Origin of the sequence: Blautia pseudococcoides, from assembly GCF_001689125.2 — a bacterium.
In the GTDB taxonomy this organism is placed as follows: Bacteria; Bacillota; Clostridia; order Lachnospirales; family Lachnospiraceae; genus Blautia; species Blautia pseudococcoides.
Genome location: NZ_CP015405.2, coordinates 2,969,384 through 3,026,804, shown reverse-complemented (window position 1 = coordinate 3,026,804; position 57,421 = coordinate 2,969,384). Strand labels below are relative to the sequence as shown.

The 57,421-nt window shown below is 44.3% G+C and carries 58 protein-coding genes and 8 pseudogenes (2 of these 66 cut by a window edge); 56 read left to right on the top strand and 10 right to left on the bottom strand.

The window, feature by feature from the left end; all coding sequences use genetic code 11:
* The 3 genes and pseudogenes from A4V09_RS14470 to A4V09_RS14460 all read left to right on the top strand — a co-directional run.
* Positions 1-1,247 (top strand): annotated as a pseudogene (locus A4V09_RS14470) (SNF2-related protein); it begins 121 nt to the left of the window's first position.
* On the top strand, positions 1,225-1,710 hold the full coding sequence (locus A4V09_RS14465) for a hypothetical protein (RefSeq protein WP_065542975.1): 486 nt from the start codon (positions 1,225-1,227) through the stop codon (positions 1,708-1,710). Before A4V09_RS14470 ends, A4V09_RS14465 begins: the two are co-directional and overlap by 23 nt.
* Positions 1,711-1,905: 195 nt before the next feature.
* Complete coding sequence (locus A4V09_RS14460) at positions 1,906-2,259, top strand: HNH endonuclease (protein WP_065544791.1); 354 nt, start codon at positions 1,906-1,908, stop codon at positions 2,257-2,259.
* Positions 2,260-2,583: 324 nt separating this feature from the next.
* Here A4V09_RS14460 and A4V09_RS14455 read toward each other — a convergent pair whose 3' ends face one another.
* A complete protein-coding gene (locus A4V09_RS14455) occupies positions 2,584-2,853 on the bottom strand; it encodes a SymE family type I addiction module toxin (RefSeq protein ID WP_065542974.1) in 270 nt (89 codons plus the stop codon).
* 391 nt (positions 2,854-3,244) lie between these two features.
* On the opposite strand from A4V09_RS14455, the gene A4V09_RS14450 reads away from it, so the two are divergent.
* The 3 genes from A4V09_RS14450 to A4V09_RS14440 are packed head-to-tail and all read left to right on the top strand — an operon-like array spanning position 3,245 to position 5,796.
* Entirely contained in the window at positions 3,245-3,676 is a 432-nt protein-coding gene (locus A4V09_RS14450) for an RNA polymerase subunit sigma-70 (protein WP_065542973.1), read from the top strand.
* Positions 3,666-4,922, top strand: coding sequence for a site-specific DNA-methyltransferase (locus A4V09_RS14445; protein WP_065542972.1), 1,257 nt, complete (start codon positions 3,666-3,668; stop codon positions 4,920-4,922). Before A4V09_RS14450 ends, A4V09_RS14445 begins: the two co-directional genes overlap by 11 nt.
* Positions 4,900-5,796 carry a DNA cytosine methyltransferase gene (locus A4V09_RS14440; RefSeq protein WP_330396430.1) on the top strand — a complete coding sequence of 299 codons (897 nt, stop codon included), beginning with the start codon at positions 4,900-4,902 and terminating at the stop codon, positions 5,794-5,796. Before A4V09_RS14445 ends, A4V09_RS14440 begins: the two co-directional genes overlap by 23 nt.
* On the opposite strand, the pseudogene A4V09_RS26845 reads toward A4V09_RS14440, so the two are convergent.
* Positions 5,738-6,358, bottom strand: a pseudogene (locus tag A4V09_RS26845) (IS3 family transposase); the annotation flags it as partial. The gene A4V09_RS14440 and the pseudogene A4V09_RS26845 sit on opposite strands and share 59 nt — an antisense overlap.
* Positions 6,262-6,840 (bottom strand): helix-turn-helix domain-containing protein, encoded by a 579-nt coding sequence (locus A4V09_RS14430; RefSeq protein WP_065541698.1) that lies wholly within the window; start codon positions 6,838-6,840, stop codon positions 6,262-6,264. The gene A4V09_RS14430 and the pseudogene A4V09_RS26845, both read right to left, overlap by 97 nt.
* Before the next feature lie 96 nt (positions 6,841-6,936).
* Here A4V09_RS14430 and A4V09_RS14425 point away from each other — a divergent pair, with 96 nt between their 5' ends.
* From A4V09_RS14425 to A4V09_RS14290, 28 genes and pseudogenes are all read left to right on the top strand, one after another.
* Complete coding sequence (locus A4V09_RS14425) at positions 6,937-8,295, top strand: phage portal protein (protein WP_065542971.1); 1,359 nt, start codon at positions 6,937-6,939, stop codon at positions 8,293-8,295.
* Positions 8,186-9,004, top strand: coding sequence for a head maturation protease, ClpP-related (locus A4V09_RS14420; RefSeq protein WP_065542970.1), 819 nt, complete (start codon positions 8,186-8,188; stop codon positions 9,002-9,004). The genes A4V09_RS14425 and A4V09_RS14420 overlap by 110 nt, the downstream gene beginning before the upstream one ends.
* Positions 9,005-9,020: 16 nt before the next feature.
* Positions 9,021-10,238 (top strand): phage major capsid protein, encoded by a 1,218-nt coding sequence (locus A4V09_RS14415; protein WP_065542969.1) that lies wholly within the window; start codon positions 9,021-9,023, stop codon positions 10,236-10,238.
* 29 nt (positions 10,239-10,267) lie between these two features.
* The gene (locus tag A4V09_RS14410) at positions 10,268-10,522 is read left to right on the top strand and encodes a head-tail connector protein (RefSeq protein WP_065544790.1); all 255 of its coding nucleotides are present in this window, start codon (positions 10,268-10,270) and stop codon (positions 10,520-10,522) included.
* Complete coding sequence (locus A4V09_RS14405; RefSeq protein ID WP_065542968.1) at positions 10,522-10,863, top strand: phage head closure protein; 342 nt, start codon at positions 10,522-10,524, stop codon at positions 10,861-10,863. Before A4V09_RS14410 ends, A4V09_RS14405 begins: the two co-directional genes overlap by 1 nt.
* Before the next feature lie 2 nt (positions 10,864-10,865).
* Entirely contained in the window at positions 10,866-11,246 is a 381-nt protein-coding gene (locus tag A4V09_RS14400) for an HK97 gp10 family phage protein (protein WP_065542967.1), read from the top strand.
* Positions 11,247-12,029: 783 nt separating this feature from the next.
* Positions 12,030-13,953 (top strand): annotated as a pseudogene (gene ltrA, locus A4V09_RS14395) (group II intron reverse transcriptase/maturase).
* 156 nt (positions 13,954-14,109) lie between these two features.
* Positions 14,110-14,382, top strand: a pseudogene (locus tag A4V09_RS14390) (hypothetical protein); the annotation flags it as partial.
* Complete coding sequence (locus A4V09_RS14385; RefSeq protein WP_065542966.1) at positions 14,366-14,998, top strand: major tail protein; 633 nt, start codon at positions 14,366-14,368, stop codon at positions 14,996-14,998. The pseudogene A4V09_RS14390 and the gene A4V09_RS14385, both read left to right, overlap by 17 nt.
* Positions 14,999-15,001: 3 nt before the next feature.
* Positions 15,002-15,378 (top strand): annotated as a pseudogene (locus A4V09_RS14380) (hypothetical protein).
* Positions 15,375-15,542: a hypothetical protein gene (locus A4V09_RS24955; protein ID WP_198168543.1), complete on the top strand. Its 168-nt coding sequence runs from the start codon at positions 15,375-15,377 to the stop codon at positions 15,540-15,542. Before A4V09_RS14380 ends, A4V09_RS24955 begins: the two are co-directional and overlap by 4 nt.
* A gap of 52 nt (positions 15,543-15,594) precedes the next feature.
* Positions 15,595-18,432, top strand: a pseudogene (locus tag A4V09_RS14375) (phage tail tape measure protein).
* Positions 18,433-18,447: 15 nt separating this feature from the next.
* A complete protein-coding gene (locus tag A4V09_RS26080) occupies positions 18,448-18,933 on the top strand; it encodes a phage tail domain-containing protein (protein ID WP_330396424.1) in 486 nt (161 codons plus the stop codon).
* A gap of 150 nt (positions 18,934-19,083) precedes the next feature.
* Positions 19,084-19,584, top strand: a complete 501-nt coding sequence (locus A4V09_RS14360) for an AAA family ATPase (RefSeq protein ID WP_065542965.1) — start codon at positions 19,084-19,086, stop codon at positions 19,582-19,584.
* 272 nt (positions 19,585-19,856) lie between these two features.
* Entirely contained in the window at positions 19,857-20,780 is a 924-nt protein-coding gene (locus tag A4V09_RS14355) for a hypothetical protein (RefSeq protein WP_065542964.1), read from the top strand.
* Positions 20,781-20,785: 5 nt separating this feature from the next.
* Complete coding sequence (locus tag A4V09_RS14350) at positions 20,786-21,010, top strand: DUF2188 domain-containing protein (RefSeq protein WP_065542963.1); 225 nt, start codon at positions 20,786-20,788, stop codon at positions 21,008-21,010.
* Between the two features lie 153 nt (positions 21,011-21,163).
* Positions 21,164-22,024 (top strand): macro domain-containing protein, encoded by an 861-nt coding sequence (locus A4V09_RS14345; protein WP_065542962.1) that lies wholly within the window; start codon positions 21,164-21,166, stop codon positions 22,022-22,024.
* A gap of 24 nt (positions 22,025-22,048) precedes the next feature.
* Positions 22,049-22,609, top strand: coding sequence for a TIR domain-containing protein (locus A4V09_RS14340; protein ID WP_065542961.1), 561 nt, complete (start codon positions 22,049-22,051; stop codon positions 22,607-22,609).
* A gap of 170 nt (positions 22,610-22,779) precedes the next feature.
* Positions 22,780-23,187, top strand: a complete 408-nt coding sequence (locus A4V09_RS14335) for an RNA polymerase subunit sigma-70 (protein WP_065542960.1) — start codon at positions 22,780-22,782, stop codon at positions 23,185-23,187.
* Positions 23,180-23,356, top strand: coding sequence for an SHOCT domain-containing protein (locus A4V09_RS24950; protein ID WP_198168542.1), 177 nt, complete (start codon positions 23,180-23,182; stop codon positions 23,354-23,356). The genes A4V09_RS14335 and A4V09_RS24950 overlap by 8 nt, the downstream gene beginning before the upstream one ends.
* Before the next feature lie 43 nt (positions 23,357-23,399).
* A complete protein-coding gene (locus A4V09_RS14330; protein ID WP_065542959.1) occupies positions 23,400-24,944 on the top strand; it encodes a recombinase family protein in 1,545 nt (514 codons plus the stop codon).
* Positions 24,929-26,341, top strand: a complete 1,413-nt coding sequence (locus tag A4V09_RS14325; protein WP_084043602.1) for a recombinase family protein — start codon at positions 24,929-24,931, stop codon at positions 26,339-26,341. The genes A4V09_RS14330 and A4V09_RS14325 overlap by 16 nt, the downstream gene beginning before the upstream one ends.
* Before the next feature lie 146 nt (positions 26,342-26,487).
* Complete coding sequence (locus tag A4V09_RS14320) at positions 26,488-27,081, top strand: type IV toxin-antitoxin system AbiEi family antitoxin domain-containing protein (protein WP_065542958.1); 594 nt, start codon at positions 26,488-26,490, stop codon at positions 27,079-27,081.
* A gap of 42 nt (positions 27,082-27,123) precedes the next feature.
* Positions 27,124-29,034: an HsdM family class I SAM-dependent methyltransferase gene (locus A4V09_RS14315; protein ID WP_065542957.1), complete on the top strand. Its 1,911-nt coding sequence runs from the start codon at positions 27,124-27,126 to the stop codon at positions 29,032-29,034.
* 10 nt (positions 29,035-29,044) lie between these two features.
* Positions 29,045-31,507, top strand: coding sequence for a sensor histidine kinase (locus A4V09_RS14310; RefSeq protein ID WP_065542956.1), 2,463 nt, complete (start codon positions 29,045-29,047; stop codon positions 31,505-31,507).
* Positions 31,504-31,998: an LM5578_1851 family response regulator gene (locus A4V09_RS14305; RefSeq protein ID WP_065542955.1), complete on the top strand. Its 495-nt coding sequence runs from the start codon at positions 31,504-31,506 to the stop codon at positions 31,996-31,998. The genes A4V09_RS14310 and A4V09_RS14305 overlap by 4 nt, the downstream gene beginning before the upstream one ends.
* A gap of 15 nt (positions 31,999-32,013) precedes the next feature.
* Positions 32,014-32,964, top strand: coding sequence for an HNH endonuclease (locus A4V09_RS14300; RefSeq protein ID WP_065542954.1), 951 nt, complete (start codon positions 32,014-32,016; stop codon positions 32,962-32,964).
* A gap of 326 nt (positions 32,965-33,290) precedes the next feature.
* Positions 33,291-33,746, top strand: a complete 456-nt coding sequence (locus A4V09_RS14290; protein ID WP_065542953.1) for a reverse transcriptase family protein — start codon at positions 33,291-33,293, stop codon at positions 33,744-33,746.
* 23 nt (positions 33,747-33,769) lie between these two features.
* On the opposite strand, the gene A4V09_RS25455 is transcribed toward A4V09_RS14290, so the two are convergent.
* Entirely contained in the window at positions 33,770-34,075 is a 306-nt protein-coding gene (locus tag A4V09_RS25455) for a helix-turn-helix domain-containing protein (RefSeq protein ID WP_065542952.1), read from the bottom strand.
* 493 nt (positions 34,076-34,568) lie between these two features.
* Positions 34,569-35,090, bottom strand: coding sequence for a nitroreductase family protein (locus A4V09_RS14280; RefSeq protein WP_065542951.1), 522 nt, complete (start codon positions 35,088-35,090; stop codon positions 34,569-34,571).
* A 142-nt stretch (positions 35,091-35,232) separates the two neighbouring features.
* Between A4V09_RS14280 and A4V09_RS14275 the strand changes: the two genes are divergently transcribed.
* The 15 genes and pseudogenes from A4V09_RS14275 to A4V09_RS26495 all read left to right on the top strand — a co-directional run.
* Positions 35,233-35,829: a TetR/AcrR family transcriptional regulator gene (locus A4V09_RS14275; RefSeq protein ID WP_065542950.1), complete on the top strand. Its 597-nt coding sequence runs from the start codon at positions 35,233-35,235 to the stop codon at positions 35,827-35,829.
* Positions 35,830-35,976: 147 nt separating this feature from the next.
* On the top strand, positions 35,977-36,114 hold the full coding sequence (locus A4V09_RS24520; RefSeq protein ID WP_242963843.1) for a hypothetical protein: 138 nt from the start codon (positions 35,977-35,979) through the stop codon (positions 36,112-36,114).
* A 102-nt stretch (positions 36,115-36,216) separates the two neighbouring features.
* Positions 36,217-36,339 (top strand): hypothetical protein, encoded by a 123-nt coding sequence (locus A4V09_RS27010; protein ID WP_455802577.1) that lies wholly within the window; start codon positions 36,217-36,219, stop codon positions 36,337-36,339.
* Positions 36,340-36,367: 28 nt separating this feature from the next.
* Entirely contained in the window at positions 36,368-36,958 is a 591-nt protein-coding gene (locus tag A4V09_RS14270) for a DNA-3-methyladenine glycosylase I (RefSeq protein WP_065542949.1), read from the top strand.
* A complete protein-coding gene (locus A4V09_RS14265; protein WP_065542948.1) occupies positions 36,951-37,178 on the top strand; it encodes a hypothetical protein in 228 nt (75 codons plus the stop codon). Before A4V09_RS14270 ends, A4V09_RS14265 begins: the two co-directional genes overlap by 8 nt.
* Positions 37,179-37,181: 3 nt before the next feature.
* Positions 37,182-37,868 (top strand): MFS transporter, encoded by a 687-nt coding sequence (locus A4V09_RS14260; RefSeq protein WP_084043601.1) that lies wholly within the window; start codon positions 37,182-37,184, stop codon positions 37,866-37,868.
* Positions 37,868-38,299 (top strand): VOC family protein, encoded by a 432-nt coding sequence (locus tag A4V09_RS14255; RefSeq protein ID WP_065544788.1) that lies wholly within the window; start codon positions 37,868-37,870, stop codon positions 38,297-38,299. Before A4V09_RS14260 ends, A4V09_RS14255 begins: the two co-directional genes overlap by 1 nt.
* 643 nt (positions 38,300-38,942) lie before the next feature.
* Entirely contained in the window at positions 38,943-39,914 is a 972-nt protein-coding gene (locus A4V09_RS14250; RefSeq protein WP_065542946.1) for an ABC transporter ATP-binding protein, read from the top strand.
* A gap of 3 nt (positions 39,915-39,917) precedes the next feature.
* Positions 39,918-40,712: an ABC transporter permease gene (locus A4V09_RS14245; RefSeq protein ID WP_065542945.1), complete on the top strand. Its 795-nt coding sequence runs from the start codon at positions 39,918-39,920 to the stop codon at positions 40,710-40,712.
* Positions 40,709-41,500, top strand: coding sequence for an ABC-2 family transporter protein (locus A4V09_RS14240; RefSeq protein ID WP_065542944.1), 792 nt, complete (start codon positions 40,709-40,711; stop codon positions 41,498-41,500). The genes A4V09_RS14245 and A4V09_RS14240 overlap by 4 nt, the downstream gene beginning before the upstream one ends.
* Before the next feature lie 349 nt (positions 41,501-41,849).
* Positions 41,850-42,770: a helix-turn-helix transcriptional regulator gene (locus tag A4V09_RS14235; protein ID WP_065542943.1), complete on the top strand. Its 921-nt coding sequence runs from the start codon at positions 41,850-41,852 to the stop codon at positions 42,768-42,770.
* Between the two features lie 89 nt (positions 42,771-42,859).
* Positions 42,860-43,459 carry a GNAT family N-acetyltransferase gene (locus A4V09_RS14230; RefSeq protein ID WP_065542942.1) on the top strand — a complete coding sequence of 200 codons (600 nt, stop codon included), beginning with the start codon at positions 42,860-42,862 and terminating at the stop codon, positions 43,457-43,459.
* Positions 43,460-43,536: 77 nt separating this feature from the next.
* Positions 43,537-44,703: a winged helix-turn-helix domain-containing protein gene (locus tag A4V09_RS14225; RefSeq protein WP_065542941.1), complete on the top strand. Its 1,167-nt coding sequence runs from the start codon at positions 43,537-43,539 to the stop codon at positions 44,701-44,703.
* A 294-nt stretch (positions 44,704-44,997) separates the two neighbouring features.
* On the top strand, positions 44,998-45,666 hold the full coding sequence (locus A4V09_RS14220; protein ID WP_065542940.1) for a VanZ family protein: 669 nt from the start codon (positions 44,998-45,000) through the stop codon (positions 45,664-45,666).
* Between the two features lie 515 nt (positions 45,667-46,181).
* Positions 46,182-46,332, top strand: a pseudogene (locus A4V09_RS26495) (cell filamentation protein Fic); the annotation flags it as partial.
* Positions 46,333-46,568: 236 nt separating this feature from the next.
* On the opposite strand, the gene A4V09_RS14210 reads toward A4V09_RS26495, so the two are convergent.
* The 3 genes from A4V09_RS14210 to A4V09_RS14200 form a co-directional block, all read right to left on the bottom strand.
* Entirely contained in the window at positions 46,569-47,993 is a 1,425-nt protein-coding gene (locus A4V09_RS14210; protein WP_065544787.1) for an MATE family efflux transporter, read from the bottom strand.
* Positions 47,994-48,178: 185 nt separating this feature from the next.
* The gene (locus A4V09_RS14205; RefSeq protein WP_065542938.1) at positions 48,179-49,273 is read right to left on the bottom strand and encodes a uroporphyrinogen decarboxylase/cobalamine-independent methonine synthase family protein; all 1,095 of its coding nucleotides are present in this window, start codon (positions 49,271-49,273) and stop codon (positions 48,179-48,181) included.
* Positions 49,274-49,339: 66 nt separating this feature from the next.
* Positions 49,340-50,719 carry an MFS transporter gene (locus tag A4V09_RS14200; RefSeq protein WP_065542937.1) on the bottom strand — a complete coding sequence of 460 codons (1,380 nt, stop codon included), beginning with the start codon at positions 50,717-50,719 and terminating at the stop codon, positions 49,340-49,342.
* 367 nt (positions 50,720-51,086) lie between these two features.
* On the opposite strand from A4V09_RS14200, the gene A4V09_RS14195 reads away from it, so the two are divergent.
* From A4V09_RS14195 to A4V09_RS25780, 5 genes and pseudogenes are all read left to right on the top strand, one after another.
* The gene (locus A4V09_RS14195) at positions 51,087-52,532 is read left to right on the top strand and encodes a DEAD/DEAH box helicase (protein ID WP_065542936.1); all 1,446 of its coding nucleotides are present in this window, start codon (positions 51,087-51,089) and stop codon (positions 52,530-52,532) included.
* A 39-nt stretch (positions 52,533-52,571) separates the two neighbouring features.
* Entirely contained in the window at positions 52,572-52,760 is a 189-nt protein-coding gene (locus tag A4V09_RS25445) for a hypothetical protein (protein ID WP_242963842.1), read from the top strand.
* A 15-nt stretch (positions 52,761-52,775) separates the two neighbouring features.
* Positions 52,776-52,868: pseudogene (locus tag A4V09_RS26490) on the top strand (hypothetical protein); the annotation flags it as partial.
* On the top strand, positions 52,869-53,012 hold the full coding sequence (locus A4V09_RS25440; protein ID WP_242963841.1) for a hypothetical protein: 144 nt from the start codon (positions 52,869-52,871) through the stop codon (positions 53,010-53,012). It begins immediately after the preceding pseudogene.
* Positions 53,013-53,042: 30 nt separating this feature from the next.
* Positions 53,043-53,174, top strand: a complete 132-nt coding sequence (locus tag A4V09_RS25780; RefSeq protein WP_084043600.1) for a response regulator — start codon at positions 53,043-53,045, stop codon at positions 53,172-53,174.
* On the opposite strand, the gene A4V09_RS14180 is transcribed toward A4V09_RS25780, so the two are convergent.
* Entirely contained in the window at positions 53,169-54,068 is a 900-nt protein-coding gene (locus tag A4V09_RS14180; RefSeq protein WP_065542933.1) for an AraC family transcriptional regulator, read from the bottom strand. The genes A4V09_RS25780 and A4V09_RS14180 overlap by 6 nt on opposite strands.
* Positions 54,069-54,184: 116 nt before the next feature.
* Here A4V09_RS14180 and A4V09_RS14175 point away from each other — a divergent pair, with 116 nt between their 5' ends.
* Together A4V09_RS14175 and A4V09_RS14170 are read left to right on the top strand one after the other, a co-directional pair.
* Positions 54,185-54,820: a sugar O-acetyltransferase gene (locus tag A4V09_RS14175; RefSeq protein ID WP_065542932.1), complete on the top strand. Its 636-nt coding sequence runs from the start codon at positions 54,185-54,187 to the stop codon at positions 54,818-54,820.
* The gene (locus A4V09_RS14170; RefSeq protein WP_065542931.1) at positions 54,813-56,162 is read left to right on the top strand and encodes an MATE family efflux transporter; all 1,350 of its coding nucleotides are present in this window, start codon (positions 54,813-54,815) and stop codon (positions 56,160-56,162) included. The genes A4V09_RS14175 and A4V09_RS14170 overlap by 8 nt, the downstream gene beginning before the upstream one ends.
* Positions 56,163-56,244: 82 nt before the next feature.
* Here the strand turns inward: A4V09_RS14170 and A4V09_RS14165 are convergent, their stop codons facing one another.
* Positions 56,245-57,421, bottom strand: the 3' portion of a protein-coding gene (locus A4V09_RS14165; RefSeq protein ID WP_065542930.1) for a nickel pincer cofactor-dependent isomerase, group 22. 107 nt of this gene lie beyond the right edge of the window; only the last 1,177 of its 1,284 coding nucleotides appear in the window; the start codon falls outside the window, past its right edge — the gene reads right to left on this strand; its stop codon occupies positions 56,245-56,247.

The window sequence follows — 57,421 nt, the reverse complement described above, 5'->3', positions numbered from 1 at the left end:
GGGAACTACTGCTGGATTACTTTGAGGTCAGGAAGGTTCTGGTAATAGCCCCGCTCCGGGTGGCGAGGGATACCTGGCCGGGGGAATTGAAGAAGTGGGAACACCTGCAGGGGCTTGTGATGTCAGCGGTTCTTGGCTCGGAGAGGGAACGGATAACGGCATTAAACCGGAAAGCCAATGTATATGTCATTAACCGGGAAAATATAGAGTGGCTGGTGGCACATGGCGGGTGGGATTTTGATATGGTGGTGATTGACGAGCTGTCTTCTTTCAAATCACACCGGGCGAAGCGGTTTAAGGCATTGAAAAAGGTACGGCCCTGCGTGAAGCGGATTGTGGGGCTGACGGGAACACCTGCTCCCAATGGTTTGATTGACCTGTGGGCGGAGATTGGGATTCTGGATATGGGGCAGAGGCTTGGGCGGTTTATCGGCGGTTACCGGGAACGGTTCTTTGTGCCGGACAAGCGAAGCAGGGAGATAGTTTATTCCTACAAGCCGAGAGAGGGAGCGGAGGAAGCAATCTACGGTTTGATTTCAGATATCTGCATCAGTATGAAAGCGGTGGATTATTTGAAAATGCCGGGATGCATTTATAACCGGGTGGTGGTTGCCATGAGCGAAAAAGAAATGAATCTATACCATCAGCTTGAGAAAGACATGCTGGTTCCATATGAGGACGGTGATATTGATGCGGTAAATGCCGCCGGACTGTCCAACAAGCTGATGCAGATGGCAAACGGGGCGGTCTATGATGAGATCGGAGCAGTAAAACACATACATGACCGGAAGCTGGATGCCCTGGAAGATTTGGTGGAAGCGGCGAATGGGAAGCCCGTGCTTGTTGCTTATTGGTATAAGCATGACTTGGCAAAAATCCGGGAGAGGCTTGGGTCGGTGGTGCTGGACACTGTAGAGGATTTCCAGAAGTGGAATGCAGGGCAAATCCCTGTTGCAGTCATTCATCCGGCTTCTGCCGGACATGGACTGAACCTGTAGGCTGGAGGCTCCACCCTCATCTGGTTCGGACTGACATGGTCTTTAGAACTGTATCAGCAAATGAACGCAAGACTGTGGCGGCAGGGGCAGAAGAAGACGGTGGTCATCCATCATCTGATCGCTAAAGAGACACTGGATGAGCGGGTGATGGAGGCATTGGAGAAAAAGGACTGCGGGCAGTTGGCGCTGGTGGATGCGGTGAGAGCGAGAATTGGAGGTTGGAAGGATGGATGTGGAAAAACTGTTTAAGGATTATGATAAATGGAAAAGAGATATGGGGATTCTGGAATTTGAACTTAGCCGCTTTGAGGGCGTGCCATATGATGACGTGATAGAAAGTCTGTGCTTTTCCCATCCACAAGGAGACAAGGTGCAGACCAGTGGAATTTCTGATAAGACAGGAAAGACAGCCATCATTTACCGCCAGGTAAAAGAAAGGCTGGATGATGACTGGTTTGACTATCTGATTGAGCGGTACAAATCGGTAAAAGAGGAAGTGGAGTTTTTTGAATATGCAATGAACAGGCTGAGCGGAAGACAGTCCCAGGTATTAAAGGATATGGTGCTGGGACAGATGAGCTGGCAGGAGTTGATGAGTAAATACAATGTCAGCCATGCTATGATAGGAAAATATAGGAAAAAGGCAATCGAGGAATTGGAAGGGATTTATGGTATAAGAGAACAAAACACGGAAAACTATATGCTGGATTAGGCACGGTAGACAGATGGTAGACTAAGTGTAGACAAAGAGTTTATTGAAAGTTTATTGGAATCTGTGTTATCCTTAAACTGCGAAGAACTGTAAGAAGCTCTGTGGAAAATCCATGGGGCTTTTTCTTTTGCCTTTGTATGGACAGGGGCTTCATCCTTTCACCCTGTCCGGTACATAGGAGAGGGGATGGATAAAATGCCGATGAAGCCAAAAAAGCCCTGCCGCCATCCGGGATGCCCGAAGCTGACAGACGGGATTTATTGTGAAGAGCATGGATTGCTGCATTGTAGTGACAGGACATCTTCTGCCGGGCGTGGGTACGACAGACGATGGCGTATCGCAAGAAGCAGGTTCCTGAAAGCACATCCGCTATGTGTCCGGTGCCGGGAACAGGGAAGGCTGGTGAAGGCAACTGTGGTGGATCATATTGTGCCGCACCGTGGAGATGACAGATTGTTCTGGGATGAAGAGAACTGGCAGGCGCTGTGTAAGAACTGCCATGACAGCAAGACCATGACGGAGGACCGTTATCAGGAGTACAAATACTGACAGAGAGAAGCCTTGGGAGATTCCCAGGGCTTTTCCTCTAGGCGGTAGTAACGTGCCGCCTGCCATTTAACTGGAACTGGTCGTGGCTTTGAATCTGCCGAATGGCGGAGCGGACAGTGTGTGCGTGTCCATGCCTGTGGTAATAAGGTATACCTTTGGAGTGTTTGTGGTAGATGCGGACAGGATATTTTGTATAAGAGTATGGTTTCTGGATAATCCAGCAATGCCCGGTGCACCGGGACTGGATTTCGTAGAAGTCATCCGTTTTCCGGACGAGTTTGAAATAGGACGAGGCCAGGAGAGAATGCTCGTTGGATGTGAACATTATTTTTTACCCTTGCGTTTGCCGGGGGCTTCTCCATACGGTGTTTGTGGTTCACAGACCATGGCAGGCTGAGGTGCGGGTGTGATGCAGATGCAGTTATCCTCATAGGACACTTCGATGGCATCCCCGATGTGGAAGCCGAGAGCCTCCAGCCATTTTCCCTCCATGGAAATCTTAGGAGTGGCAGTGTAGTAACTTTCCCTGCCCCAGACATATTGAGCCTGCCTTGCCCGTGCGCTGTAAAGGACTTTCATTTTCTTTGATTTCATAAGCAGTTGCCTCCTTTGGTTTTGGTAGTGCCATGTTAAATCGGATTCGGATAATTATCCAGTCAATTCGGAGGCATGAACTGCACAAAGATTTGTCCCGTGGATTGTGCAGGTTATGACTGGATTCGGGGAAATCTGCCGAGGGGAGGGGCGGTCTGAATCTCTGGAACCCCGCCCCCTGGAAACCGCCGCCCCCTCAAACGTGAATTTTCGCATAAATCGGCAGGGGGGATAGGAAACCCGGAGCATTTCCATACATAAACATAGGATTTCCGCAAAATAAGGCAAGAAAGGTTTTGCCGAAAAGTACCGGAAATCCCGTGTTTTGAAGCTGGGAAACCATTTAAAAGGAGTGGCTTTCTGGCTTCTTTATATTTGGAGGTGTGAAAGGATGACCGATGCACAGGCAGCTCAGATAAAGGAACTGCGGATACGGGGGCAGGGATACCGGGCAATAGGGGCGGCGGTTGGGCTGTCCCGTGATATTGTAAGGAATTTCTGCAAGGCAAACGGAATGGATGGCTATGCCAAAGCTATGGCACTCAATATGCAGGAACGCCTGGCGTGCGGAAAAGCCTGTGCCTGTTGCGGAAAAGAAATTAGTCAGTCGGGGAACGGCAGGGCGAGAAGGTTCTGCTCAGACAAATGCAGGCGAGTATGGTGGAAGCTGCACCCGGAGGCGGCACAGAGAAAACACACCCGTATAGAGATGTGCGCTTACTGCAAAAAAGAATTTGAAGTCAATGGAAGCCGGGAACAGAAGTATTGCAGCCATAACTGTTACATCAAAGACCGGTTCTGGAGGGACGAGGATGGAGTTTAAGAAAATCAGGATAGCGGACTTGGTTCCGGCTTCCTATAATCCGAGGAAAAAGCTGAAACCCGGTGATAAGGAATATGAGAAAATCAAGAATTCCATCCAGGAGTTTGGTTATGTGGAGCCAGTGATTGTCAATTCTGATATGACCATCATCGGCGGTCACCAGCGGGTGACAGTGCTTTCCGATTTGGGCTATGAGGAAATTGACTGTATCGTCATTGATATCGACAAGAACAAAGAAAAGGCGCTGAACATCGCCCTGAATAAAATCACAGGCGAATGGAATAAGGAACTGCTGGCGGATTTGATTAAGGATTTACAGGCTTCGGATTTTGATGTGTCTTTCACAGGCTTTGAGCCGCCGGAGATTGAGCAGCTATTCAATGCCGTGCACGATAAGAAAATTACGGAAGATGATTTTGACGTGGAGGCGGAGCTTCAGAAGCCTGCGGTGGCAAAACAGGGAGATGTGTGGCTGTTAGGCAGGCACCGGGTAATCTGTGGGGATTCCACTATGCCGGAGACATACGAGGTGTTGATGGCAGGGCAGAAAGCAAACCTTGTGGTGACAGACCCACCTTATAACGTGAATTATGAGGGAACTGCCGGGAATATCCAGAATGACCATATGGAAGATGGGAAGTTTTATCAGTTCCTTTTTGCGGCTTTTGTGAATATGGAACAGAATATGGAGCCGGATGCTTCCATCTATGTATTTCATTCAGACACAGAAGGGCTGAACTTCCGCAAAGCGTTCCATGATGCTGGATTCTATCTTTCCGGCTGCTGTATCTGGAAAAAACAAAGCCTCGTGCTGGGGAGAAGCCCCTACCAGTGGCAGCATGAACCGGTGTTGTTCGGCTGGAAGAAGGGCGGGAAGCACAACTGGTATTCGGACCGGAAGCAGACCACCATCTGGGAGTTTGACCGTCCAAAGCAGTCCAAGGACCATCCGACCATGAAGCCAGTGGGACTGGTGGCATACCCCATCCAGAATTCCTGTATGAGCAACTGCATTGTGCTGGACCCATTCGGTGGTTCCGGTTCCACTCTGATGGCTTGTGAGCAGACCAGCCGGATTTGCTATATGGCGGAACTGGATGAGAAATTCGTGGATGTGATTGTACAGAGATATATGGAACAGAAAGGCTCCGCAGAGGATGTGTCTGCCATTCGGGGTGGAGAGAAAATAAGATATTCAGAGTTAAAAAAGGAAGGTGCCGCCGATGAAGCAGTTGACCTTCCTTGATTTATGTTCAGGTATCGGTGGGTTCCGGCTGGGGCTGGAGGCTACCGGGCATAAGTGCATCGGTTATTGTGAATATGACAAATACGCAAGGGCTTCCTATGAAGCCATGTATGACACGGAGGGGGAGTGGAAAGCGGATGACATCACAAAACTCAGACCGGGGGAGATTCCATATGCAGACATCTGGACATTTGGTTTCCCTTGCCAGGACATCTCCATCGCCGGAAAACAGCGGGGACTGTCCGGCAAGCGAAGTGGAATCTATTACAGCATCATTGACCTCGTCAAAGGCAAGGAAGAAAGAGATAAACCCACATACCTACTTGTTGAGAACGTTAAAAACCTGCTTTCAGTTAATGGAGGCTTCGACTTTGCCGCCGTTTTGTCTGAAATGGACGAAGCGGGGTATGACGCAAGATGGCAGGTGCTTAACTCCAAAGACCACGGAGTCCCCCAGAACCGGGAGAGGGTGTTCTTTATCGCAAATCTTAGAAGCAGAGGTGAGCGAGAAATTTTATTTGTCGCAGGAGAAGACGGAGGAACTCTTAAAGAAGTTATAGGTGGGATGCAGGGATACCGGGTTTATGACCCGGAGGGAGTTTCTGTGACACTTGGAGCAAATGGCGGCGGCATGGGAGCGAATACCGGACTTTATTGTGTCGGAAATGTCAACCCCAGCGGCAGGGGGATGAATGGAAGCGCATATGATGACCGTGGACTGGCACCTTCTGTTACTACCAATAAGGGGGAAGGTCCCCCATTTGGTATGCCCATCCCCGATCTGAATGAAAAGTCCTGCGATAAGGACAATCAGAAGTTATTTCAATCGCTTTATTTAACGCATTCATCACATTTGCAGCAGTTGGTCGTTTAGCAATTCCGTAACTTATGATTTCTCCATTACACATGTCCATGAACGGATCCAGATACAGCTTGTGCATCGTCATGTGCCCTTTCGCGTCCACTTCATAGTATTTGAACTCTGTGGTGTCTGTCGTTATTTTTTGATGTGGTATATGTGTGTGAAATCTTCTTCGAATTCTATTAGGCGCAACAGTCCCTACATTCCCTTTATAAGAACTATATTTACGGCTTTTTCTAGTATACGATAGGACTTGAAGATTTAGCTTCTGCATAATGCGTTGAACCTTCTTCTTGTTTATCAGCATTCCTTGATTTCGAAGTTCTCCATACATACGTCGATAACCATAATCCTTGTTATTCTCATGGATTTCCATGATTTTATTTTCAATTTCTTTATCCGGATTTACTCTATCAAATCTTTTTTGCCAATACATATAGGTTGCTTTTGGCATACCGGAATACGAGAGCAGAACTTTTAATCGGAATTCTCCTCGGAGGCTGTGGATGACTCTTGCAATTCTCTCGTTTTTGCCTCGTCCTCTAAACGCAGCCTCCTCAGTTCTTTTAAAAATGCGTTCTCTATTTTTAGCTTGAGAAGTTCATCTTCAAGTTCTTTTACGTGTTCTGTACTTGTATCGACGGATACAGGATTGTCAGGAAGTACTTTGTTTTTATCAGTTGATGTCTCCAATGTCTTCTTACGACCTTTCTTACGTGGTCTTAACGCATCAGGTCCGGCAACACGATACTCATTCACCCATTTGCAAACAATCGCATTATTATTGATGCCGGAAGACAGAGCAACTTCCTGATACGACAACTCACTTGATAAATACAACTCTACCACATGAAGTTTAAACTCGAAAGAGTAATTCTCATTTTTACGGGATTTCAACAATCCTTCGTCACCGAATTGCTCATAATAATGAACCCAATTTAAAACTTGACGTCTGTTTTTAATACCATACTTTTCAGCAAGTAATGTGTAGCCACCTTCTCCACATAAGTAAGCATCAACGACTTGCTTCTTGAACTCATAGCTATATTTAGCCATAAAAATACCGACCTCCAATCATTAGATTATAGGTCTAACTTTTGGGGGTCGGTACATCGGAGGTGCTTTTCTTTTGCTTATTTTTAGGAGGTGTGTATGAAATTACCATCTATTTTAGGCATCCGGGGCGCGAGGGATAAGCCAAAGGACAACTACGGCGGTTCAGCATACTCCTTTTTCTTTGGGAGGAGTACCAGCGGGAAAACTGTGAATGAGCGGTCAGCCATGCAGACCACGGCGGTGTATTCCTGCGTGCGGATTCTGGCGGAGACGGTGGCATCCCTGCCGGTCCATCTGTACCGTTATACGGAAACGGGAAAGGAGCGGGTGTATGACCATCCGCTGTACCGTCTGCTCCATGATGAGCCGAACCCGGAGATGACTTCCTTCGTATTCCGGGAGACGCTGATGAGCCACCTGTTGATATGGGGCAATGCCTACGCACAGATTATCCGCAACGGCAAAGGGGAGGTCATTGCGCTGTACCCGCTGATGCCGGACCGCATGGGCGTGGAGCGTGACGGCAAGGGGCAGCTCTATTACGAATACACGGTGAGCATGGATGATGCGCCGACCGTGAAGGGCAGCACGGTCATCCTGCCGCCGTCGGAGGTGCTGCACATCCCCGGCCTCGGCTTTGACGGGCTTGTGGGCTATTCCCCCATTGCCATGGCAAAGAACGCCATCGGCATGGCGATTGCCTGCGAGGAATACGGGGCGAAGTTCTTCGCCAACGGCGCACAGCCGAGCGGCGTGCTGGAGCATCCGGGGACGCTGAAAGACCCGTCAAGGGTGCGGGAGAGCTGGCAGTCTACTTTTGGAGGCAGCCATAACGCCAATAAGGTGGCCGTCCTCGAAGAGGGGATGAAATATACTCCGATTTCTATCTCGCCGGAACAGGCGCAGTTTTTGGAAACACGGAAGTTCCAGATCAATGAGATTGCGAGGATTTTCCGTGTGCCTCCGCATATGGTGGGGGACTTGGAAAAAAGCAGTTTCTCCAATATCGAGCAGCAGAGCCTTGAGTTCGTGAAATACACCCTTGACCCTTGGGTGTCCCGGTGGGAGCAGTCCATGGCAAGAGCCCTGCTGACCCCGGAGGAAAAGAAGCAGTATTTTATGAAGTTCAACGTGGACGGCCTGCTCCGTGGCGATTACCAGAGCCGCATGAGCGGGTACGCCGTGGGGCGGCAGAACGGGTGGATGTCGGCCAATGACATCCGGGAGCTGGAGAACCTTGACCGCATCCCGGAGGAGCTTGGCGGCGACCTGTATTTAATCAATGGAAATATGATGCCGCTTTCGATGTCCGGGGCGGCATACCAAAAAGGGAAGGAGGAATCCGATGAAAACGAAGAAGTTCTGGAACTGGAGGAAAGTGAAAAATCAGGAGCCGGAAGTGACAGAGCGGATACTGGAATTAAGCGGCACCATCGCGGAGGAAAGCTGGTTTGACGATGATGTGACCCCGCAGCTTTTCAAGGATGAGCTGAATGCCGGGAGCGGTGACATTACCGTGTGGATCAATTCGCCGGGCGGTGACTGCGTGGCGGCGGCACAGATTTACAATATGCTCTCCAACTATAAGGGCAAGGTGACTGTAAAAATAGACGGCATCGCTGCGTCAGCGGCATCCGTCATTGCCATGGCGGGCGATACCGTCCTGGTGTCCCCGGTATCTATGCTTATAATCCACAATCCCGCCACCATCGCCTGGGGCGACCATGCGGAGATGCAGAAGGCCATTGATATGCTCGCCGAGGTGAAGGAATCCATCATCAACGCCTATGTGCTAAAGACGGGGCTTTCCCGTCCGAAGCTGTCGCATTTGATGGATGCGGAAACGTGGATGGATGCGAATAAGGCGGTGGAGCTTGGTTTTGCGGATGAGATCATGACGCGGGCAAAGGCAGAGGGACCGCCGGAAGAAGAGTCTGAGGAAGAAGAATCCGAAATGGGCGGGAAAAAGCCGCCTGCACAGGATTCCATGCTGTTCTCCCGGAAGGCGGTCAATAACACGCTTTTTAACAAGATGGCTGCCAAATACGGGCAGGCAGAAAAGAAACCGGATATGCAGGAGCAGGCACAGATCCCTGCCCCGGAAACAGAGACCGGCCGCTGTGTGGACGCACTCATGGAGCGGCTTGCTTTATTAAGACATTGAGAAGGAGGATTTCATTATGACGATTCTGGAACTGCGCGAGAAGCGCGCAAAGGCATGGGAGGCGGCAAAGGCGTTTTTGGATTCCCACAGGAAGGAGAACGGCGTCCTTTCCGCGGAGGATGATGCCGCATACACGAAGATGGAGCAGGAGATCACCGACCTTGGGAAAGAGATTGAGCGGCTGGAGCGTCAGGAGGCTCTCGATGCGGAACTGAACCGCCCGGTGAATAAACCCCTCACGGGGAAGCCGGGCGGAAAGGCGGATACGGACGGGGAGGATAAGGCGGGGCGTGCCTCCGATGATTATCGCAGGAATTTCTGGAACGCTATGCGCTCCAAGGTGCCGATGCCGAATGTGACCAACGCCCTGCAGATTGGCACGGATTCCGAGGGCGGCTACCTGGTGCCGGACGAATACGAGCGCACACTGGTGGAGGCGCTGGAGGAGGAGAACATCTTCCGCCAGATGGCAAAGGTCATCAAGACCTCCAGCGGCGACCGCAAGATTCCCGTTGTAGCTTCCAAGGGTACGGCATCGTGGATTGACGAGGAGGACGCGTTCCCGGAGAGCGATGACTCCTTCGGGCAGGTTTCCATCGGGGCGTATAAGCTCGGCACCATGATCAAGGTTTCCGAGGAGCTGTTAAACGACAGCGTGTTTGACCTGCAGTCCTATATCTCCCGCGAGTTTGCCCGCCGCATCGGGGCGAAGGAAGAGGAGGCGTTCTTCACGGGGGACGGCAAGGGCAAGCCGTTAGGCGTGCTTGCGGCCACAGGCGGGGCGGAAACGGGCGTGACCGCGGCATCTGCCACGGCTGTGACGGCGGATGAACTGATGGATTTATATTATTCCCTGAAATCCCCATACCGCAAGAAGTCCGTGTGGGTGCTGAATGATTCTACCATCAAGGCTATCCGCAAGCTGAAGGACAGCAACGGGCAGTACCTGTGGCAGCCGTCCCTTACGGCGGGAACCCCGGACACCATCCTTGGCAGGCCGGTGAAGACTTCTGCCTATATGCCGGTCCTTGCCGCAGGCGCAAAGACAATCGCTTTCGGCGATTTCTCCTATTACTGGATCGCTGACCGGCAGGGGCGCTCCTTCAAACGTCTGAATGAGCTGTTCGCAGCCACCGGGCAGGTGGGATTCCTCGCTTCGCAGCGTGTGGACGGGAAGATGATCCTTGCGGAAGCTGTGAAGGTGCTGGTGCAGAAGGCGGCATCCGCAGGCTAAAGAAAGGGGGCTCGGTGGCGCTGGAAGAGATGAAAAACTATCTCCGTGTGGATTATGACGAGGATGATGCCCTGATTGAAAGCATGGTCAGGGCATCGGAGAAAATCTGCATGGATGTGGCAAGGATGGATTCTGCGGAGGAATTCTATGCCGTGGAAAATGCAGAGGTGGCTGTGCTGTATGCAGCCGCCTACCTCTACGAACACAGGGAGGAAGCCGACCACCATGCCATGATGCTGACGCTGCGGGCGCTGCTCTTTGGCAGCCGGAAGGAGGCGTTCTGATGGATGTGGCGGCAATGAACGTGCGGATCATGTTCCAGAAAAATGATGTGGTGTCCGACGCCATCGGCAACCGCAGAAACACATGGGCGGATTATTATTCCTGCCACGCTACGATCAGCGATTCCCAGGGGAAGTCCTCTGCGGAATCGGAGGCGGCGGGGCAGACAACGGAACATCCGGACATCAGTTTCACTGTGCGTTTCTGCAGGAAGGTGAAGGCGGTGGACACCACGGGTTTCCGCATCTTATGGGACGGCGGCATTTATGACATTTTGAAGATAGACCATCTGAATTATAAAAAACGGGCATTGAAATTCAAATGCGAGAAAGTGAGGCGGTGACGATGGCGAACGGTGTATCCATTGACCGGATGGCAGAGGAGATCATGAAGGGGCTGACGGAATATGCGGACCTTGCCACGGAGGATGTGAAAAAGGCGGTGAAAAAAGCCGGGACTGCGGTGCGGAAGGACATTGAAGCCAACGCGCCGAAGGACACCGGGAAATATGCAAAGTTGTGGACGGTGAAGACCACGAGGGAAACGGCCAATTCGCTGGAAGTGACGGTGCATTCCAGAAACCGCTACCAACTGGCGCACCTTCTGGAACACGGCCATGCCAAGAGGGGCGGCGGGCGTGTTTCCGCAAAGCCCCATATCGCGGCAGCGGAGCAGGCCGGTACCCGGCAGCTTGAAAAAGAGATACAGAAAGCATTGGAGGGATAGGCTGTGAAAACATTACTTGTGCTTTTGGAGGAAACCGGCATCCCTTTCGCCTATGACCATTTCGCGGGTCCGACTCGTTCCTAACTGAAAAGGTTAGGCACTAATAAAAGAACGAGAATCGTTTGATTATTAGGAGAACTGATAATCCAACAGGTGGAATGAAGGGGTAACGCCCAGAAACGCCACCCTAAACTCCGACATGCGTCATATGGCGAAAGCCAAGGCGTGTGAAGCTCGGTGAAGTCGGCTGAGAGCAACCGTAGGATGTGATCAACATCTCGAAAGCTGTCCAGAGGTGGACGGTGTTGCCTATAGGTCGGGGGTCTATAAAATACCTAAGGTTAGAATGTCTCAAAATGGGAGACTGACGAACCTGCGAATGTACGGGTCTATAAGTGGACTGCATAGAAATGTGCAGGCACGTTAATTCGTGGTCAGTAGCGGTCGAGTAAGAATCTGCGATATGAAAGACCGTAATGCGTTACAGGCGCATTTAAGCTGACAGGCTCATAGTGGGAACCTACGGGTATATGCACAGATAGGATTATCGGAACGAGGAAAGGTATCAGGCCTTGTAATTAAGGTAATCTGACGAAAACGGGCACTCATGCCCCACAATAAGCAGACGCACTGATGCTGAAAAGTAGAGGCCGAACCAATGATACTCTTGCAATGAGAGCGGAGGAATGGCCTCAAGTCGTTAGTAAGGCCGTTGAATCATACAATCGTATGAGGATTCGGGTAAGACAAAAAGTGTCGCCCCAGAAATGGAGGTGATGCCTTATGCCAAATGAAAAAGCAAATGTAACCAGTAAACAGCTCTCGGTCGATAGTATAAGACATGCTGAATACTACGGAATGCAGGAAACCTTTGACACACTGTATGCAAGAAGTAAAAACGGGGATGTTTTCGATGACCTGATGAACATAGTACTTAGTAGAGAGAATATCCTGTTGGCATACAGAAATATGAAGTCCAATACCGGAAGTAGAACGGCAGGCACTGACAAACTGAACATTTTCGACATCAGCAGGCTAACCGCTGATGAAGTAGTGGAAAGGGTTAGATTTATACTGACGGGAAGCAAGCACGGATACCGGCCAAGGCCGGTACGAAGAAAAGAAATACCGAAGCCTTATGACCCGACAAAAACCAGACCGCTCGGAATACCGTGTATCTGGGATAGATTGGTACAGCAATGTATCAAACAGGTCATGGAGCCTATCTGCGAAGCAAAATTCAGTGATAACAGCTATGGGTTCCGTCCTAACAGGTCGGTCTGTAGAAAACGCCATTGCGGCAACCTATTACAGGCTGAATATAGGACACCTGAACTATGTAATTGAGTTTGACATCAAAGGGTTCTTCGACAACGTAAATCACAGCAAGCTGATAAAGCAGATATGGTCTTTGGGAATCAGAGATACAAAACTGATAGGGATAGTGAAGCGCATACTGACTGCACCAATCAAGATGCCTGACGGGTCTGTGGTTCGACCCGACAAGGGAACTCCACAAGGCGGCATAATCTCACCATTGCTCGCAAATATAGTCCTGAACGAACTTGACCACTGGATTGACAGCCAATGGCTTGAAAATCCGGTACTCGACAAATACAGCGGAGGATTCAACAAGTCAGGAACCCGTATCAAAAGCACTGGATACAGAGCCATGCGCAGCACGAACCTAAAGGAAATGTATATTGTGCGATATGCTGATGATTTCAGGATTTTCTGTCGAACAAAAGAGGATGCCAAAAGGACAATGATTGCAGTCGCGCAATGGCTGTCTGATAGGCTGAAACTTGAAGTCTCGCCAGAGAAAACAAGGATTGTCAATGTAAAGCACAGACACTCTGATTTTCTGGGGTTCAAAATCAAGCTACACCCAAAAGGCAAGAAATATGTAGTGACTTCACGTATTGCCGACAAACAAAGGCAAAGAAAGAAGCAGAACCTGACTGACCAAGCTAAAAATGTTGCGCACCCAAGAAAAGGCCGTAATGAGTACAGCGAGATTACGCTGTACAACAGCATGGTTATGGGAATGCAGAACTACTACAGCATTGCAACAGATATCATTATGGATTGCAGGGAACTGAATCGGGCTGTCATGACGGTCTTTACGAACAGGTTAAAGGAGCAACGTTCAAGCCGCCTTGTTACGACTGGAAGAGAGCTGACCAGAACGGAGCAACATAGATATGGGAAATCCCAACAGCTACGCTATGTAGCCGGAGTGGACGAACCGATTTATCCGATTGGTTACACTCAATTCCGCACGCCAAGACAGAACAGCAGGAGTATCAACAGTTTTTCAGCAAAAGGCAGAATCGGGTTACACGATAATCTGAAAATCAACACTGACCTAATGCTTACGCTGATGAGAAATCCACCCAAAAACGCAAGCATAGAGTATGCGGACAACCGTATTTCTTTATTTTCAGCGCAATGGGGAAAATGTGCTGTCACTGGCAACGAATTTCAGGGGTTGCAGGATATATATTGCCATCGTATAAACCCGTACCTCAGGTATGGGTGTGACCGATTTGCTAATCTTATCCTGATATGCGAGAACGCCTATAATCTGATTACTGCTATAGACCCGCAAGCCATAAAACAATATCTGCTGATTTGCAATCTGGATGAAAAACAGCTTGAGAAAGTCAATATGCTTCGTCAAAGGTCTGGCCTTGTAACTTTATAAACTTATATAATAACGCTTTTTCAATACGGTAGATTGTCATAGATTCAGAAGTTTTACTAACGATGGAACGCCGTGTGCGGTGAAAGTCGCATGCACGGTGTGGAGTGGGGGAAAATCCGGAGGTGGTAAGTACCAAAGGATTACCTATCACTATAGGGCGAATCGCCGGAGCCGCCGTTTATCTGTTACCTCCTGCCGCAGAGCGGCAACTTCGCCGCGGACGGCATGGTGTATTTCAAGGCAAGCGGCGTGAAGATAGAGCTGTACACCGACACGAAGGATCTGTCGGTGGAAAAGAAACTGGAGGACGCGCTGGATAAGCGGCGCATCTTCTACAACAAGTCGGAGGTCTGGATTGCCAGCGAGAAGCTGTACGAGGTCCTCTACCAGTTTGATATGGAGGTGGTTTACGATGCCGAAGAAGAATAAAGTGAAATTCAACATCTGCAACGTGCATTACGCGCTGCTGACGCTTGGGGCGGACGGGGCGGTGTCCTTTGGCACGCCCGTTGCGATGCCCGGCGCCGTCTCGCTCTCCCTGGACCCCAACGGCGAGCCGAGCAACTTTTACGCCGACGGGTATGCTTATTACACGGTCAGCAACAACATGGGCTATGAGGGCGACCTGGAGCTTGCCATGGTGCCAGAGAGCTTCCGCACGGATGTGCTGAAGGAGGCGCTGGATGAAAATAAAGTGCTTTTGGAGAATGCCAACGCGGAGACGGAGAACTTTGCCCTGCTCTTTGAGTTTGACGGGGATGTGCGGAAGATCCGCCATGTGCTGTACAACTGCTCGGCGGCGCGCCCGACCATTGAGTCCCAGACCAACGAGGACGAGATCGAGGTGCAGACCGAGACGCTGTCCCTCACGGCGGCGCCTTTGGCGAGCGGCTATGTGAAGGCAAAGACCGGGGACGCCACCACGGAGGAGGTCTACCAGAACTGGTACAAGAGCGTGTACCTGCCGGAAGCGGCTGCGGGAGGCAGCGGCACGGATACAGAACCCGGAGGCACAGAAAATGATGGCACGGAAGGGGAGGGATAATCCATCAGCATGAAGCAGAATATCGAGATTGATGGGAAACAGGTGCCTTTTAAGGCATCCGCAGCCATCCCTCGCATTTACCGCATGAAATTCCACCGGGACATTTATAAGGACCTGCGTTCCCTGGAGAAGTCCATCGGTGACGGGGACGAGGAAAGCTCCAACCTGGATTTATTCTCACTGGAGATGTTCGAGAATATCGCTTATGTGATGGCAAAACACGCAACCCGGATATTCCGGACAGCCCGGAGGAATGGCTGGATGAGTTCAACACCTTTTCCATTTACCAGGTGCTACCGAAGCTGATCCAGCTTTGGGGGCTGAACGTGCAGACGGATGTCCAGTCTAAAAAAAACTTCGCCCGACTGACCGGGAAATGACAACGCCGCTGTTCCTGCTGCGCTGCGTACAGCTTGGGCTTTCCATCCGCGACCTTGACCTCCTCACCATAGGCATGGTCAACGATATGTTCGCGGAGAGCAGGAACGACGAATACAAGGGCTATAAAGAAATCGCTACCCAGGAGGATTACGACCGCTTTTAGGCGGCGTCCCCCTGGGTTTTGTTTTGCATTTTAACAGGAAGGGGTGTCCACCGTGGCGAACAGAATCAGGGGTATCACTGTTGAGATCGGCGGGGATACCACCAAGTTACAGACTGCCTTAAAAGGCGTCAATTCTTCCATCCGGGATACGCAGTCACAGCTCCGGGATGTGGAGAAACTCTAGAAATTAGACCCCGGCAATACGGAGCTGCTGGCGCAGAAGCACAGGCTTTTGGGCGAGGCGGTCAGTGATACCAAAGAGAAGCTCGCCACGCTGAAAACAGCGGCTGAGCAGGCAAACGCGGCCCTTGCCAACGGCGAGATCACGCAGGGCCAGTACGATGCCCTCCAGAGGGAAATCATTGAGACCGAGCAGCGCCTCCATGACCTGGAAACACAGGCAAACCAGTCCGCCACGGCTTTGCAGAAGATATCAGCCGTGGGTGAGAAACTACAGTCTGCCGGAGATAAGATTTCCTCTGCCGGGGAAAAACTGCTCCCGGTCACGGCGGGGGTTACGGGTTTGGGTGCGGCGGCTGTCACCACGGCGGCAAACTTTGAATCGTCCATGTCGCAGGTTCAGGCGACCATGGGCATCACAAAGGATTCCATGTCCACGGTAAACGGGGAATCCGTCAATACGATGGACACCCTTTCCGCGCTGGCAAAGAAGATGGGCAGCGAGACGGCTTTTTCCGCAAGCGAGTGTGCGGAGGCGTTAAACTACCTCGCCCTTGCCGGGTATGACACTCAGCAGATGTGCGACACGCTCCCAACCGTCTTGAACCTTGCGGCGGCCGGCGGCATTGACCTTGCGGCCGCATCGGACATGGTGACGGACGCCATGTCCGCTTTGGGCATGGGTGTGGATGAGGCGGGGACGATGGTGGACCAGATGGCAAAGACCGCATCCACCACCAACACATCCGTGGCGCAGCTTGGCGAGGGCATCCTTACCATCGGTGCGACCGCAAAGACCGTGAAGGGCGGCACGGCGGAATTAAATACTGCACTCGGTATCCTCGCCAATAACGGCATCAAGGGCGCAGAGGGCGGCACCCATTTAAGGAACGTCATCCTCTCCCTGCAGAACCCCACCGACAAGGCGGCCGCCTGCATGGAGCAGCTCGGCCTGGATGTTTACGATTCCGAGGGAAATATGCGCTCTCTCAACGACATCCTCGGTGATTTGAACACTTCCATGGATGGCATGACTGCCGCTGAAAAGAGCAACATTATCGGGCAGATTTTCAACAAGACCGACCTGTCCTCCGTGAACGCCCTGCTTGCCAACACAGGGACCACATGGGATGACCTGCAGCAGTCCATCATTGACAGCGGGGGCGCGGCACAGCAGATGGCGGACACACAGCTTGACAACCTGCAGGGGCAGATCACAATTTTGAAGTCAGCCCTGGAAGGGCTGGCGATTTCTTTTGGGGAACTTCTAATGCCTGCCATCAAGACGATTGTCGGGTGGGTACAGCAGTTCGTGGATTGGCTGAACGGCATGGATGAGGGGACGAAGAAAGTCATCACGACCGTGGCTTTATTGGCGGCGGCACTCGGTCCTGTCCTTATCGTTATCGGGAAAGTGGTGTCTGCGGTCGGCACGATCATGACGATTGTTCCGAAAGTGGCGGGTGTAATCAATACAGTCAAGACCGCTTTCGCCGCCTTAAACACCACCATGCTCGCCAATTCAATCTTCCTGATTATTGCGGCGATAACAGCACTGGTGGCGGCGTTTATTTATCTGTGGAACACGAATGAGGATTTCCGGCAGTTCTGGATCAACCTTTGGGAGAATGTGAAAGAGGTTGCCATCGCCGTATGGGAGGCAATCAAGAACTTCTTTACAGCGGCATGGGAGGCCATTTCCTCCACAGCGCAGGCGGTGTGGAACGGGATCAAAGACTTCTTTTCCGGGCTGTGGGAAGGGATTAAAAGCATATTTACCACGGTGGTGGAGGCAATCAAAACTGTCGTAACCACCTATTTTAATATTTACAAAACAATTATTACTACGGTCTTAAATGCGATAAAAACAGTATTCACGACCATTTGGAACGGGATAAAAACTGTGGTCACGACCGTAGTGACGGCGATTCAGACATTCATCACCACGGCATGGAACGCCATCAAAAATACAGTCACCACAGTCTTAAATGCCATAAAGACGGTCATCACAACCGTGTGGAATGCGATAAAGGCTGCGGTCACGGCAGTGGTGAATGGGATTAAGAACACCATTTCCTCGGTATGGAACGGCATAAAATCCACGGTTTCAAATGTAGTAAACAGCATTAAAAATACAATCACCACGGTATTCAATAACATTTGGAGCGGCATCAAAGGAACCATGGGCAAGATTGTATCCTCTATCAAGGAGGGATTCAACCAGGCGATTTCCTTCATTACGAGCCTTCCGTCCAAAGCCCTGCAGTGGGGCAAGGACATGATCATGGGCATCGTAAACGGGATAAAAAGCTGTATTGGTGCAGTCGGTGACGCTGTATCTTCTGTGGCAAACAAGATTAAGTCCTTTCTGCACTTCTCCGTGCCGGACGAGGGACCGCTGACCGATTACGAAAGCTGGATGCCGGACTTCATGAAAGGCTTGGCAAAGGGCATCGAGGACAGCAAGAGCATGGTGGCAAAAGCGGTGAAGGGCGTGGCAGCGGACATGGTATTAAATCCGTCTGCGGCGGTGCAGGAGATTTCCGTATCCGGAAACGGCGGGGAAGGCTCTGCACATGACAGCACGATTACCGGCCCGCTGATCGAAGTAAAAGAAATGAACGTGCGGAGCGAGGAAGATATCCGCAGGATTTCACAGCAGCTTTACCGGCAGCTCCAGCAGGGGCGGCGGGCAAACGGTTATTCGTAAAGGAGGGATGTGTGGATGGGATTTTCCTTTGACGGCATATCATCAAAAAGCATGGGGATTGCAAGCCGGATGACGGAAGAAAACCGGGTGCCGGAACTTAGGAACCGCACTATTTCCATGGCGGGCAGGGACGGCCTGATTGACCTGGGCGCGTCCCTTTCCGAGCGGGTGATTGAGATTTCCTGCTTCATTCCTCCGAAGCGGACGGCGGAGGAGCTTCTGGAATGCAAGGATGAGATTGTAAGCTGGCTGAGTCCCGATAAGGGGCTGTGCGCCCTTGTGCTGGACACAGAGCCGGGGCGGGTGTATTACGCAAGGCTCCAGGAGGTCTGCCGTGCAGGAGCGGTTCAGCTCCCCGGTAAAGGAAAGCGCCGCCGACACCCACACCTCACCGCTGCCCCGGTCGCCGATGACATACTGCGCCTTCCTGCCGTCCGGCTCTATCAAGCAGGCGATAAAGTACCAGCCGTTATTTACAAAGGAAAACGGCGGCGTCACTGATTCATCCAGTATCAGGGAACCTGCGGAATTATAGAGCATAATCCTCGGCTTTCCCCGGATGAGGGAAAGATAGAAAATCGGCTGCCCCGGCCCCTGCCTCGTGTTGAAGATTGGCGTGTAGGTTTGGAATCAAAATTGGATAAGCATGTATTGAATGAAGATGATTTAGAAAATAAAGAGTTGGTTATAAAAAATATACATGTGAGCGTTCAATCTATGCATGCTACTTATAAGGATCATGAGCAGGTTGGAGAGATAGAACTTCCATTTTTGAAATATGAATCTAACGGAACTATTAGGATGTTGAGGATTTTAGCAGCTATTTTTGAGGCTTTGGATGCCGGGAGTACATTGTTTATTGATGAAATTGAAAATGGTTTACATCCCAATTTGGTGAAACTTTTAGTTGGGTTATTCAATTCTGAAGATACTAATCCTTATCACGCTCAGTTGATATGCACCACACATGATACTTTGTTGCTAAATGAGGTGAGAAGAGATCAGATTTGGTTTACTGATAAAAATCAATATGGAGAAACGAGAGTATGTAGGCTAAGTGATTATCCAAATGTAAGAAGTAATGATAATATCGGTGTGAAATATTTACATGGAGTGTTCGGTGCTGTTCCAAACACTCAAGATTTAGAATAAAAAAGAACCAAAGGGCCAACTTTGGTTCTAGAGGTGGATAGCCACCCAATGTAGTAACCATGGGCGAAATGACCATGGCGCAATATAAAATAATCCGATTCCATAATACCATGGTTGCTACAGATTTTCAACAGAAATTTGATATAGGAGGGAAAATAGATGGAAGATTTGTAGGACATGGTAGCTAATGCGCCATATATAAATTAATAAAGTACTTTGGTCATTTCTCCTTTTTAATTATAGATATTTTTTATAAAAATGGAGGAAAAAAGTTGATTTTAAAAAAGAAAAGGATTAATAAGCTGTCTTGTTTAGATTTCATTAATCAGGGCGAGAAAATTGTTGTAGCATTACGTGATGCGATGAGATTTAAGGATATTTTGGTGAAATTAGGATTCTCTGATGAGCTAAATGAGGGAGAAAGAATATTGCCATTGTCAATGAACCCATCAACAACAAGGAATGCTGAGAAATTTTATGTTATAGACAAAACGAAACCTAAAGAAACATATTCACAGACCTTATGGTGGACACGCCATGAATGGGCAGGAAGAGGAGAAACGAAAGAAGTTACAGATTATGTCAGCATTCCGCGTAAAAGATTTCCTCGTACAGAGTATGCCCCATATAGTGTAGAACTGATTTTAAAATATGATGATTACGGTCAGTTAATGGTAATCACTGATCCAATTATGTTTCGTAAAAGTGATGAGAAACTTATACTAAATACGATTAATATTTTCTTGATAAGTTTTCAAGAATGTGAGGTTCTTACTGATAACCTGGAAAAATTATTGCCTATCCAGGTTGTACGGTTAAATTGGGAAGTTTTACCTAAAGGTGAGTATCCTTGGAGCAAAATGCGCGATAACCTTGAAAGAATGTCGGTGAGAAAAGGAAAGACAGCAAGACAGATGATGATGGATAAATGCGAATACATAAATTCGTTTCATCCAGATTTTAGAGCTTATGGTAAGTCTGGTTTCAGTGGATATGTAATTTTTGGTTTTCAGGATCGGAATCTATATGTTCTTGAAAGTGTCTATCCTAATAATGCCACATATGTATTTGGAACTGACTGGGAAGAACTGTCGAAGTTATCAAAGGCTGAAATTTTGAACGACAATCTTCAGAATGCTAGGTTGATTCATCATGACAACTGGCAAAAAGAAATTACTGAATTATTGGAGGCATAGTAACTATGGGAAAGAATCAGCATGTAACGCCACATAAAGATGGTGGATGGCAGGTTAAAGGTGAAAATAATTTACGGGCAACAGTTAGGACGAGTACACAGGCGGAAGCTATTGAAAGAGCCAGAGAAATTGCACGTAGGCAAGAATCGGAACTTTTTATTCATGGAAAGAATGGAAGAATACGTGAAAGAGATTCGTATGGTAATGATCCATATCCGCCAAAAGGGTAAAGGTTATTAAAGGATTTGCAGTAATTTAATACAAGAGAATTAAGATGTGTGGGATAAAGCCTCGCAGATAGATAAATCAAGGTGAGTGTTTTATCCCGTTCTTTTTACAGTAATACACTATAAAATGAATAGTAAATTACGGAGGACAAAGGAATGCTGCTCAGAATAAAAAATAATGCAAAATACATATTTACATGTTTTACAGCTATTTCTTCCATTGTGTTTGGGTTGCTTTCTATCCTTCAAATGTTTGTAAACTGGGATATATTTGGTATGAAGAATGATGATACAAAATGTAAAATAGCCATTTTCTGCTTTATTCTTGTAAGCTGTATGGTATTCGCCCTAATACAGTTTATCTTTTTTTCAAACAGTAAGTCTATTTTTTTGAAGGATGAAGTTGAAATTTTGGTTAAATATGGTGATTTGCTAAAAATTGCTTTCCCTAAAAAGAGTAAGGGGGATAAAATAGTTGTAATTGCTGTAAATAGATGCTTTGATACTGTAATTAACCAAGACATCATTAAAGCTGATTCGATGCATGGGCAGTTTCTAAAGTTATTTGTGGCTGATAATCTTGCAAGACAGCGTTTAGATAATGCGATAGATGCTTCATTACAGGAGTTTGGGACGCCTTATGAAACTTTGAATCGCTCTGATAAAAGATACGGAAAATTAAAGAGATATCCTCTTGGATCAGTAGCAAGAATTGATGGTGAAAATGGAATTACCTTTTTTCTATTGGCCCTAACAAAATTTGATTTGGACTGTGTTGCACATTGTAATAAGCATGAATATGTTGAATGTTTACTTAGGCTTTTTGAATATTATGATGCACATGGGCAAGGGCGAGACATATATTTGTATCCAATGGGAACAAAGATGGCACGAACAGGTCTTAGCAAAAAAGAAGCATTGGAAACAACAGTTACTTTGACAAAAATTTCCAAAGAACATTTAAGAGCTAAAACAACCATAGTTGTTGACAGAAGAAATAAAAATGATTATCCATAATGGATTTATGAGGAGGAGTTTAAAATGGCATACAGAAATGGTACATATGTTGCTTTTGATGGACAAGGAACGACTGACCCAACACAGAGTAATTTGAAATATTTGGGATTATTGCGTAGTTGGAATAATAGTAAAAATTATGAGCTTACGTTTAGTGATAGTCATTTAAAAACATATCGTGTACTTGATACAAGTCAAAGGCGTACTCTTGAAAATCGATTGATGGAAAGGCTGCGTAATTCAAAAAATATGTTGTTGATTTTATCCCAAAATACAAATTACGATAGGGGAATGCTAAATTTTGAGATAGAAAAGGCTGTTGATGTATATAAACTGCCTATTATTGTAGCATATACAGGGTGTGATTATTTATTGGATGCAAGGAAATATAGCAATCGTTGGCCCAAGGCACTTGAAGAACGGATTGATAATGGTTCTCTTTTAGCCATCCATATTTCTTTCAAAGAAAAAGCAATAATGAATGCTATCGATCAATTCTCAATTCATAGTTCCGAAGATAACAGATTGACAAGTGCGTTATGTACCTATGTTGAGGATGCATATCGTTCATGGAACTATTTATAAAATAACAGATGATCAATCAGTTTTAATAGTACTAAGTCCATACACTATTAACTAAAAAATGTGGATAGTGACAAGCCTGCAGAGCATAGTTTGTTCTGTGGGCTGTTTTTTTATTTTCATACCCCCTCAAAACGGCTCCCAAATCTCCGTATAGTGAGGAGGTGCTGACAGTGACAGATGAACAGAAAGAAAAAATCATCCGTTTCCGCAGCATGGGGCGCGGCTATGCAGCCATAGGGAAGGAGCTTGGCATTTCCAAGGATACCGTCAAGAGCTTCTGCCGCAGGAACAGCCTCACCTCTGCGGACATCCTGGTACAAGATGATAAAGACAGATGCCGCGAATGCGGCGTGGAGATAAAGCAGCGGCCAAAGATGAAAAAGCAGGTGTTCTGCTGTAAAGCCTGCAGGGAAAAATGGTGGACGGAACACCCGGAGCGGATCAAACAGAAAGCGGTCTATGAATTTACTTGCGCCCAATGTGGGAAGGCGTTCACGGCTTATGGGAATAAGAACCGCAAATACTGCTCCCATGAATGCTACATAGTCGGCCGGTTCGGAGGTGGCGGAAATGGATGAGAAAGAGTTTGAAGCGGAAAAGCTGTACTATATTTCCATATCTATTGCCAAATCCATGCTCCAGAAAGGCATTATCGACGAGGAAGTATTAGCCATAATTGATACAAAACTCCTGGAAAAATACCGCCCAATTTCGGGTACATTACTGGCCGGAAAACCCTTGATATAAAGCCGGTTCAGAGTGATATATGGTAGTGGAAGGAAGTGATAAAATGGCTAAAGTAAGCAGGATAGAGCCGAAAATCCTGGCTCTGAAAAAACGGCGGAGGGTGGCGGCTTATGCCCGCGTATCCATGGAGACAGACCGCCTTGCCCATTCCCTTTCCGCGCAGGTGAGCTATTACAATGACCTGATCCAGTCAAACCCTGAGTGGGAGTTTGCCGGGGTGTACGCAGATTTCGGGATCAGCGGCACCGGGACGGCCAAGCGGGAAGAATTCAACCGCCTTATCGCAGACTGCGAGGCGGGGAAGATTGACATTGTGCTGACCAAGAGCATATCGAGGTTTGCGAGGAATACGGTTGACCTGCTCTCCACGGTCAGGCATCTGAAGGAGATCGGCGTGGAGGTGCGGTTTGAAAAGGAGAATATCCACTCCTTTTCCGGCGATGGGGAACTGATGCTTTCCATCCTTGCGTCCTTTGCACAGGAAGAGGTGCGGTCGCTTTCGGAAAACTCCAAGTGGGGAATCCGGAAGACCTACCAGAACGGAACAGACGGCGTAAGGAACAAGAAAGTCTTTGGCTACCGCTATGACGGCGAAAAGTATGTGGTAAAAGAGGACGAGGCAGAGGCTGTGAAATTTATTTTTGAACAGACCGCCGCTGGGGTTTCGGCATCGGAAATCCTGGCAGAATTGAAAAAGCGCAGGGTGAAGTCCTGGCGGGGATATGATTTCACCTACAGCCATCTGAATGGCATCTTAAAAAACGAAATCTACATTGGTGACAGGCGGCTGCAGAAATGCTATGAGGAGGACCCCATCAAACACAATAAAATAAAGAACCGGGGCGAGCTTCCGCAGTATTACATTTCCGGATGCCATGAGCCGGTCATTGACAAGGGGACATTCGCAAAGGTTCAGGAAATCCTGAAAGAAAGGGCGGAGGCAGTGCCGGTCTATCCCTTTACCGGAAGAATCCGGTGCGGGGTGTGCGGCCGCGCATTTACGAGGAAAAAGGGGAAGGTGCGGGGAAAGGTTTATGTCCACTGGATATGCAGGGGCAAGAAAGAAACCGGAACGACCTGCTCCAGCGTGAACTTCGGGGAAGAGGAACTGGAAGCGGCTGCGGCGCAGGCCCTTGGGCTGGATGCCTTTGACGGAGAAAGGTTCGGGGAGATGGTCAGGGAAGTTACCGTCTTACCAAACGGAAACCTGCAGCTCCGGCTTTCCGATGGCGGTGCAAAGGTCTGGAAGAACCTGCGGCTGCACCAGGCACGGCATGAGGTGACGGTCACGGACTGTTTCCAAGGGAAGATACGGTGTGCCATCTGCGGGAATACATACCACAGAGTCAACGCCGGCGGGAAATGGGTGTACTGGTACTGCATCGGCAAAAAGCGGGATCATGTGGAATGCCATGCCGTAAATTATGCGGATTTCAAGCTGCGGCGCATTTCCGCAAGCATCCTCGGTTTAGAGGAATTTGACGAAGATGAGTTTGAAAGAAAAATAAAGGAAATCCTTGTGCTGGAAAACGGCAGCATGGAATTCCGGTTCCATGAAGGGAGGACGGAAACATGGGAAAGAATGTGATGACGATACCGGCCACACGGAACCGCTTCACGGCGGACCCCATCAGCAGCCGGAAAAAGCGGCGCGTGGCAGGATACGCCCGTGTCAGCACCGACATGGAAGACCAGCAGACCAGCTACGCCGCGCAGTGCGATTATTATACGTCCTACATACAGAGCCGGGAGGATTGGGAATTCGTCGGGCTGTATTCGGATGAAGGCATCAGCGCAACTTCCACGCGGCACCGCGAGGGATTCAACAAAATGGTGGAGGATGCCCTGGAGGGGAAGATTGACCTCATCATCACAAAGAGCGTGTCACGGTTCGCGAGGAACACGGTGGACAGCCTTTCCACCATCCGGAAGCTGAAGGACAACGGCACGGAGTGTTATTTTGAAAAGGAGGCAATAGACACCTTGGATGCCAAAGGAGAAGTGTTGTTGACAATCCTGTCTTCTCTGGCACAGGACGAGAGCCGGAATATTTCAGAGAACAGCACATGGGGTATCCGCAAGAGGTTTGAAATCGGGCAGCATAAGATGAGCACCAAGCGATTCCTTGGTTATGATGCGGATGAGAATGGAAAACTGGTTGTGAATAAACAGCAGGCAAAGATTGTGAAACGGATTTTTATGGAGTTCCTGTGGGGAAAGACCACCGATTATATGAAGCGGATTTTTGAAAGGGAAGGTGTGATAAATTGGGATGGCGGGACGAAATGGCAGTCCACGACCATTGGCAGTATGCTGGAGAATGAAAAGTATAAAGGGGACACGCTCTTGCAGAAAAGTTACACAGTGGATTTCCTGACGAAGAAGCGGGTACAAAATGAAGGGGAAATCCAGCAGTATTATATTGAGGATGACCATGAGGCGATTATAGAGCCTTGGATTTGGGAATGTGTGCAGTTGGAGATGAAGCGGAGGGAACGGTATCTGGAGGAGCATAATATTACACGGTTTTCCCAGAATACGGAGGTGAATCCATTTTCAAGCAAGATTATCTGTGGGGAGTGCAACAGGGCTTTTGCGAGGAAGGGGTGGCGGACACCGAGTGGAGACTGGAAAGTGTGGCAGTGCAGTGAGCAGTATAAGGTGAAAGGTGTGCGGGGATGTGGGAATCGACACATTTATGAGGATACGCTGATTCAGATTTACCTGATGGCGTGGAACAGGCTGTTAGAGTGTAGGGAGATGCTGCTGCCGGAGTGGGAGGAGAAGATACAGAGCGAGGATTTGCTGACGAAGTTCCGGGTGATGGATTTTATGGAAATTACCAAGGATGCACAGCAAATAAAGGAGCTGGATATTGATTTGATGCTTCGGACGTTGGATCATATCAAGGTGTATGAGAGCGGGACGATAGTGACGGTGTTTCTGGATGGAACGGAGATTGAGTATAATGCTAATAATAGATAGTGCAATTATTGATGGGAAATACGAAAAGTCCGGTATCGCAGGATTGCAAAAGCAAGAGTAAAGCATTAAATTGGCAGGATATGTATTTACAAACTCACTAAAGAGATGTATAATATTAGCTAGTTTGTAAAAAAGAGGGCTAGCAGATGGATTATACAAAAATGCTTAAAAAATTAGTCGCTGATAATGATGGTATTATATCAACAAAAATGGTAACAGAGCTTGGAATTCCTAGAACATATCTTTCGGAACTTATTAAAAAAGGAATGTTGGAACGGTATAAGCGAGGGATATATATATCAACTCAAAGTAACGATGATAAAATGTATTGTTTTCAGATGAGATTTTCACAAGCGACATTCTCTCATGAGTCAGCATTATTTTTACATCAATATATCGAAAAAATGCCTGAGCAACCAATTGTGACAGTGAAAACGGGAACAAACACTAAAAATCTAGTGAATAATGGAGCTAGAGTGCATTCTATACGTCAAGACTTATATACTCTTGGAGAAACGGAAATAAAAACCCGTTATGGTAGAAATGTAAGAACATATAATATTGAACGTAGTATTTGTGATGTCATTCGTAACAGAAGTAGAGTTGATAGTGAGATTATTGTGAGCACGGTGAAAAAATATAACGATAGTCCTGAAAAAGATTTTTCCAGACTTATTACTTATGCAGAAGAGTTAAAGGTTGCTAAAATTTTGAATAATTATCTTGAGTTTTTGCAATGAGATTTAATGCCAAGAAAAATTTGTAAAGGGGCTAACTGAATTATGCAGTCAGAAATTTATAATATCATTTCTGCTTTGGCAGGAGATGTAAACACTAAAATACCTGAGACATTTGAAAAAAAATATTATAAGAAAATGTCTTATTCAAATGAAAATAAAGTAACAGAACTTGATAAAAAGATATTATATGAGACTATTAGCTTTGAAGTTGCATTTGTCCATGTGATAATATTTATATTTAATAGATGCTTTAACATAGAAAGTACAAATTATCTTATTTTGTTAGAGCGATTAGATGTAGATCAACTATATTCTTGGTATAGTATGACAGAAAAATTTGTTACTGATAATTTTGATGAGATTGATGTGCATGAGTTTTCAGATACTTGTGAATTAATTAATCAACATGATACATTTATTAATAAAGATATCAAAAAAAAGCTAGGTCAATTTTATACACCAATTAATATTGTACAAAGAATGGTTTGTGAAATGAAAAAAAATTTGCGGTGTTTGACTAATACCGATTTTATTATAGATCCTGCATGTGGAACAGGTGTTTTTGTGATAGAAATAATCAAAGAATTAAAAAAGATTTTCCAGCAATCTGTAGTAATTGAGTATGTTAAAAAAAATATATTTGGTTATGATGTTAATCCTTTTGCAGTTATTGCTACAAAAATAAACATAGCATATATTTTGTTAAAAGAGTTACCTGAAGAGAAAGTAAGAATTTTAGATTATATTGTGAATGCAGATAATGTTTTCAATAACATACAATGGAAAAATACAATAGTGGAGCCAGACAACAATGTCTATTCAATTATTCTGGGAAATCCTCCATATTTCAAACTAAATAGTAAATTAATCAGAAATATTAGTGGGTATAATGAAATCTTATATGGTCAGCCAAACATGTATTCTTTTTTTATGTATTGGGGGATGAAACATTTAAAAATAGATGGTGTAATGTGTTTTATTATACCGCAATCTATAAGATCTGGTCTTTACTTTAAAAATCTTAGATCCAAAATAAAAGATTTAAGAATAAGAGCTTTAATCCATATTGATTCTAGACAAAATGTATTTGATCGAGCCGAGCAAGCGGTACTAATTATTTGTTTGGAAAATAAACCAGTTGCAAACAGCAAAACCAAGATTCAGTTTTATGATGGAAATGGAACGATTAATGCAGAGTTTAAAATATCTAGATCCAAATTAATGCTGGATGAACAAAATAATCATATATTTATAATTAATAAGAAAATTGAAATGTATAGTATTCTAGATAAAATATTTACAAATTGCTTACCATTGGATAGTGGGGAAACAAAATTAAAGTTTTGTAATGGACTTTTCGTTTGGAATCAACATAAAGAAGATATTGTGGACGAGGAATTAACAGCAATACCTATTATCTATGGGGGGAATATACAACCATTAACGTTTGACTTTTCTGCATGCTCCACAAATGAAGAAAGAAAACAATACGCTTTGATAACGCAAAAAACAAAATCGTATGTATTAAAAGGCAAAAGATTATTAATTCAACGAACTACAAATTTTGAAAAAGATATTCGATTAAAATCATGTATAATATCGGATGAGTTTTTGGAAAGGTATGAAAGCTATTTTTTAGAGAATCATGTGAATTTTCTATGTAGCAGTGAAGGGAAAGATGAACTCCTAAGTATAGAAAAAATGTATTACTATTTAGGAATGTTCAATTCAAGGTTAGTAAATTATATTTTCACGAGTAAAAGTGGTAATACTCAGGTATCAGCCAATGAACTTAATGCACTTCCTTTTCCCCAAAGTGGTGTTCAAACGATTTCTCAATTTGTATCTAACTATATAAGTAAATTGCAAGAATATCAAAATGAATTAGATGTGCTCGTTTGTAAAGCATATGGATTATCTGAGGATGAAACTAACTTTATTATAAATTATTGAGGTGAGATGGATGAAAAAATTAAGATTTAGGACAAATTCACGACATATTAGCCAGTTAGGAAGAGAGTTGGTTACTGATTTTGTTACTGCTTTGGTCGAATTAATTAAAAATTCCTATGATGCAGATGCATACGGTGTGAAGATTATTTTAGATAAACCTAATACACCTGAAAGTAAAATAATTCTTATTGATACTGGTTCTGGTATGACGCAAGAAGATTTTGAGAATAGATGGATGGTAATAGGAACTAATAACAAAGTAACAGAACCATTTTCGGCTAAAGGAAGAAAGAAAGCTGGAAAAAAGGGTATTGGGAGATTTTCAGTAGAAAGAATTGCCGAAAAAGTAAGTGTCTATTCTTTTACTGATACAGAGCAGCCATATAAGGTGAAAATCAACTGGAATAGTTTTGAAGATATAAATATTGGGGCTTTAAATCAACGAATTAATATCTTGAGAGATCATGAAGATTCTGCTGCTGCGAAGTACATTAGTGGTCAACTGGAATACTTCTTTTTAACAGACAAAGTAGATATTACAGATAAAAATTTAGTTGCAACAATTATGGGGAGGAATACATTTGATTATCCTGTTTTTTATAATATAAATATACTTGATGAACTTGAAGAAGAGATTATTCCAATCTTAGAAAAATATGAAAATATCGAGCAGTTAGTCGAGGATGTCGAAAGTTCCTTAGAAACATTAGATGCCCATAATGATGCTATGGCGTTTTCAATGATAGATAAACTATATCAAAAATATGAATTACCTGAACCACATACAGGTATGATTTTAGTAATGGAAGGACTTAGAGATGAATGGAAACAAAAAGATGTTGATAAATTACAAAAAGAGTTAAGACTTCTTGTTGCCCCGGACTTAATTGAGCAAGACCCCTTTAAAATAGAACTTATTGCTCCGGATTTTAGAATAGAGGATATCGTTTTAGTAAATGAAATTCTTGATTTAAGGTATGCAAAGGTTGATGCGAAAATTTATGATAATGCGAAAAAAATATACATATCATATAAAGATAAAGAAGGGAAAAAAGATTTTATAGAAGAAGAATACGAACAGCCTCTTTTGTGTGGTGATGTTTGTGCGGAAATATACTTCTTTCTTAGAGATTCCAGTAACCTTACAAGTGCGGGATATAATTTTAGATTTGCTCAAAAAATGTTAGATACTTATTGTGGAATTAAAATCTATCGTGATAATTTTCGAGTTAAACCTTTTGGTGATATTGGAAATGATTGGCTATTTTTAGATCAAAAGAAAGTTAAAGATACACATGGGTATTTGGTGGGTAATAATCAGGTGATTGGTGTTGTAAGAATTGGTGATGTTACTAATCCACTACTTGTTGATGCAACCAATAGAGAGGGAATTATTGAAAATGAAGCATATGAACAACTAATAGGCTTTTTAACTAAATGCACTAATTTGATTAGTGATGTCAGACGAAAAGCATATTTAGATGAACAGGAAAACATAAAAAAGTTAGCAGCGGAAAAAGAGAAAATAGATGCTCAATTTGACAATGTAAAAAAGCAATATCTAGACAATCCATTTATCAAACAAATTGAGGAAGTTACGCAAATTGTTGATTATAAGGCGATGCCTAAAAAATTGCAACAATTAGCTAAGGCATTTATTGAAGATTCTGAAAAGAAAAAGGAAGATATACAAAAACTGCAAAATGATTACAATCAGCATTATAGTGATACAAAAAGAATTTATCAGGAGAAAATCAACTTTCAAGAAAGTGAGCTAAATCTATATAAAAATTTAGCTTCGCTCGGAATGCTAACTGGATCATTCGGGCATGAAACAAGCGACATTGTGAGTCGTATCCAAACAAGTTTACATTTAATAAATGTATATTTAGATAAAGATGCCAATAGAAATCAGATTAAGGATGTATTAAAAATTGTTAGTAGTGATTTTGGTAGAATATATGCATATAGTAACTTGATTATTAATTTTTTGAGGAAGCGGAAACGCGAAGCATCAGTTGACATAGAATTTGGAGACGTATTAGATGAAGTAAGCGGATTTTACAGAGCGATTGTAAATTCATTTGATATTTCCTTGGATGCAAAATGTAGTCAGAAAATTGTTTATACAATGAAACAAATTGATTTAGAGTCAATTATTATTAATATGATTACTAATGCCTTTGAACAAGTAAAGGGCAAGCAAATCCGTCAAATTAAAATTTACATTGAGCAGAGTTTATCTCATATTATACTAAGCTTTGAAGATTCTGGAAATGGAGTTCCAGAGGAGAAAGAAAAGGATATATTCAGGCCATTTGAAACAACTAAGGAAGAAGGTATTGGTTTAGGATTGAATATTGTTAAAGATATTGTGGAAAACTATGGGGGAGAAATAAAAGTGGAGCGCTCAGAAACTCTGCATGGTGCCAAATTTGTCATATTATTGCCTAAAGGAGATAATGAAGAATGAGTGAATTAAAAGGTTTATTTATAGAAGATGAGGTAGCAAATATAGATATTTACACAAAATTATTTGCATTAGAAGGCTTATACCTTGAATGTATTAATGAATTGCCAGCAACATTAGAAGGTTTTTATGATATTGTCTTGGAAAGAGATGTTGATTTTTTGATTATTGATTATCATTTGGATAAGCAAGTTACTTATAAGGGGATTGATGTTTTGAGAGAAATAAGAAAATATGATAGTACAATATATGCTGTACTATTAACTAATTATCAACTTGAAGATTTTGCTGACCAATTTGGTGATTATGACTACGAATTAAAAAAGGATGCAATTGTTGAGCGTTATGTGGATGTAGCCGAAAAAATTAAAAGAGCTTGTGAGTTGCGAAAAGAGAATATGATATATAAAGGAATTGTGCAACAAGAGGAGGAAGAATCGGATACTATAAAATTACTAAAAGAAATCAGTTCAAAACTAGATTCTAAAGAATGATTGAGGTGCTATGTAATGGAATATCAACGAAAATTTAGATGGGCTAATTATGAAACACCAAAATGTAAAGTATACCTAAGAAATGACTTTTCTCATGAATGTGCATATTGCAAATTGCAGGAAAAAGAAGTTGGTTTTATTGATGCAAATTATTTTGAAATAGACCATTTTAGACCTCAATCAGACAAGGATCAAGTATTTAATCCTCATTTATATAGTAATCTTTATTATGCATGTGAAAAATGCAATGGTGAAAAAAGTGATACTTGGAGCGAAATGTTACTTGATCCATGTAAAGAGGATGTCTTTTCTGGGGGTTGCCCTGCAATTGTTGGTGGATATGATGCAGATTCATTGTATAAGTATATTGCACAAAATGAGAAAGGTAGATATTATATTGATACGTTCAAATTAAATTCTAGATATCACATAAGAATTAGAAAACGAAGAATAAATAGAGAAAACAACATTCGTCAAATTGATGTATTAATAGACGAGATTTTACATAAGTTAGATAATAAGAAGGAGCTTATAAATTTAGAAGATTTGATTAAACAGCTGGATCAGTTGCGTTTAACCAAAAAAAAAGAATTGTCTAACCTATCAAGCGATGAAAACTTTGAGCTAGTAGAAAAATATCTTACCCTTAGAGGGGTTAAAAATAGCATCGTATTAGAAGAGTACAATATGGACATTAAAATTAAAAGGGAAGAAATTAGCTACTATTGTGAACTCATTATTGATGAATCGGATAACGATAATGAAGTAAAACTTAAGTTTTTAGATACAGAAAAATTGAAAATATGGTTTACAAAACTAAGATATCAATTTGGAATGCTTTATTATTATTCTAAGTTGGACAAATTATATTTTTATCCTATATCAAAGTTAATAAATGAAAGCGATATTAATGGATTTGGAAGTAGAAAGCAAATTAAGTTAACAAAAGCAAATTTGATAGTTTAAAATTAAAAAAACTGATTCACGCAGGTGGAATCTGAAGGAAGGTGGAGGCAAATCTCTGGTCTGACGAACAGAAATCACATCAGGCTACAGTTAAGGATAAGATTGCATAACGAATCAAAGTCCAATAACTACTCGGAATTAACTGTAGTAAATGTGGCAGATATATGGAGAGAAAGAAATGTGTGGTACTCAGGGAGGTCTCGTCAGCAAGTGGAAACGGAGTATGAAACTTGTAGTAACAACGAATGGCGGGAAGTCAGCAGAAGCCATAGTAAACCAATGGTTGCAAACGTTGGCGAAGGGCTGAACCTTAGGAGATACAAGCAATGAAAGTAACTGAAAGTAGATTTAAGGACAGACAACTTCATATAGAGGACTATCTGCAAATGGTATCTGCGGAACAGAAAGAGTATGCGGAAGTGTTCGACTACGGGAAGATTACTGAAAAGAGCGGTAGCATCACAGACGATTGGGCGAACAATCTTTTGGACTTGATTTTGCGGAAAGACAATCTAAACAAGGCATATAAAAGAGTAAAATCAAACAAGGGTAAAAGTGGAATTGATGGCATGCAGGTAGATGAACTTCTGCCCTTCCTAAAAGAAAACCAGGAAATCCTAATTCAAGAGATAAGGAATGGAAAATATAAGCCAAACCCAGTTCGGCGGGTGGAAATACCCAAAGAAACAAAAGGCGAATTTCGTAAGCTGGGAGTTCCCACGGTTTCTTCATATTGCACACCTCCCAACGAAGTTTTGGAATACTGCCTCCAGCTATCGTGAAGGCAGGTTGTTTAGGGAAAATCTTATGTATAGAGAGCCTTTATTGAGTCGAGGTTGGTATTATCAATCAATACCTCCCAGGGCCATCCGGAATGCTGTTTCCTGGCAGGAATCTTACCAGTGGAGATACCGTAGTAGACCTTCCCGGTGGAAAAGCCCAGCAGACTGGCAGCTTCCGTGACAGAAAAGCCCTGACGGTTTCTCTCATAAGGTCCGGAAATACCATGTTTATATCGGATCCATCTGACTCCGGCATAGGTAAATTTTTTCCCTTCCGGAGTAGTCAGCCCGGTTTGGTTTAAATGATCTGCGATTTCGTGGTCGTCCATATGAGAAGCTAATTCACGGATGAGGGCAACGGTATCTTTTGTGTGCCGCCTGCGGTCAGCATAGGGAAGGGGCTTTGCTAAGGATAGGTGCTCACATTTTCCGCTGCGGAAACGAAATCAGGCTGTCTTTTTTCTGACAGGACGGTGATATCTTCAATTAAGATACGGATAATGCGTTTTTTCTCTTTTGGCGTAGAAGATGCAGCATTCCATATATCCGGGATTTTATGGGCAAGATCCAGGATAGCCTGTTCTTCCTCTTTGGAAGGAACCCAGGATTTTTTCGAGCAGTATACGGCATAATCCTAAATGCTTACCATATAAAATTTTACAGGGAGAACATGACGGTTAGTTTTTGGGTAAGTTTTGTAGGAGTCTATGGATATACCTACTATCTTTGGCCGGATGTAGACTTTCCAGTGATGGCACAATCAGTTCCAATTTGAAAGGGGCAATATCCGTTTGGCGCCCCCGTTATCTAACAAGGAGGGCACTATATATATGTCTCATAGAAAACGGTTTCGTTTAATGGCTTTCGTGCCGTTTCATGACGTTCCGGGCTTAAAAAACCATTGTTAGGATAACCTAAAAATAATAACGCTGTGGGTTCTATGTATTCTGGAATATTAAATCCCTCTCTGATAATAGCAGGGTCAAATAATCCTACCATTACACTTCCAATATTCAATTCTCTTGCTTCTAACATCATGTGGTCGCAAATAATCCCTATATCTAAATCACCAGAGCATTTTTTATCATAGGGGCGAATAAGCTCATTTCTTCTATCACGACAAACAATTAAAACACATGATGAGCCAAAAGTCTGATATGCTTTTCGTATTTTTGCTATGTTTTCTTCTCGCCTGACAACTACAATTCTTTGTGGCTGCTTATTACAAGCAGTTGGAGCAACTCTGCCTGCACATAGTATTTGCCCTAAATCTGCGTCGGATATTTTTTGCTCGTTAAATCCACGAGTTGTGCAGCGTTGCTTTGCTAATGTTAGGAAATTCATTTTTTTCTCCTTTCAAACATGAATAAAATTTCATGTTTTATAATAGCACTATGTCTAACGGGTGTCAAGATAATGAGAATAAAACTTCACATTCTATTGACCTTTTCTAATTCAACGCCTATAATAAAAATGAGGTGAAAATATGGCTGATACAAGAGTACCTATCCAAAAACGTTCTATTGAAAAAAAACAAAAAATTCTAACTGCCGGATTTGAGCTTTTTACTGAAAAAGGATATTACAAAACAAATACGATTGAAATTGCAAAGCGGGCAGGAGTTTCAACAGGAGCCGTTTATAGCTACTTTAAGGATAAGAGAGAAATATATATTGCGTCATTTGAAAATTATCTTGATAACCTTTCAGACCGTTTATTTAGAGAACTGGAAAAAATATCTCCATTTAATTTATCAAGCTTCGTTGACGGTTGGATAGCTGCATATCTTGAATTGTATGCAAATTCTGGTCGTACTTTAGGTCAATTAAGAATGATGATAATAGATGACGAAGAAATTAAACATCATTTCTCTGCTTCTGAAAGTAAATACTTTTCAAAAGTCATAGAAATTTTAGGAGAAAACGGAATTATTCATGATAACATTCACGAAAAAATTTATGCCTGTTGTGTTTTGGTTGACACATTAAGACAAGAAAACTCCGTATTTTCCCACAGTGAATTAAATTTTACCGTCTTTAAGCAACAAATTAAGAGTGCAATAATAGCGTTACTTTCAAATTGAAATGAAAGAAAGATAAGGCTTATGTCGCTGTTGGCATTATGTGTCTGAGAACTGAGTGCTTTAAGTTACCTTGAAGATTTAGATAAACTGAAACAGCCTTCCATTTACCCAAATTGGAAAATCGGAACTAAAAAAGGAGAAAATGCTGTGAAAAAATGGAGTATACTAGCTGAAAAGATAATGATAGAACGTTCTGGGAAAGATACGGTTATTGCATTTGCAACAGTAGAGAATGAAATGCTTTATGTGCGGTATGTAAATGCATATTATAAAATGGTGCACTGATAAAAGAATATTTTCCTGACTGTCCGATAGAAAAGATTGATGATAAGGCATGCAGAATTTATCATTGATGTTCCGGCAAAGGAAAGATTGTAGAAAGCGTTACTGCTGAGTTTTGGCAGCAGAGTGAAGGTGATAGGGCCGGATCATTATAGGAAGGAGCTGATAGCAACAGCTCAAAATTTTTTATATGATTATGTATATAGTTGTCGCCAATTTATTGTATAATGTTGGAAAAATTTTGAGGAGGTTTTCCATGGACAGATGCAGTTGGTGCTGTGACGGCGGTATCGTACAAAAATATCATGACGAAGAGTGGGGGATTCCACTTCACGATGACAGAAAGCATTTTGAGTATATTTCTATGGAAGTCATGCAATGCGGACTGAACTGGACAATGATGCTAAAAAAACGTGATATCTTTCGGAAATGCTTTGCTGATTTTGATTTTCATCAGATTGCGAAGTATTCAGAACAGGATATTATCAGGATTATGAATGAAGAGGGCATGATAAAATCCAGAAGAAAGATAGAGGCTGTTATAGGAAATGCAAAGGCATTTCTGCGGATTATCGAAGAATTCGGAAGCTTTGATAAATATATATGGTCATACTCCAATTACGAAAGTTTGATCTATGTAAAACATCATAACGGACAGGGAGAGGTAAGAAATGCGTTGTCAGATCAGATAAGTAAAGATTTGAAAAAAAGAGGATTTAAATATTTAGGTTCGATTACTGTGTTTTCACATTTGCAGGCCTGCGGAATCATAAATGACCATTCTCCTCAGTGCTATATGTATGGGAAATTAATACATATGGGAAATGTGAGGTATATCAATGATTAGAAGAGAAGAAGGGGGGATCCGGGATTTCGTATTGCTGTTTGCAGGTCAGACGGTATCACAGCTTGGAACGAACATGACAAGCTTCGCATTGATTATTTGGGCATATACAAAGGGCAGTCAGGTTAAGGCCTCCTCTTTGCTTGCCGTTTGCAGTACGGTACCATATCTTATTGTGAGTCTGGTTGGCAGTGCCGTTGTAGACAACGTAAATAAGAAATAAATTATGCTGGTCTGCGATTCCGTTGCTGCCGTATGTTCAATTATCATTTTAGGTTGTTTTCTAAGTGGTAGTTTGGAACTTTGGATTCTATGTGTGGTGAATATGATCAATGGCTTCATGAATGCTTTTCAAAATCCGGCGTCACAGGTAGCAGTAACTTTGCTGGTGAATCCAAAGGACTATGCAAGAGTTGGCGGCATACAGTCTGTAGTCAGCTCGATTGCTGGAATACTGACACCGGTTCTGGCGGCAGGACTTCTAAGCGTTGGAGGATTGGGATTTATTATTGTTATAGATTTAGGGACGTTTTTATTTGCATTTATAGTATTGCTTCTGTTTGTCAGGATACCAGATATTATAAAGAAAGAGCAAAAAGCATCTTTTGGCGAAATCGTCGGGAGTATAAAGGGTGGAGTATCCTTTTTAAAAACCAATCAGGGAATCCTGGTGCTGTTATTGATGTACAGTGTACTGGAATTTACGGGGGCTATTTCCTTTGACAGTATGTATTCTCCGTTGATTCTTGCCAGAACGGGCAATAACGAAATGGCAGTAGGAATCATATCCGCATTTATGGCGGCAGGCTGCCTGGCCGCAAGTATTATGCTGACAGTCATGAATTTGGCTACAGGAATTCCGGCTGCGGGAAAGAGTACAATGGCGGAAGTTACAGAAGGAAGGTATTTATGATGAATAAGATAACATGTATATGTTTAGGTGTAAGAAGTATGGAGAAAGCAATAAAATTCTACCGGGATGGTTTGGGTTATAAAACGGATTGCAAAGAAGACAATCCATATGTATGCTTTTTCCATACGCCAGGAACAAAATTTGAATTATTTCCCTTGGATTTGTTAGCAAAAGATATAAATGGGGATAATCCACCGCAAATTGGAAACGGATTTGGTGGTATTACATTAACATATAATGTGGAAAATAAGGATGAAGTTGATAAGATCATTGAATTGGTTAGAACTGCAGGGGGAACGATTGTGAAAGAACCGCAGGAGGTATTTTGGGGCGGCTATCATGCATATTTCAAGGATTTGGATGGATATTACTGGGAAGTAGCATGGGGGCCTGATTTTAAGTATGACGAAAAAGGTATGCTGCAATTTTAACCTATCCAGGAAGTCCCCCGCTTCTAAGTTGCAAAGACGAACGTGGGGGTGGGGGACTTGCTTGTGTCCGAGGGGGCCTGCCCTCACCGGACAAGCTGCGATAGCAGCATAGGTAGTAACGAAACGGATCCCGAATTTCTTTTGACTTTTCCCAAAAGATTCGCTCCAAACAAAATAATGATTGACATTGGGAAAGTTACAAGCTAATATAAAAATATATTTCAAGAAAGAGTAGGTATGTGGATGTTAATTGTTTCTGTAAGGACAAAGAACAACTAAATTTTATAAGAGGGTAAGCACTGAATATAGTGTTTTTTTTGTGTTACCCTTTTCGGCATCATGGGATGCTGGTTGTTTCTGCCTTACAGAATACTGCGTACACCGGGAATGATTGTCTTATTATGATGGATTAAAAAAGCGGGGAAAGTATGACTGTGGTAGTCATGCTTTTTTTATTTCTGCGAACAAATGGGCTGTGTCTTTCAGGATATTGCTGATTCTCTTTTAAGGGAATGTCCTGCTTTTTTACATCATCTAAGATATCTGAATCCGTGGTTTCAGTCTATGTATAATAGGCAGAAACCACGTTTTTTTATGCTTCTTTATTGTTTGGTGAACAATATTTCAACTGGAGGTTTTGGAGATGGAGATTATCGGGACAGAAAATTTAACGAAAAGGTATAAACGGTACAAAAAGCAGGAGGGCTTGACTGGAAGTATTAAGGGCCTGTTTCACAGAGAATATGAAGAAAAAATTGCGGTAGATGATTTTGATATTCATGTGAATGAGGGTGAGTTTGTAGGTCTGATTGGGCCCAACGGAGCAGGTAAAACGACATTGGTGAAAATGCTGTCTGGTATCATTGCACCCACAAGCGGCAAGATACAGGTTATGGGATTTTATCCGAATAAATTAGAGAAAGCATTTAAGCAGCAGTATGCGGTAGTTATGGGGCAAAAAAGCCAGTTGTTTTTTGAACTGACAGCGGAGGATACATTGAGGTTATTTAAAGAAATATATCGTATCCCGGAAGATGAGTATAAGAGAAACAAAGAGTTTTTTGTGGATTTGTTCCAGGTACGGGAGCTTATGAATGTACAGGTAAGGACCTTATCCCTGGGAGAAAGGATGAAGATGGAACTGATTGTTGCATTGCTTCATAATCCGAAAATATTGTTTCTGGATGAGCCGACCATTGGACTGGACGCTGTGGCAGGTAAACAGATCCGGACTTTCTTAAAAGATGTGAATGAATCAAGAGGAACGACGATTCTGCTGACTTCGCATTATATGGAGGATATTAAGGTGTTGTGTAAACGTTCTATAGTAGTGAATCACGGCAGAAAAATATATGATGGCGATACGGATTTATTATTCGAGCACTATCAAAAAAGTAAGAGAATGACGATATACTTTGAGCACAGCGTAGAACCTGATATACCGGAATATTGCAGGGTATTAGAAAAAGAGAATGACAAACTGGTGCTTGAAATACCAAAACAGAACGCAGAAAAAGTTCTGGAATTTTATATCGGACATTATCCGATTCGGGATATTGGAATGGAGGAAGAAGAAATTGGTTCTGTTGTAGAACGCATCTATAAGGGGGTATAGGACATGAAGAAATATTTGGAAATCGCTAATGCATACATGAAAGCACAGTTAATCTGGAGGTCGGATACCTTTGTTGATGTGATATTGGCGGTGGCGAAGATATTGTTTGCATGGATCTTATGGAGTATTCTGTTTGAAGGAAAGGAGCAGATAGCGGGACTTGGCTTTCAGGCTATGATCTCTTACTACATTGTAAGTTCCTATCTGTTCCAACTTGAGAAATCCGCTGAAATCAGCCAGCAGATGACCGGAATGTTGAGAAATGGTACATTTTCAAAATATATGGTGATACCGGTACAGACACAGGGGTATTTTGTGGCGATGGAGGCCGGGAAGATTGCATTTTCAGCAGGCATTGGTCTTTTGACAACGGTTCTGTGGTTTTATTTGTTCCGGATTCCATTTGTGCATACAGCTAATTTAAAGATACTGTTATGCGGAAGCGTCATGGTTATTTTAGGACTGTTGTTTATGGCGGAGCTGAATTACTTTCTTGGGATTTTGACTTTGAAATTTGAGGAGATCAGCACCTTTCTCATGATAAAAGACAACTTTTCAGCATTTGTCACCGGGGCGGTGATTCCCCTTGCACTTTTACCGGAATGGTTCATAGAAGGTATGAGATTTTTGCCTTTCTATTATGTTACATACCTCCCAAGTATGTTGTTTATCGGGAAATGTGAGAAGGAAGCATTCACAGGCTTAATGGTTTTAAGCATGTGGTGTATTGTCTTTTTTGTTTTAAATCAGGCAGTTTATGATCATTATCGAATCAAATATGATGGAGCAGGAATATGAAAAATAATATTAAATTTATATCGGAACTGATCAAATTAAGACTATCCCATATCATGACTTTCCGATTGGGATTCTTTGGCCCGTTTTTTATCAACACCAGTTATTTTCTGGTTCAGCTTTTTGCTTTTGAAGCGATTTACGGACATATAGAAAATATCCGTGGATGGGGACATGGAGAAATACTTATTTTTATTGGAACCTTTTCACTGATAGATTCTATAAATATGGTAATCTTCTTTTTTGGGGTGATTTCCATACCTGAGAAAATACAGACCGGGGAATTGGATTTATATCTGACCAAACCAGTGAATCCACTTTTGCGGATTACTTTTGAAAAAGTAAATCCAGGCGCCATACCGCTTCTGCTATTCAGTGCATGTATCATTGGATATGGAGTGAGAGAAAGCGGAATGAATCTTTCCTATGTGAATGCCATTGGATATCTGGTTATGGTTCTTTTGATGACCATACTATTTTACGATATGGAGCTTCTGTTACGGTGTTTTGCCTATTTTGTCTTCTCGGTAAACAATCTGGTGAAAATAGAGAACACAGCCATGGATCTGTGCATGAAAATACCGGGGATTGCTTTTGATGGAATCTATGAGTTCTTTTTTTATTTTATATTACCGTATGGTGTGATCGCAACACTGCCAACTCAGGCGTTGATAGGGGCGTTGTCGGCAAAAGGATTGATTTTCGGGGTAGTGATTGTGTGTATTTTTACTTTTATTGCACTGTCTTTTTGGACATATGGAGTACACAGATATGAAAGTGCAAGCAGTTGATAAGTTGATACTTGTGTGACAATTCTGTTTTTCGTACAATAAGATTGAAGTTTGTGTATGACGGGTGGCGAGAGTGAATTTTATAAGAAGATTGGCTACAAACCGAAAGTAAGATGGATATATTGGCAGAAAAGATAAAAATGAATGGATATTTATAAAAAGTAAATGGAAAATTTACACCTGATTGTTATACTGGATTTAGTAAGCAACAGACAAACAGGTATTTGGAGGAGAATACGTGGTTTATGACAAGGCATCATTGGAAGTAGACGTCCCATATGACACCCGAACAGGTGGCAGCCAGGATCATGGAAATTGCGGATAGATATTATTATGGAGAATTGTACAAATGAAAATAGATAGACTGTTGAAAATTGTTTTTTATCTTTTAAATCATGAGAATGTTTCTGCCAGAGACCTGGCGGAACGGTTCCATGTTTCTGTCCGAACCATACAGAGAGATATGGTCAGCATTGCAGAGGCAGGCATTCCTGTATATTCTAATCAGGGGAAGAACGGGGGATATTCCATCCTGCCGTCCTATAGGGTTAGAAACTGTAATATCCATCAGGAAGAACAGCAGTTGATCCGGCAGGCGCTGGAAAGCCTTGCAACCTCGTATGCAAATGAAACGCTGGCGGGTTTAATTGAAAAGTATCATCTGCTTCTGGACAGGAATCAGGAGCAGAGTATCTTTTTTGATTTTGGAATCGCGAGAGAGAATCAACAGGTGCAGAAATGGAATCAAATACTGGAGCAGGCAATTGAGGCAAATGCATTGGTTGAATTCTTTTACAGGGATGCACAGGGAAGGGAAACGCAGCGGCTGGTTGAACCTCTTGCCATGCAGTATAAATGGTATTCCTGGTATTTGTTCGCATGGTCTGTTCCGCAGGAGGTTTACCGTACTTTTAAAGTTGCACGAATCCGCAGACTTCAGATTACGCCGGGAAAGTCTGATCGAAAACATCCGGCGGTAAAGGAACTTCTTAAACATTCAGACAGGGCATATGGTGAAACTTGTGTAACACTGGAGGTGGATTTTGATAAAAAAGATACGTGCCTGATGGAAGAATATTTTCCAGACAGCAAAATAGAAGAACGGTCAGGGGAAAAAGCAAGAATATGGATTCAGGTTCCTCCGGGGGAGCGTTTTTGGAAAGCGCTGCTTTTGAGCATGGGAAGCCATGTGGAAATCATTTCGCCGGAGATTTATCGCAACGAGCTGATCAGGACAGCTCAAAATTTTTTATCTAATTACGACATATAGCTGTCGCAGAAGCATGGTATGATGGAGTTGCTTTATAGAACACAAAATGTTTTGCGCTTATGGAGGCGCCAAGAAGAAAGGATAATAAGATGAGTGAACTTGTGAAAGCGTTGCTTGGAAATTGTGGGGATGTGTATCAGGATTGTCCGGTTTTTGATGATGGAAACTATTGCCTGCGTCTGGTTGCAGAAGACGACGCCGGGGATTTGCTGAAGGTTTATTCGGATGAGCAGGCGGTTTCGTTTTTTAACAGTGATAATTGCGGCGGGGATGACTTCCATTATACATCCCTGGAGAGGATGAAGGAGGCAGTCAGATACTGGCTTTGGGAGTATGGAAGAAGAGGGTTTGTAAGATGGAGCATTTTCAGCCATAAAGAGGAAGAGGTAATAGGAACGGTTGAGTTATTCCATAGGGATTCGGATGATTATTTCACAGACTGTGGGCTGCTGCGGCTGGATTTGCGGAGTGACTATGAAAAAGCGGATGTAATAACGGAAATTTTGCAGCAGATAGGCACCCCGGCGTTTGACATGTTTTCCTGCCGGATGTTGGCAACGAAAGCGGTACCAGCGGCAAAAGAACGCATTCGGGCATTGATGGAACTGGAGTATGAAAAATCGGATCATGTGCTGATTGGACACAATGGCAGCCAGTATAAATTTTATTGGGTTCTAAATAAGAAATAGGAAACGTGATGGCAGAATCCGTCATAGCAGCATGATGAGGGATCGTGGCACTTCCTGTGTTAGCGGAGGGAGGGTTAATGGACAGAATTTATTTTACGAAAAAGCAGGCGCGGCAGTTTTTGTTATTAAAGCATGGCTTGCTGGGAGATTACAAATTTGTTGGAAAAGAAGGAATTCTTTCTTTTGTCCGCCAGGCAGGATGTATTCAGTTTGATCCGGTGGATGTCTGCGGCAGAAATGCGGATCTGGTTTTTCAGTCAAGAATAAAAGGCTATCAAAAGACGATGCTTTATGAGCTTTTATACGTTGACCGGAAGCTGGTGGACTATTTTGATAAAAATCTTGCGATTGTTCCGATAGAAAATTGGAAATATTTTGGGCGTGAACGTCAGGCTCACCGGAGCTGGGAGAGAAGCCATACAGAAATTTTGGAAGTACAGGAACGGGTGCGTGAGGAAATTGCACGGCGGGGGCCGCTGTGCAGCGCAGATCTGGACATATCGGGAAAGGTATCCTGGTATTGGTGTGATACCAAATTGTCGAGAGCGGCATTGGAACATATGTATTTTTCCGGAGAACTGGGAATCCATCATAAGAACGGGACACTGAAATATTATGATCTGATTGAAAAATGCATTCCGGCAGAGCTTTTGAATCAACCAGAGCCTTTTCCTTCGGATTTTGATTACAGAAAATGTCTGATATCAGAGCGCATTGGCTCTGTAGGGCTTTTGTGGAACCGTGCTTCTGATGCGTGGCTGGGCATACGGGGGCTGAAGGCGTCACAAAGAAATGCTATTTTCGAGACGCTGTTAAAAGAAGAAAAGCTCATTGAAGTGGAAGTGGAGGAGATTGCGGAGCCATTGTATTGCCGCAGGGAGGATGCAGGATTCGCAGAATTTGTATTGGAAAATTCCCCGATAAAAAAGCGCTGCGAATTTATTGCACCGCTGGATAATCTGCTCTGGGATAGGAAGCTTATTGGAGCAGTTTTTGATTTTTCGTATAAATGGGAAATCTATACGCCGAAGCAGCAGCGTAAATATGGTTACTATGTTTTGCCGATTCTTTATGGGGATAGATTTGTGGGCAGGATTGAAATGGCTTATGATAAAAAGCAAGTAAAGCTGGATATAAAAAATATCTGGTATGAGCAGGATGTGCGCTTGACAAAAGCACTGCAGCGCGATGTGGATAGACGCATCAGACGGTTTGAACGTTTTTGCAGAAACGGTGACATGTGAATCGTGTGTACAGAGATTGGAGAGGCGTCATCCTTCAGGGATTAAAATGTTAGGGAACGTGCAAAAGGGTAAGGGGTATGGCTGGTAGAGTTTTCTTTATATGACGGTATGCTTTTTTGTCAAAATCAGCAATTCTAAAACCTGGAGAAAGGCCGGAGGATAACTGAACATAGAATACTACAGAGCCATCTGGGTAAACTATTTATTACTTTTTAAGAATTTTAGCAGGAGGATTTTAAGATTTATCCGGTATTCTGTTCACAGGAAATAATTCAGAGTAGGAGGATTTTGCATATGGATGTTGTTTCAAGTAGTCAATCAAGTGTCGAAATTCAAATTGGGCTGTTCGACACTATTATAGACTTATTGTTGATTGAACCCATTTTTTTGTTGGGGATTATCTTTATCGGTATTTTATTAGTTGTAATTTTTAGAAAAGACAGCAGTATCCCTAAAGTTAGAACATCTATTCTGTCATTGGTAATGTATTACTACTTATGTGTAATGTTGACACATATCGTAGGTATTCCTACACTTAGTGAATATAAAAGACTGTCAAGGTTGGGAGAAGCGTTTTTTAATCCAAATATAAACCTTATTCCTTTCAGTGACGGATTTAGTTTGAGTTTTATTTTGAATATTTTCCTTTTTATCCCGTTAGGCTTTCTGTGTCCGCTTATAAGTAAAACATTTGAGCGTGCGAGAAATACTTTATTTATTGGTTTTGGATTATCCCTTTTTATTGAAATTATTCAGCTATTTACATTATACCGGGCAACAGATATAGATGACATTCTTACAAATGTAATCGGAACAATGGTAGGCTATCTTTGTTTTAGACTGATCGCAAAGCTGAGAATTGTAAAATTACATTCAAATAACAGAATCGAGGAACCGGACTATACAGTATATATTCTTATTGTCATTATGATAGTTACCGTTGTGTTAGGATTTTTTAGCTGATTTCCAGATTGCCTGGTAGAGAGAATGAGTGAAATGATTTTTTTGGGGGAAAAAGAGCAGAGAATGATTGAAATCCTGTCAAATTATCGTTTAACGATTGGGTGCAGTCCCCACTACGAATAACGCCCTAACCATGGGCGTTTTCGCATGCTCATAAAACGATAGCTTCTTTTTTTAAATTGTATCAATTTGAGCTAAAATGCGGTATGGAATTTAGGTGTGTATAGAGTACATACAGTGAGAAAGGATGGGAATATAGGTACAGAAGACACAGTTGATGGGTAAATATGTGTATATAGTAAATAGAGTAATTGTAAATAAACAGCATTGGAAAAATTCTCAATGTTGTTTTTTGTTGTTTATGAATATATAAGAGGGTATCAGATAGTGACAGAGTTCTTTTTGCAGCCGGACTTACGCTGGCCAGATTCGGCAGGGAAAAGCAGGCATTTAGGGAGTATCTGTTTCGGAAGGAGCAGCTGCTTCGTTTCCAGTATGAAAAGGAACGGTATGAAATCCAGATTAATGAAGAAACGATTTTACAGGGAAAGGGAAAAGTTACAGCAGAGACGAAAGCTTTTGCGGAGAGTGAATTCGAGAAGTATAGGACAATTCAAGACAAAGAATAATAGAAGTGATTTTGATAGGCTGCTGGAAAAAATATAGGTATTGTATGTGGATATGATCCTAGAGTATAGAACTGTTGAAATAGCCGTGTTGCTGGTGCGGAAAGGTTGATTCTATGCGGGTTTGCGGGAGTATATGAAGAAAGCTGGAAATATACATGTAAAGACATAATACCACAGGATTATCTTGTGTCGACTCCAGAAGGCCGCTGTCCAGCCAATCTTTGCAAAAGCCAAAGATTGGCTGGCTTATTTTTAAGGCGCAGTCAGGCATATTTATACATCAGCTTCCGGGGCCAGCGGAAACCGGATGAGCTGGTTGAGTTTCCGCATCTCCATGGTGAGCATGACAGCCGCCATAGCCACCGAAAAAACATCGGATACCGGGAATGACCACATGAGACCAATAATCCCAAAGAAGTGGGGAAGGATCAGCATACAGGGAATCATGAACAATACCTGGCGTGACAGGGAGAGCACCGTGGCTCCCATCGCCTTTCCCACTGCCTGAAAATATACACTGGCTACCATCTGAACCCCCATAACAAAGATAAAAATAGTCATGTTCTTCAGGCACATAACGGCAAATTCATTATACAGATCATTTTCCTGCCCGAACAGGGAAATGATCTGCTGGGGAAAGATCTGCAGGCAGAGCATACCGAGAAAACCGATGGTGACACACACAATAAGACAGGTTTTCGCCAGTTTTTTTACACGGGTAAATAATTTAGCGCCGTAATTATAGCTGAACAGGGGTTGTGAGCCTACGGAGATGCCCATGATCAGGGACATCATCAGGCCGTTTACTTTATTGACGATTCCGAATACAGTCAGTGGAATGTCCGCGCCGTATTGGGAGAGCGCACCATATTTGATGGTCTGCTGATTCATAATGATCTGCATGACAAGTGCCGCGCATTGCGTGAGGAAGGAGGAAAAACCAAGGATCAGGATGCTTTTTACAACAGATAACCGAAGCTTCATGTTTTCCTTCTTCATTGTCAGTGTGCGGAATTTTTTCAGGTAGAACAGGCAGAAGATAAGTGTGCCGAACTGTCCGATGATAGTGGCAAAGGCGGCGCCCTTAACACCCCAGTGGAAGACAAAGATAAACAGGGGGTCCAGCACACAGTTCAGTACAGCGCCGATCAGCATGGAGTTCATGGCATAGCCAGGGTTGCCGTCAGCACGGATCTCATCACTGATCATAATGCCCACGCTGGTGAACATGGTGCCCAGAAGATAAATACGGCCATAGTCAATGGCATAGGGCAGTACCGTGTCCGTGGCGCCGAAGAGGCGCAGCAGGGGGACCATGAAGAGTTCACCTAAAATGCAGAGGAGGATGCCGCTTGACAGGGCAAGCGTAAGGCCGTTGCCAAGGGTGAGATTGGCACAGTCCTGATCCTTTCCCCCAAGATTTAGCCCTACATTGGCAGCGGTGCCCACGGAAATCATCAGTGAAACCGCCATAGCGATGGTGACAAAAGGAAATACCACGTTGGTGGCAGCATTTCCAAGATACCCCACACCCTGGCCGATAAAGATCTGATCCACAAGATTATAGATAGAGTTTACCAGCATGGAAATGACGGAGGGGATGGCGAATTTTGCAAGTAGTTTTGGAATGGGAGCAGTACCCATGATATTATTTTCTTCCGGCAGAACTGCCGCTGAAGACGGATTTTTGTTTGACATTTGTTTCCTCACTTTCAAAAAGCAAAATGGATAGAAGAATATGTACAGCCATTCTGTAAGCTGGGTCCGCACACACAGGATTACAGTAAAATACAGGCATGCCATTAACGAACAGCGCCCAAAAGAGATACATCTTTCGGGCGCTGTTGATGAAAAGAAAAAGGGTATCAAATCAGTCGGTGGAATCAGAGGCTGCTTACCGCCTGCTGTCTGGATGCACGGTACATACCTCTGCGGAACGCCGGTGTCATCTTCTGAGGAAAGTACATATAGTTGGGGATGCAGTATTTGCCGGGGTTGAAATAGTTCTTTACGAACTCTCCGCCTGCTTTTTCCTGCTCCTCTTCGGAGGCACCTTCGGGCAGATCAGGTTCCACGTGGAGCAGGATCTTATCACCGTATTTTTCATACATCTTCTGGGTCGGGTTCATTGGCATGGGACACCAGGACTGCCAGCCGGCTTTTATGAAGTTCGGAAGCTGCATCTCCAGACTGCCGCAGCTATGCAGGTCGGCGATCAGCCCTTTGGACTTGATGTGGTCCGTCAGTTCTCTCATGTAGGGGACGATCATTTCTTCCCCCACTGCAGGAGAGAAGAAAGGCGCTCTCTGGGAACCCCAGTCATCATGTACGGTAAAGCCCGAGATACCTTCTCCGTAAGTCTCAGCGCAGCGGTCAACAAGCTTACAGTACAGCGCAGTTGTCTCTGCGAACAGTTCTTTTAAGGCATCTTTTTGTTCCTCGTCTATCAGGGCGACCACAGCACCCTCAAAATCCATGAAGGAAACCAGTCTCTCATACCAGCATCCGTTTAAGAACCAAAGCATATTTGCTTTTCCGTTATGGAGATAGTCATAGTTCTCTCTGCCGCTGGCATCCCAGTCCCAGGCATCAATGTTGGGGAATTTCAGCATTTTGCGCCAGTCATTGGCATCCTCAAGAAAAGGTGTGCCGGGGCGGACCATGGAGCCCCCTGCTACGGGAACATATTCCCATTGGATGCCGAACATATCAGGACCGCCGTAGTCTGCCATATCGAAGGGGCTGCCCTCAATGACAAAGCCGCGGGCGATGTTGTCCGGGATTACGGAGGGGGCAAAAAGACCAGTCTCCAAACCGGAAAGACACCAGGTCGGTGTTCCGGTATACAGTTCTTTTACAGCGTCCTTCTCGGACTGTGGATAGGTCCAGGCAGGACTTTCGGGAATGGCAGGGTCGAGTAAATTTGGAACAGTATAAGCAACATTCATTTCTTTTTCATCAAAGGGAATTTTCGACATAATAGTATCTCCTGTTCTGAGTGTATTTTTATATCATGGAAATAGGAAGTGCGCAAAATGTACTTTCTATTGTTTATCCTGTCTCATCTTTTCAGCATTTGCCTGTGCATATTTGGCGGCATCTTTGTCGCTGATCTTGTAAAAGAGAAGCATGATAACAGCAGCGGCCAGATAGATGAAACCGGGGAGCATGAAGGTAACACGCATGAAATTGGTGATCCATGTAACGCTTATTTCAAAAGCACCTCCGGAGACGAATCCGATGGCTGACAGCAGCGCCAGTCCAAGGGTGTTGCCAACGGTCATGCCAATCTTCATAGGCGGAGAGGCCAGGCCGGCGGCGATAGCACGGGTGTCTTTTCCGGTTTTATACAGGAAGTATTCACCTGCATCCAGGAAAAGAACAACCATGTAAGGCATCCAGGTATAAGTTCCGGCCATCAGCAGAGACATAATGATAATGTAAGCGGTCAGATTAGGAACGCCGTTTGGAGCTCCGAAAAACGATACCAGGATCAGTGCAAGGCTCATCATGGCAAATCCGGTCACACAGGACATTTTCTTTCCCAGTTTTGCCCCCAGCTTTGGCATTACCATGGCTGCCAGAAATCCTACAAAGGCATTGATCAAAGTGGCAAGGGTCATCTTCGTAAAATCGCCCACAACATAAATAAAGTAATAGGTATAGTTAGCCTGGTAGGTGAACTGGGCAATGTAGAGGATGGTAAATACCAGGAAGAGAACCAGCATCTGAGGATTTTTAAGCAGCGTGCCGAACATATCACCAATGCCGACCTGGTTGACGGAACTGGTAGCCCCCACCGGGACATCCTTGCCGTCCGCACATTTGGCGATGGCTCCCAAAGCAAAAGGCATAGGGATCATGAACACGAAAGCCACGATAAAATAGTTCCAGTTTCCGAAAGGAAGGATAGTAACAAAAGTTGGAATGAAGGAACTGATGATGGTGATAACGGTGCTTTGGCGGGTCATATTGATGGTCATGGCATTTCGGTTGGCCATGTTGGGGCCGGCAACGGCTGCAAGGACGCCGTAATATGCAGTCTGCAGAATGTTCATCAGACAGTTCAGAACCGTATAGGATACGGACAGGACTGCCACGCGGACGATCATGGGGGCGGAACTGGTGTTGCAGACCTCAGCCATGATGGAGACAGCGAGAATCCAGCGGCCAAGATAGAGCCAGGACTGGTTCTTGCCGGTTCTGCCGATTTTTACTTTCTCGATGATCGCACCGGCAAACAGGCTGAAGCAGAAATCCAGCAGTTTTGCCACACCCAGTGCCAGCGCAAGAGTGCCCGCGGGTATTACCAGAACCTCGGTGGCAAATGTGTTCAGATACATGAATCCAACCATGATTGCCAGGGTCAGCAGAGAATAACTTCCCATTGTCCAGATTTCTTTTTTACTGCTGGTTACTTCCATAGAGATCCCTCACTTTCTTTCGTATAGCGGATGCTGTTCGGCGTAAATGGCACACCTGTGAATGAGATAGGTTTATAAAATTTCACGAAATATTTTATAAAATCATTATAACGAAATGCGGATTTGATTGATACGTGCAAGCAATCCAATTTTATTGGAGGATTTGTCTGGAATTTTGGTTATGGAGTATGTATTTTTCAGCTTGAAAGTCAGGTAGAATTATGATATACGGGAGAGATTGGGCAAATGTCTGGCAATTCCGCCTGTATTTTGATAAAATAGATGTTGTGATGGGGCTTTCGCTGCCGTTCGCAAATATGGCCGGTGTCCACACAAGACGGGCGAGATAAAGAAAGGTAATAAAGGAATGAGAAACGAATTTAACCGATACGCAATTTCAGAAGAAATTCTGGATGCACTGAAGGGGCTGGGATACAAAGAACCCACAAGCATACAGCGGGAGGTCATTTTACCCATGCTTGCGGGAAAAAATGTAGTGGTGAAAGCACCTACAGGCAGCGGGAAGACAGCGGCATTTGCCATACCAATCTGTGAAGGCGTCCAGTGGGAAGAGAATGCGCCCCAGGCACTGGTGCTGGAACCTACCAGGGAGCTGGCAGTCCAGGTCAGTGAGGAGATGTTCCATATAGGCAGAAAAAAGCGTTTGAAAGTACCCGCAGTATTCGGCGGATTCCCGATTGACAAGCAAATCCAGACACTGCGGCAGAAGTCTCATATTGTGACAGGTACACCGGGCCGTATTATGGACCATCTGGGCAGAGAGAGCCTGAAGCTGAATAAGATAAAATGGCTGGTCATTGACGAAGCGGACTTGATGCTGGACATGGGATTTATTGAGGAAGTTAAAAACATTATTTCCCTGGTTCCTGAAAACTGCAGGATATGCCTGTTTTCCGCCACATTGAGACCGGAGATACAGAAATTGGCCAATGAATATATTCCGGATAACATATTAGTGCTGCAGGAACCGACAGATGAACAGGCGGCAGCCATTACGGAAAAGTTATATTTTACGGATCAGGAGAATAAATACAATGCTTTTCTTACGGTCCTCATGGATGAGGATCCTCAAAGCTGTATGATCTTCTGCGGAACCAGGGAGATGACCAATGTTCTGTTTCAGAAGCTGCGCAGAAAACGGATATTTTGCGGGATGCTGCATGGTGAGATGGAGCAGAGGGAACGGCTGAAGACAGTGGATGCGTTCAGGAGAGGCTGTTTTCGGTTCCTGATCGCAACGGATGTGGCGGCAAGAGGGATTGATTTTGAACAGATCACGCATGTGGTGAATTATGATTTTCCCACGGGAAAGGAAACCTATGTCCACCGGATCGGAAGGACAGGGAGAAACGGAAAATGCGGTACGGCAGTGAGCCTGGTAACGGAGGAAGACAAAAAGATGTTGGCGCAGGTGGAGGAATTTGTGGGACAGAAGCTGCCCTGCATGGAACTTCCGGCTGCAGATGAAGAGAAGGAAAAGGCATTCTGGAAATCCCAGCGCATTAAAATAGAAGCAAAGCCCCAAAAAGGGGCAGCATTAAACCGGGGTATTACCCGTCTGTCAATCGGCGGAGGACGGAAATCAAAAATGCGGGCAGGCGATATTGTAGGAACTATCTGCAGCATAGAAGGACTGGAAGCCTCTGATATAGGCATTGTGGATATCAGGGACAGTTTAAGCTATGTGGAAGTGTTGAATTATAAAGGGGATCAGGTTATAGAATGTCTCCAGACAAAACCCATAAAGGGAAAGGTTCGTAAAGTCAGGAAAACGAAGGGGCAGAGGGATTAGATTTGAGCCAAGGAATGGGGGAAAGCAGGTTGAATGGGCATGAAATTAAGAGCAGAGATGGGATACGAACAACGGATTGAGGAAGTAAAAAAACTGGCAGGGCTCATCATGCATAAGCATTACTGCCAACATGATGCAGATACTGTGGAGGAATTTATGGAGGTTACCGGCGGCAGTGCAGTGGGCACCGTGTATCCTCCGGATTTACCCAAGGCCCTGGCTGACTGAGATGAGGCTTTCCGGGACGGAAATCTTTCATATTCCACCCGTTACCGGGTGCGCTGCAGGGACGGCAGTCTGAAATGGGTCATTGACAGTGGAAAAAAGGCACAGGATGTGGACGGCAACTGGATGGTGAACAGTCTGTATCTGGATATCACCCGCTCGGAAGAGGATGCGCGGCGGCTGAGGGAGCAGACACAGCTTCTCACAAGCATCTACGATACAGTTCCCTGCGGAATTATCCGCTTTATGGAGTAGCCTGAGCTGTCCGATGCGGCAGATATCCCCATGATAGCCCTTACAGCCAACGCTTTTGCTGATGACGCCTACCAGGCGAAGCAGGCGGGGATGGATGAACATGTAACAAAACCGCTGGAGATTGGGCATCTGCTGAAGATCATGAAGAGATGGATATCATGATCCATACCCATTTGCCTGGCGGATCCGGTAATGACTGGGCGTGCAGCCCTTATGCTGCCGGAAGATTTCTGCGTAGTAGCTGGGGCTCTGAAATCCGCAGGACAGGGCGATTTCCGTAATGTTCATGGAGGTATCGGTCAGGAGCCGCATACTGACTTCCAGGCGGTAGGCATTTAAGAAATCAATAGGTGTTTTGTTCAGATATTTTTTAAAAATCCTGCAGCATTTGCTGCGGCATATATTGCCCGCTGCAGCAATGTCATTGAGGGAAAGCTTCATGGCATAGTTCCGGTATATGAAGGATATCATGTTTCGCTGCACAGACAGGTCCTCCTCAAAAACAGTGCTGCAGGACAGCAGACATGGGCTTAATAAACGGTAAAGCTTTGCCCAGGCGGCTGTAAGCCGGCTGACCATCAAAAGCTCATAGCCCTCCTGCTGTCCGCGGCTGTCCTCACATGCTGTATCAAAGAGCCGGATGACTGCTGCCTCAGCGGGGATATCTGTGTGAAGATAAATATAAGGCAGATCAGGGTGTCCGGCAATGGGATGTATATATTTCTCCGTAAGCTCAGGATTGTTGCACAGCAGGTGAAGGCGGAACACAATGCACGCAAAATAGCAGTCTGTTTTATCCTCGGAAAAACCGTAGTGCATCTGCCTGGCATTTACGATCAGAGCGTCCTTTTCATTGATCTGCAGTTTTTCTCCATTCACATAATAGACCATATGGCCTTTCAGTGGTTTCACATATTCAATATCTTCGTGCCAGTGGCAGAGTGCCTCCATGTTGGTGTAGGACGAGAGCCACCGTTCCTTCAGGTACAGGGGGATATTCGGGTTGTTGTAGTGGACAATTTCCGAGGCGTCTTTTAAAATACTTACTCCGTTCACAAAATCCTCCTTCCCAGATACGATTGTTATACTATAAAGGCATATTTTGATAGAATATACCCGGTTGATACACTATTATTATACATGAAAATACTTGTTTGTGAAGGAGAAAAGAAATGGACAATATTACACGCAGGGATGCCCGGCTTCCCTACATATCAGATGATGCGGTATTTGATCAGCAGAAGATCACAAGAAGACTTTTGAGAGAGTTTAACACCACAGACCCCTCAGATTTTGAGACCTTGGGCAGGCTGGCAGGCAGGATCGTGAGCAGTCCGGAGGAGAAAGTTTCCATTATGCCCCCGTTTTATTGTGACTATGGCTTTCATATTCAGGTGGGCAGGGGATTTTTTGCAAATTACAACTGTACAATACTGGATGTGGCAAAGGTGACCATTGGGGAAAATGTTTTATTCGCGCCCAATGTATCTGTCTATACAGCAGGGCATCCGATACATCCTGTGTCCAGGCAGTCGGGATATGAATATGGGATCCCTGTGACCATCGGCGACAATGTATGGGTTGGGGGAAATGTGGTCATCACCCCGGGTGTGACCATTGGAGACAATGTGGTGATCGGCGCGGGCAGCGTAGTGACAAAAGATATACCCGCCAATGTGGTGGCAGCGGGAAACCCCTGCCGTGTTATCCGTAAGATAACAGAGGAAGATAAAAAATACTATTATAAAGACAAAGAATTTGACCCGGAATCCTGGGCAGAGATAGAGGCAATGGATAACGGTGAATGATAAGAGGATATTTTATAAAAAGCTGTTTACTCTGGTTCTGCCTATTGCGTTCCAGAATTTTATGACAGCAGCGGTGAGCGCCTCTGACGCCATTATGCTGGGCGTGATCAGTCAGGAGGCATTGTCTGCAGTCTCCCTGGCAGGGCAGATACAGTTTGTACTCAGTCTGTTTTTGGCAGCCCTGACCATTGGCACTACGATTCTGGCAGCCCAGTATTGGGGAAAAGGCCATAAGGTGTCTGTGGAGAAGATCCTTGCCATTGCGCTGAAATTCTCCTCTGCCATATCCCTGGTATTCTTTTTGGGGACTTTGTTTATACCGGAAACGCTTATGCGGATTTTTACCCCGGACGCAGACCTGATCAGACAGGGGACCCAGTATCTGCGGATCGTGGGGGTTTCTTATTTTCTGATGGGGATTTCCCAGATTTATCTGTGTATCATGAAAAACAGCGGATATACCTTGAAGAGCACGGTGATAGGCTCTGTTTCCATGGTGACGAATATTGTGCTGAACGGGGTTTTTATTTTCGGCGTATGGAAGATTCCCGCCATGGGGATTGCCGGAGCCGCGCTGGCAACGGTGCTTTCCAGAGTGCTGGAGCTTATCTGGGCGTTCCTGGAATCCCTGCGGCGTGACCGGATAAAGCTGCATGTAAAATATATGTATCACGCTGACCGGGATTTGAGACGGGATTTCTTTCACTATACCTTTCCGGTGCTTGGAAATGAGCTGATATGGGGATGCGGATTTACCATGTATTCGGTCATTATGGGACATCTTGGCAGCGATGCGGTGGCAGCCAATTCCATTGCCAATATTGTGAAAAACCTGATAGCCTGCCTGTGTCTGGGACTTGCCAGCGGCGGCGGGATCATTGTGGGAAATGAATTGGGAAAGGGAAATCTGTCCGGTGCAAAAGATTATGGGAACAGGCTGTGCCGGCTCTCCATTGTTCTGGGTGCCCTGTCGGGACTATTGCTTCTGGGATTAAGCCCTCTGATCCTGGGCTTTTCCAATTTGAGTCCAACTGCCCACGGATATTTGAGGGGAATGCTTGTGATGTGTTCTTACTATATGTTGGGAAAGTCTGTGAATTCCACTGTGATCGCAGGCATTTTCTGTGCGGGGGGAGATTCCAGGTTCGGACTTTTCTGTGACGCGGTCACCATGTGGGCAGTGACAGTGCCTCTTGGTCTGCTGACAGCCTTTTATTTCAGGATCCCGATCCTGGCGGTGTATTTTATCATTAATCTGGATGAGATCGTGAAGCTTCCGGCGGTGTATATACATTATAAAAAATATAACTGGGTCAGGGATATTACCAGAGACAGCCAATAAGAAAAGATGCCAGCCGGGATAGATTCCCGGCTGGCATCTTTTCTTTCTTCCGGCTTCTTAAAGGGAGCCGGGTTTATTTCATTTACCAAAGGTTTCCGTTCTCATCAAAAGGAAGATACTCCGGTTCACTTTCGATTATCAGGTTCGGATTGTTTTTGGCCTCTTCATAGTAGGACTCTGACAGCATAATATGTTCTATGTGAAGGCTGTTTGGAATCCGTACAACCTGGGGATTCTTTTTATCAATCTCATTACAGGTTCTTATACAGACCTGGATCGCTTCCTTATCACTCTCCATCACAATGGGGATTCGTACACCGCCTAAAACGGTGCATGTGATCGCATTCGGGTACATGGAGGATAAATCCAGCTGGTTGAATACTCGTTTGGTGGTAGCGCTGGAATATCCAAGACCAATACCGTTTCCATGTGTTTCAGGGCTTAGATCCAAAACGCATACCCGCTGGGATTTGATTCCGCCTGTTGCATATGGGGTGCAGAAGGTTCCGGTAATGTTAGGGTCCATGCCGTCTCCGCTGAAATTCTTTCCGATCTGGTCAACCACTAATACATCACATGCATCAACCAGGATCCTGGGCATGTTTGCAAAGGCTTCCTGCAGAAGCGGCGGTTCTTTTTCTATAATCTCCTCCGCATTTACGGCTGTGATCTTACAGGTTTCATCATAGGCATTTTCAATCGTTGGAACTGCAAATAAAATAGGTGCATTTTTAATGATCGCGCGGCCGAACATGGGGACGTATTTCGCCATGTTTTTAAATCCCGCTTCGTGGCAGACTTCAGCTCCATGCTGTTTTCCAAGACCAATGGCCATCATTTTCATGATCCCGCTTTCGTATGGTCCGCGAAAAGCCGTATGGGGTTTGATGCGGCATCCTAAGATTATGCCATCGGATTCCGCGGCATTTTTATCAATGAATACATCCATGCCTTCCTCGTTCACCCCTATTTTTTTGACTTCCATGGAAGAAATAATAGGGCACCCCACATAGTCTTCCGTGATGCCATAGCCTTCTAAGATTGCCCGCTGGCCGTCGGCAGTGGCGCCTCCATGGCTGCCCATGGCAGGTACGATAAATGGATATGCGCCTTTTGATCTGACAAAATCAGCAATGCATTTAGTTGTGAGCGCTACATTTGCGATGCCGCGGGAACCTGCGGTGATGGCAATGTGCATCCCCGGCTTTACTTTGGAGGAGAACTTTTCCCCGGAAAGCAGAGTGTGTATTATTTGGGGG

Coding starts and splice junctions, on each gene's coding strand:
- A4V09_RS14305 (WP_065542955.1), top strand. CDS start 31,504: ATGAGTGAATTAAAAGGTTTATTTATAGAAGATGAGGTAGCAAATATA.
- A4V09_RS24955 (WP_198168543.1), top strand. CDS start 15,375: ATGACAACGCCGCTGTTCCTGCTGCGCTGCGTACAGCTTGGGCTTTCC.
- A4V09_RS14250 (WP_065542946.1), top strand. CDS start 38,943: ATGGAGATTATCGGGACAGAAAATTTAACGAAAAGGTATAAACGGTAC.
- A4V09_RS14340 (WP_065542961.1), top strand. CDS start 22,049: ATGGCATACAGAAATGGTACATATGTTGCTTTTGATGGACAAGGAACG.
- A4V09_RS14405 (WP_065542968.1), top strand. CDS start 10,522: ATGGATGTGGCGGCAATGAACGTGCGGATCATGTTCCAGAAAAATGAT.
- A4V09_RS14220 (WP_065542940.1), top strand. CDS start 44,998: ATGGATGTTGTTTCAAGTAGTCAATCAAGTGTCGAAATTCAAATTGGG.
- A4V09_RS14415 (WP_065542969.1), top strand. CDS start 9,021: ATGACGATTCTGGAACTGCGCGAGAAGCGCGCAAAGGCATGGGAGGCG.
- A4V09_RS14175 (WP_065542932.1), top strand. CDS start 54,185: ATGGACAATATTACACGCAGGGATGCCCGGCTTCCCTACATATCAGAT.
- A4V09_RS14275 (WP_065542950.1), top strand. CDS start 35,233: ATGGCTGATACAAGAGTACCTATCCAAAAACGTTCTATTGAAAAAAAA.
- A4V09_RS14330 (WP_065542959.1), top strand. CDS start 23,400: ATGGCTAAAGTAAGCAGGATAGAGCCGAAAATCCTGGCTCTGAAAAAA.
- A4V09_RS14255 (WP_065544788.1), top strand. CDS start 37,868: ATGAATAAGATAACATGTATATGTTTAGGTGTAAGAAGTATGGAGAAA.
- A4V09_RS14400 (WP_065542967.1), top strand. CDS start 10,866: ATGGCGAACGGTGTATCCATTGACCGGATGGCAGAGGAGATCATGAAG.
- A4V09_RS14245 (WP_065542945.1), top strand. CDS start 39,918: ATGAAGAAATATTTGGAAATCGCTAATGCATACATGAAAGCACAGTTA.
- A4V09_RS14460 (WP_065544791.1), top strand. CDS start 1,906: ATGCCGATGAAGCCAAAAAAGCCCTGCCGCCATCCGGGATGCCCGAAG.
- A4V09_RS14225 (WP_065542941.1), top strand. CDS start 43,537: ATGGACAGAATTTATTTTACGAAAAAGCAGGCGCGGCAGTTTTTGTTA.
- A4V09_RS25455 (WP_065542952.1), bottom strand. CDS start 34,075: ATGGACGACCACGAAATCGCAGATCATTTAAACCAAACCGGGCTGACT.
- A4V09_RS24950 (WP_198168542.1), top strand. CDS start 23,180: ATGGATGAGAAAGAGTTTGAAGCGGAAAAGCTGTACTATATTTCCATA.
- A4V09_RS14240 (WP_065542944.1), top strand. CDS start 40,709: ATGAAAAATAATATTAAATTTATATCGGAACTGATCAAATTAAGACTA.
- A4V09_RS14320 (WP_065542958.1), top strand. CDS start 26,488: ATGGATTATACAAAAATGCTTAAAAAATTAGTCGCTGATAATGATGGT.
- A4V09_RS14445 (WP_065542972.1), top strand. CDS start 3,666: ATGGAGTTTAAGAAAATCAGGATAGCGGACTTGGTTCCGGCTTCCTAT.
- A4V09_RS14345 (WP_065542962.1), top strand. CDS start 21,164: ATGCTGCTCAGAATAAAAAATAATGCAAAATACATATTTACATGTTTT.
- A4V09_RS14300 (WP_065542954.1), top strand. CDS start 32,014: ATGGAATATCAACGAAAATTTAGATGGGCTAATTATGAAACACCAAAA.
- A4V09_RS14260 (WP_084043601.1), top strand. CDS start 37,182: ATGCTGGTCTGCGATTCCGTTGCTGCCGTATGTTCAATTATCATTTTA.
- A4V09_RS14325 (WP_084043602.1), top strand. CDS start 24,929: ATGGGAAAGAATGTGATGACGATACCGGCCACACGGAACCGCTTCACG.
- A4V09_RS14420 (WP_065542970.1), top strand. CDS start 8,186: ATGAAAACGAAGAAGTTCTGGAACTGGAGGAAAGTGAAAAATCAGGAG.
- A4V09_RS14200 (WP_065542937.1), bottom strand. CDS start 50,719: ATGGAAGTAACCAGCAGTAAAAAAGAAATCTGGACAATGGGAAGTTAT.
- A4V09_RS14440 (WP_330396430.1), top strand. CDS start 4,900: ATGAAGCAGTTGACCTTCCTTGATTTATGTTCAGGTATCGGTGGGTTC.
- A4V09_RS14450 (WP_065542973.1), top strand. CDS start 3,245: ATGACCGATGCACAGGCAGCTCAGATAAAGGAACTGCGGATACGGGGG.
- A4V09_RS14235 (WP_065542943.1), top strand. CDS start 41,850: ATGAAAATAGATAGACTGTTGAAAATTGTTTTTTATCTTTTAAATCAT.
- A4V09_RS14350 (WP_065542963.1), top strand. CDS start 20,786: ATGGGAAAGAATCAGCATGTAACGCCACATAAAGATGGTGGATGGCAG.
- A4V09_RS14210 (WP_065544787.1), bottom strand. CDS start 47,993: ATGTCAAACAAAAATCCGTCTTCAGCGGCAGTTCTGCCGGAAGAAAAT.
- A4V09_RS14315 (WP_065542957.1), top strand. CDS start 27,124: ATGCAGTCAGAAATTTATAATATCATTTCTGCTTTGGCAGGAGATGTA.
- A4V09_RS25445 (WP_242963842.1), top strand. CDS start 52,572: ATGAAATTAAGAGCAGAGATGGGATACGAACAACGGATTGAGGAAGTA.
- A4V09_RS14410 (WP_065544790.1), top strand. CDS start 10,268: ATGAAAAACTATCTCCGTGTGGATTATGACGAGGATGATGCCCTGATT.
- A4V09_RS14455 (WP_065542974.1), bottom strand. CDS start 2,853: ATGAAATCAAAGAAAATGAAAGTCCTTTACAGCGCACGGGCAAGGCAG.
- A4V09_RS14280 (WP_065542951.1), bottom strand. CDS start 35,090: ATGAATTTCCTAACATTAGCAAAGCAACGCTGCACAACTCGTGGATTT.
- A4V09_RS14310 (WP_065542956.1), top strand. CDS start 29,045: ATGAAAAAATTAAGATTTAGGACAAATTCACGACATATTAGCCAGTTA.
- A4V09_RS14465 (WP_065542975.1), top strand. CDS start 1,225: ATGGATGTGGAAAAACTGTTTAAGGATTATGATAAATGGAAAAGAGAT.
- A4V09_RS14430 (WP_065541698.1), bottom strand. CDS start 6,840: ATGGCTAAATATAGCTATGAGTTCAAGAAGCAAGTCGTTGATGCTTAC.
- A4V09_RS14230 (WP_065542942.1), top strand. CDS start 42,860: ATGAGTGAACTTGTGAAAGCGTTGCTTGGAAATTGTGGGGATGTGTAT.
- A4V09_RS14290 (WP_065542953.1), top strand. CDS start 33,291: ATGAAAGTAACTGAAAGTAGATTTAAGGACAGACAACTTCATATAGAG.
- A4V09_RS14205 (WP_065542938.1), bottom strand. CDS start 49,273: ATGTCGAAAATTCCCTTTGATGAAAAAGAAATGAATGTTGCTTATACT.
- A4V09_RS14195 (WP_065542936.1), top strand. CDS start 51,087: ATGAGAAACGAATTTAACCGATACGCAATTTCAGAAGAAATTCTGGAT.
- A4V09_RS14425 (WP_065542971.1), top strand. CDS start 6,937: ATGAAATTACCATCTATTTTAGGCATCCGGGGCGCGAGGGATAAGCCA.
- A4V09_RS26080 (WP_330396424.1), top strand. CDS start 18,448: ATGGGATTTTCCTTTGACGGCATATCATCAAAAAGCATGGGGATTGCA.
- A4V09_RS14265 (WP_065542948.1), top strand. CDS start 36,951: ATGATTAGAAGAGAAGAAGGGGGGATCCGGGATTTCGTATTGCTGTTT.
- A4V09_RS25780 (WP_084043600.1), top strand. CDS start 53,043: ATGATAGCCCTTACAGCCAACGCTTTTGCTGATGACGCCTACCAGGCG.
- A4V09_RS14385 (WP_065542966.1), top strand. CDS start 14,366: ATGCCGAAGAAGAATAAAGTGAAATTCAACATCTGCAACGTGCATTAC.
- A4V09_RS14270 (WP_065542949.1), top strand. CDS start 36,368: ATGGACAGATGCAGTTGGTGCTGTGACGGCGGTATCGTACAAAAATAT.